Below are 55,337 nucleotides of genomic sequence, written 5' to 3'. Positions count from 1 at the left end.
AACGCCCGCTGAGGTGGTCACCTTGAATTTCTGCAGGGTTTCCTGGTCCAGGCCGGAAGCTTTGACCGCTCCGCCCGCGCCTGCGGCCATTGCGTGGATCCACTGGAGCCGGGGGTTGCTGCCGGCGATCCGGGCCAGTCCGGCGGGACTCTCGTTGGGGAAGCCGTACAGGACGTCGGCCTTGTTCAACATGTTCCAGTAGCGCTCCTCCTGTTCGGGAGTGCGCGTGAAGTGCGGATCGCCGGCGTGGTCCGCAGGGAACCGTTCGGGCGGGAGGAGGTCGGGCTCATAGAGGACGGTCACGGCGGGATCTACGGCGCGGATGCGCTCAACCAGCTCAGCTTCGAGCGGGACGGCGATTGCGACGGTGGTTTTAGTCGTCATAGTGTTCATCATACTGAATGGAGGCTAGGATATTGAACAGATTTCCTCCTGTTAACCAGAACTAACCACGAAGATAACCACGATGAAGTGAGGTGCCGCTGCCGATGGATGTGCAGGCAAACCCTGATCTGAGCGAAAATTTGAGTGAAAAGAGGGCCGGTTTCGTCGGGCTGGGCCTGATGGGCGGCCGTATGGCTGTCAACCTGCTGAAGGCCGGCTGGGCCGTCACCGGCTGGAACAGGTCAGCTGCCGCCCTGGACGACTTTGCCGCGCGCGGCGGCATCCGTGCCGCTGACGTCGCAGCATTGCGGGACGAACCGGTCATCATCTTCATGCTCCCCGACCTGTCCTACATTGAGGACGCGGCCCAGGAGCTCCTCGCCGGCTGGGCCGCAGAGCCGCCCGCGCCTGGTACCGCCGTCGTTGTCATGAGCAGCGTGTCGCCCGCAGCCGTTCGGGACTTCGGGGCAAGGGTGGCCCGCTTGAGCCGCGGTAACGCCACCGTCGTCGATGCACCCGTCAGCGGCGGCACCAAGGGTGCCGAGGACGGGACCCTGGCCATCATGGCCGGCGCGGAGGAGCGGGATTTCCGGCGGCTTCTTCCGCTGTTCAGCGCTATGGGCGGCACCGTCCGGCGGCTGGGGCCGCTGGGATCCGGGTCGCTGGCAAAGGCCTGCAACCAGCTCATCGTGGGAACCACGACGGCGGCGCTCGCCGAAGCGGCAGAGCTCGCCGAACGCTCGGGCATGGACGTCGCGGCGTTGTATGAGGTGCTTGCCGGCGGACTGGCCGGCAGTAGGGTCCTGGAAGTTGTGGGGCCCCGCCTCGCTGCAAAGGACTACGAGCCCACAGGACCGGCGAAGTTCATGCACAAGGACCTCTCGTTCGTCCTGGAAAGCGCCGCCGTCGTGGACGCGGCTGTTCCCATGGCTACCGCCGGCGTCGAACTCTACGCCGAACTGAAGCGCCAGGGTCTCGGGGACCTCGACCTCGCCGCCGTCCGGCAGGCGATTTCGAATCTCAGCAGGGACGCAAGTCACAACCAGCAGTCACACCAGTAATCAAGAGCAATTGAGGAACAGCAGACGATGAGTGCACTTTTTGACCTGACCGGGCGTGTTGCCCTGGTGACCGGTTCGAGCCGGGGGATCGGCAATGCGTTGGCGCGGGCGCTGGCGGACGCCGGCGCGACGGTGGTGCTGAACGGCATCAATACTGAACGGCTGAAAGCTGCTGAGGCTGCGATGGCGGCCGGGTACCCGCCGGGGCGGGTGCACAGTTGCGCGTTCGATGTCACGTCCGATACTGAGGCTGCGCGGGGTGTTGTGTGGGTGGAGGAGAACGTGGGGCCGCTGGAGATCCTGGTGAACAATGCGGGGATCCAGCACCGGGTGCCGATGCTGGATTTGGACGTGGCGGACTGGGAGCGGGTGATTTCCACGGACCTGACCAGCGCGTTTTTGGTGGGGCGGGAAGCGGCCCGGGTCATGATCCCGCGCGGCCGGGGGAAGATCATCAATATCTGTTCGGTGCAGACCGACCTCGCCCGCCCGACCATCGCCCCGTATATCGCGGCGAAGGGCGGGCTGCGGAACCTGACCCGGGCGATGACCGCGGAGTGGGCCGGGTCCGGGCTGCAGATCAACGGGATCGCCCCGGGCTACATCCATACCGAGATGACGCAGAACCTGGTCGACGACGAGGACTTCAATGCCTGGATCCTGGGCCGGACCCCGGCGCACCGGTGGGGGACCGTGCAGGATCTGGCCGGTCCCGCGGTGTGGCTGGCCTCGGACGGGTCGGACTTCGTGAACGGGCAGACCATCTTCATCGACGGCGGAATGACGGTGGTGGTCTGATGGGCGGCCTTCATCAACTTCCTGCCAGCGGCCCGGCCGTGGTGGCGCACGCCGCCGGCGACCTCCGCATCGAAGACGTGCCCGTCTCGGCCCCCGGTGCCGACGAGGCGGTCGTCGAAGTCCGCTATGGCGGTATCTGCGGCTCGGACCTGCACTACTGGCTGCACGGCGCCGCCGGCGAATCCATCCTCCGCGCACCCCTGGTGCTCGGGCACGAAATTTCCGGGACCGTGATCCGTGCCGCGGCAGACGGCACCGGACCGGTGGCCGGCACCCCGGTTGCCGTCCACCCGGCCACGCCCGGCCCCGGCGCGGCCCGGTATCCGGCGGACCGGCCCAACCTGTCCCCGGGCTGCACGTACCTGGGCAGCGCCGCCCGCTACCCGCACACCGACGGCGCGTTCAGCCGTTACGTGAACCTGCCGGCGCGGATGCTGCGCGCGCTGCCGGAAGGCCTCAGCCTGCGCACGGCGGCGCTGATCGAGCCCGCCTCCGTGGCCTGGCACGCGGTGTCCCGTGCCGGGGACGTCAGNGCGGCCCCATCGGCGCGCTGGCCGTGGCCGTCCTCAAGCGCGCCGGCGCAGGCCGGATCGTCGCCGTGGACATGCACGCCAGGCCGCTGGAAATCGCGGCGGCCGTGGGAGCGGACGAAGTGCTCGCCGCCTCCGACGCGGAAGCGATCGCCGCCGTCGAGGCCGACGTCGTGATTGAATCCTCCGGCAACCACCACGGCCTGGCCTCCGCCATCCAGGGCGCCGCCCGCGGCGGCACCGTCGTGATGGTCGGGCTGCTGCCCACCGGCCCGCAGCCGGTCCTGATCTCGCTGGCCATCACCCGCGAACTGGAGCTCAAGGGTTCCTTCCGCTTCAACGACGAGATCGACGACGTCATCGCGGCCCTCGCCGACGGCACCCTGTTTGTGGACCCCGTGATCACCCACGACTTTCCGTTGGAGCGCGGACTCGAGGCCTTTGAAGTGGCCAGAAACTCCGCGGAATCAGGGAAGGTGCTGCTGGACTTCAGCCCTGCTGCAGCGGAATGAAGACCCTGGGCTGGTCCCGCCAGCCGGGTTCCATCTCGGAGATCGTCTCGCGCATGATCCTGCTGGAAGCCTCGCGGGCTCCGGCGGCGTCCGCTGCGGCGATGGCCTCGGCCACATCCACGTGCCATTGCAGGGCCGTCTCCCGCGGGCGGTCCGGCATGAGTCCGTGGACCGTACGGCCGGTCAGGGTTTCCGCCACCTGCCCGACGAGGTTGGCGAACATTTCGTTGCCGGATCCGGTGAGGAGAAGCGAGTGGAATTTGATGTCCAGCTCCAGGAACTCCGCCACGTTGCCGGCCTCGCCGGCGTCGCGCATTGCCAGCGAGACGTCCAGCAGTTCCTGCCGGATCGCCTGGGGGGCGTTGGCGGCCGCCAGTTCGGCGGCAACAGGCTCGACGGCGGAGCGCAGCTCCGCGAGGGACCTGAGCTGGGCGCCGCGGCCGTCACCGGCCAGGCGCCAGCGGATGACCAGCGGATCAAACGGGTTCCAGCGGTGTGCCGGCAGCACCCGGATTCCCACGCGCTTGATGGTTTCCACCAGGCCGAGGGACTGCAGGACGCGGACTGCTTCGCGGACCACAGAACGCGAGACTTTCAGTTCGTCCTCAAGCTGCTCAGCCAGCATCACATGGCCAGTGGGCAGCGCGCCGCTCACGATGCGGGTGCCCAGGTTTTCGATGGCGCGGTGGTGGAGGCTGGTTGACATAGTCGTAAGCATAATGGGGCGGGCGGCGCCGTCCTGCGCGGCACCGTCCGCGGCCCGGGCGTACATCCTCGCCTGTCATGACGCTGGCGGCATCATAGACTGTTTTGTGACGCGCCACCTTCCAAAACGTGGGCGCAACTTTCCCGTAGTCGACGGAAATACATATGGTTTATTGACAGCCACTGGTTCTTAAAGCGTGTTCCGCAGGAAGTGCGGAACAGAATGCACACGTTGCACAGAAATGAATTGGAGTTTTGATGTCAGCACACATCGGTGTCACCGGCCTTGCGGTGATGGGGGCCAACCTCGCCCGCAACCTGGCCCGGAACGGCTTCACCGTTGCCCTGCACAACAGGTCTGTTGAAAAGACTGACGCGCTGCTGGAAAAGCACGGACACGACGGCGACTTCGTGCGTACCGAAACCCTCCAGGAGCTTGTGGATTCGCTGGAAAAGCCCCGCCGCGTGCTGATCATGGTCAAGGCCGGCAAGCCGGTCGACTCCGTGATCGAGCAGCTCGAGCCCCTGCTGGAAGCCGGCGACATCATCATCGACGCCGGCAACTCGCACTACGAGGACACCCGCCGCCGCGAAGCCGCCCTGGCCAAGAAGGACCTGCACTTCGTAGGCATCGGTGTTTCCGGCGGTGAGGAAGGCGCCCTGAACGGCCCGTCCATCATGCCCGGCGGCTCCAAGGAGTCCTACGACGCCCTCGGACCGCTGCTGGAAAAGATCGCCGCAAACGTTGACGGCCAGCCCTGCTGCGCCTGGATCGGCACCGACGGTGCCGGCCACTTCGTCAAGATGGTCCACAACGGCATCGAATACGCCGACATGCAGGTTATCGGCGAAGCCTTCGACCTTCTCCGCTCGGGTGCCGGCATCGAACCGGCCGAGCAGTCCAAGATCTTCGCCGAGTGGAACAAGGGCGAGCTCGCCTCGTTCCTGATCGAAATCTCCGCCGAGGTCCTCGGCCACGTGGATACCCGCACCGGCAAGCCGTTCGTCGACGTCGTGGTGGACGCCGCAGGGCAGAAGGGCACGGGCCGCTGGACGGTTATCTCCGCACTCGAGCTGGGATCCCCGACGTCGGGCATTGCCGAATCCGTGTTCGCACGCGCTCTCTCGTCCCAGTCGGAACAGCGCAAGCTGGCCCAGGAACTCCTGGCCGGTGAAGAAATCGCCGTCGAGGTTCCGGAAACGTTCGTTGAGGACGTCCGCCAGGCGCTGTACGCCTCCAAGCTGGTTTCCTACGCCCAGGGCCTGGACATGCTGACCTCGGCTGCCAAGGAATACGGCTGGGACCTGAAGCTGGACGAGATCGCTTCCCTCTGGCGCGGCGGCTGCATCATCCGTGCGGAACTGCTGAAGGAAATCACCAAGGCCTACGCCGCGGACGAAAAGCCCGCCAACCTGCTGTTCGCACCGGCCTTCACCAAGGCCATCGCCGAGGTCCTGCCGGCATGGCGCCGCGTGGTGGCCACGGCTGTTCAGCTGGGCATCCCGGTACCGGTGTTCTCCTCGTCGCTGGCGTACTACGACGGCTTGCGCCGCAAGCGCCTGCCGGCCGCCGTGATCCAGGGCCAGCGCGACCTCTTCGGTGCGCACACCTACGGCCGTGTTGACGCCGAGGGCACGTTCCACACCCTGTGGGGCGAGGACAAGTCCGAAATCGAGGCAGTGGACACCCACTAGCTTCAAGCCACACCCTGCTCTGACCGCAACGGCCGGCGCTTCCCGGATACTCTGGGAGGTGCCGGCCGTTGCCGTTTGCGGACTGCTCTTTCGGTGGCCGCGGCTTCCAAGCGCCGCCTGTCCAATGATTGTCGTCTCCAAGGAGTGCAGCCCATGTCGCAGCCAGTCGCGTTTGTTACCGGTGCGTCCACCGGCATCGGCTTCGAGGCCGCCAAGAAGCTGAGTGGGCAGGGATTCACTGTCTACGCCGGCGCCCGCCGGGTCGAGAAGATGGAGCCGCTGAAGGCCCACGGCGTAAAGGTGCTGGCGCTGGATGTCACGGATGAGGCGTCCATGGCGGCGGCCGTGGGCGGAATCCTCGAGGCGCACGGCCGGATCGATGTCCTCGTGAACAACGCCGGCTACGGGTCCTACGGGTCGCTGGAAGAGGTGGACCTGGCTGAAGGCCGGCGGCAGTTCGACGTCAACGTCTTCGGCCTGGCGCGCATGACCCAGCTCGTGCTGCCCGCCATGCGGGCCGCCGCCCAGGGGAGGATCATCAATGTTTCCTCCATCGGCGGCAAGATGTACGAGCCTCTGGGCGCCTGGTATCACGCCACGAAGTTCGCCGTGGAGGGCCTGAGTGACTCCCTGCGCCTGGAGCTCAAGCCGCATGGCATCAAGGTGTCAATCATCGAACCGGCAGGCACGCAGACTGAATGGGGAGGCATCTCCGGCGAGAGCCTGCTGGAAACGTCCGGTCACGGCCCCTATCGGGACCAGGCGAAGATCGTCGCCGCGGCGCTGGCCTCCACCGAGGGTTCCACCATGTCAACGCACCCTGCCGTTATTGCCGATGCCATTGTCCATGCCGCAACGGCGGCCCGCCCGAAGACGCGCTACCCGGTGGGCAAGGGTGCGCGCGCCATCCTGACCCTGCGAAGGATCCTGCCGGACCGTGCGTTCGACGTAATCTTCTGGACTATCTACCAGCGGCTTGGCCGCTAGATCCGGTACTCGATGTAGTACTCGGCAGGGTCCACAGCCGGTTTGGTTTCGCGCTGGGCGTCCCGGTGGCGCCACGTTGCAGGAACCCCGGTGATGATGGATTCCGGCGGGGCGTCCTTGACCACGACGGCGTTGGCGCCCACTGCGCTGTCCCGTCCGATCGTGATGGGGCCCAGGACCTTGGCGCCCGCGCCGATGGTCACGCGGTCCCCGATGGTGGGGTGCCGCTTGACCTTCGCCAGCGAGCGTCCGCCCAGGGTGACGCCGTGATAGATCATGACGTCCTCACCGATCTCGGCCGTTTCACCGATGACCACGCCCATGCCGTGGTCGATGAAGAACCGCTTTCCGATCGTGGCTCCCGGGTGGATCTCAATCCCGGTCAGGAAGCGTGCCAGCTGCGAAATCAGCCGGGCCGGGAAGCGAAGCGAAGGATTCTGCCAGAGCTTGTGCGTCAGGCGGTGTGCCCAGATTGCGTGGAGGCCGGAGTAGGCAAAAAAGTTCTCAAAAGAACCTCGAGCCGCCGGGTCATGCGACCGGGCGGCGTCGAGGTCTTCCTTAAGTCTTGCGAAGAAGCTCACAAAGACCTTTCTACAGGAAACGGTGAGTGGCGGGCTAAGGCTTAGCCCCGGATGTCGTCATAGAGCACGGTGGAGATGTAACGCTCGCCGAAGTCGCAGACAACCGCGACGATGAGCTTGCCGGCATTCTCCGGGCGCTTGGCGAGTTCGAGGGCTCCCCAGACGATCGCACCCGAGGAAATGCCGCCGAGGATGCCTTCCTTGACGCCGAGGTCGCGGGCAACGCGGACGGAGTCCTCCAGGGTGGCGTCCAGGACTTCGTCGTAGACGTTGGTGTCGAGGATTTCGGGAATGAAGTTGGCGCCGATGCCCTGGATCTTGTGCGGGCCGGGAGCGCCGCCGTTCAGGATGGCGGAGTCCTTCGGTTCGATGGCAACGATCTGGACGTCCGGCTTGCGTTCCTTCAGGACCTGGCCGACGCCGGTGACGGTGCCGCCGGTGCCGATGCCGGCGACGAAGATGTCCACCTTGCCGTCGGTGTCGGACCAGATTTCCTCGGCGGTGGTGGTGCGGTGGATCTCCGGGTTGGCTTCGTTGGCGAACTGCTGGGCCCAGATGGAGTTCTCCGTGTTGGCCACGATCTCCTGGGCCTTCTCCACGGCGCCGCGCATGCCTTCGGAACCCGGGGTAAGCACGATCTCCGCGCCGAACGCGCGAAGCATGACACGGCGCTCGGTGGACATGGTCTCAGGCATGGTCAGGATGACTTTGTAGCCGCGGGCGGCACCCACCATGGCCAGGGCGATGCCCGTGTTGCCGGAGGTTCCTTCGACGATGGTTCCGCCGGGCTTGAGGGCGCCGGACTTCTCAGCCGCGTCCACAATGGCCACACCGATACGGTCCTTGACGCTGTTGGCCGGGTTGTAGAACTCGAGCTTGACCGCCACCTGGGCGTCGAGGCCCTCTGTCAGCCGGTTGAGCCTGACCAGCGGAGTGCCGCCGACAAGCTGGGTGACGTCGTCGTAGATCCGTGCCATGTATTTGTGCCTATCTCTGAAGAGTTCTCTGAACAGCGAATACTGAGGTCAGCCTAACGAGGGCGGCCGGAGCCTAGCTAAGCATTAAGCCATGCAGAGTAATATTTCCTTGCCTTTGCCAGCTTGGGGTTGATGATCACCTGGCAGTAGCCCTGTTCCGGATGCTTGCCGTAGTAGTTCTGGTGGAAATCCTCGGCCACATGGAACACGGGCAGCCTGCTGACCTCGGTGACGATCGGATGCGCCCACAGCGCCTGGTTCCGTTCGATCGCCTCCTCGAAAAGGATCTTTTCCTCCGTGGTCTCGTAAAACATCGACGAGCGGTACTGGGTGCCGACGTCGTATCCCTGGCGGTTGAGTGTGGTGGGATCGTGCAGGGCGAAGAACATGTCCAGGATGACCTCGGCCGGGATCACGTCTTCATCAAAGCTCACGGCCACAACTTCGGCGTGGCCTGTGGTGCCCGAGCAGACCGAGTAGTAGTCCGGATGGCGGTCGTGGCCGCCGGTATAGCCGGAAATGACCGCCGTAACACCTTTGGTCTGTTGGTAGACGGCGTCAAGGCACCAGAAGCAGCCTCCGCCAAGCACAAAAGTTTTCATGTCCTCTTCAATGGTTGAAGCGCCCTGATGATTCCCCAACCACCTTACGAGACTGTTGCGCGTGCGGGCGAAGACGGCGAATAGGGTAAAAATGAGGGTATGGAACCTGTGAACACCGACGTTGCAGAAGACGCCCGCACCGCTGCTGATCCGGCCGGTGCTGAGTCTGACGCTGCCGAGCCCTCGGATGCCCCCGCACTGGGCGAGATCCTGCTGGCCGTCGAAGAACTCTGGCCCGAGTCCCTCGCCGAGGAGTGGGACGAGGTGGGCCTCGTCGCAGGCCATCCCTCAGCAGCGGTCAGCAGAATCATGTTCGCCGTCGATCCCACCCTTGACGTCATTGAGGAAGCCATCGAATGGGGCGCTGACCTGCTGATCACGCACCACCCGTTGTTGCTCAAGGGAGTCACTTCCGTCGCGGCCACGACGGCCAAGGGCAAAGCCGTCCACCGCCTGATCGAATCCGGTACAGCGCTCCTCACTGTCCATACCAACGGTGACTCCGCGGTTGGGGGCGTGTCCGATGTCCTGGCGGATGCCCTGGGCCTCCAAGATGTTGTGCCGTTGACTCCGGCCACGAACGGCCTGCCGGAAGAAGGCATTGGCCGCGTTGGCGACCTTGAAGACGTCATGACGCTCGGGGACTTTGCAGCTCGCGTATACGGCATCCTGCCCTCCGTCGCCGGTGGCGTCAGGGTCTCCGGGGACAAGGACGGCCTGGTGCGCCGCGTCGCAGTGTGCGGCGGCGCGGGGGACTCCCTGTTCAACGAGGTCCGGGCGAGCAACGCTGACCTTTTCGTGACCGCGGACCTCCGCCACCACCCGGCGTCCGAGGCGCGTGAGAATGCCGTGAATGACAGGCCGTACCTCATCGACGTTTCCCACTTCGCCAGCGAGTGGCTGTGGCTGCCGGCGGCGGCCGAGGCATTGGGAAACGTCCTCAACGACCAGGGCCACGACGTCGACATCCGGGTCAGCACCACCAACAGTGATCCGTGGGACTTCATTCTGACTCCGGGCGGGGACTAGAGTCTAAACTGCGCCGGTCCGGTGCCCGGCTGCGGCCGGTGGGAACAAGCGGAGGTAATAGTGGCCAAGGCAGCACCGGCAGAACAGTTGAAATTGCTCGAACTGCAGGGACTCGACGCCAGGCTCAAATCGCTGTCCAACCGCCGCCACACCCTCGAGAACGATCCCCGGATCAGTGACCTGCAGGCTGCGCTGTCCGTGGCCAATGGTGAACTCGGTGCCGCGAAAATGGCGGTCCACGACGCCGAAGCCGAGCTCAAGCGCTCGGAAGCCGATGTGGAGCAGGTGGCGTCCAGGATCGAACGCGATGAAGCGCGCCTGAACAGCGGCACCGGCCTGTCCAAGGACCTGGTTGCCCTGCAAAGCGACATTGCCTCGCTCAACAAGCGGCGCTCGGCCCTTGAAGATGTGGAGCTCGAGGTCATGGAACGGCTGGAGGGGCTTCGTGAACGCCAGGCGGCGCAGCAGAAGATCGTGGACGACGTCCAGGGATCCTTCGGCGGGATCCGTGCGGAGCTTGACGCCGCCCTGGCGGAGATTGCCGCCGAGGCCGCCGAAGTGGGCGCCGCGCGTGCGGAGTTTGCCGCCGGCCTTGATGCCGGGCTGCTGGCCGTTTATGACAAGACGCTGGCCAGGCGCGGAGTCGGGGCGGCGCGGCTTTTCCACGGCAAGTCCGAAGGTTCGGGGATGCAGCTGAGCCCCGGCGACCTTGCCGAGATCAAGGCAGCGGCCGAGGATGACATCGTGTTTTGCCCGGACTCCGGCTGCATCCTGGTCCGCTCCTCGGAATGGGCCTAGGCGCCGAGAATGATGTTGAGGGCGTGCGCTTTGCGTGGAGTGCCCTCGACCAGCTCGGCTTCCCACTTTTCGCGGGCCGCCTTGAGCAGCTGAGCGGGGGTCCGGGGAGCGGCACCCCGGCGCGTCAGCAGGTGGCGGGCCAGCTCGCCGCGCGTGTGCTTGGCGAAGTGGCTGACCACCTTGCGCACGCCGTTCACTTCCGTGAACACGTTGACGGCGACGGTCTGCGCCGGCGGGGGAGTCCAGGCCGCAGAATATGTGCTGGAGCGGCAGTCCACCAGAAGCGCCCCTTCGGTTGCGGCTGCCAGCGCCGCCGAAATCTGCGGCTTCCAGAATGAAGCCAGGCGGCCGACGTCGGGCAGTGACGTTCCCATCGACAGCCGGTAGGCAGGCACCCGGTCAGCAAAGCGGATGGCTCCCCAGAGGGCGGAGATGACCAGCACCGATTCATCCGCCTTCCGGCGCTGCGCCGCCGTCAGCGACTGGTAGCCGAGCGCGTCGTACAGGACGCCGGAATAGACCTGGTGCGCCGGCGCCGCCGGTTCCGTGTGCAGCCGGGTGTTGCGTTCGACGTCGGCACTGAGCGAGGCCCCGACGCCCAGCAGGGCGAGGGCGTCGCGGTGGGCACTGACGTCGCCCAGTGCTTCCAGCACCTTCGCCCGGTAAGTGTTCAACACCGGAAAGCTCAGGGCGGTCCAGTCGACGGCTTCACCATGGACAGCGGGGGTCTTGCCTTCAGACGGCGGCAGCAGAATCAGCACCGTACGATCTTACCGGCGCGGGGCAGCGGAGTGATGGGCCGGCGGTCAGGCCAGGTTCCGACCCAGGAACGAGATGACATCCGGCAGGATGGAGCGCCAGTAGCCGCTGTCGTGGCCGCCGTCCTGGAAGCCACCCTCATGCTCCCCGGGCAGGCCGCTTACGTAGTCCTTGACGCTGTAAAGCAGGTTGTCACCGGTGCCGCAGTCGATCCTCTTGGGCAACATTTCCAGTTCCGGCCTGAGCGCGAAGATGTCGTTGGCCTCGAAGTCCGCGGCGTTGTCAAAGTTGTCCGCCCGCCCGGCGTCGTGCATGCTCCAGACTGCCGGGCTCATCGCTGCGACGGCCCGGAGGCCGGGAATCCGGTGCCGGGAGGCGAGGAGAAGGGCGCCAAAGCCGCCCATCGACAGGCCGAACACGGCGGTCCTGCCGGTGTCCAGGCCCTGGCTTGCCAGCAAGGGCAGGAACTCCTCCACCACCATGGACTGCGTCTCCGTGCCCGTTGCGCGCGGGTGCCACCAGCTTTCGCCGCCATCGACGGCCGCGATCGCGAAACGCGACCCGCCGCGGGCCACATGCTGTGCCAGGAACCGGTCAGCCTGCAGGTCGTCGAAAACCATCCGGTGGTCCGCGCCCGTACCGTGCAGGAAGAGCGCCACGGGGAGGGGGCGCTGACCGCTGTCGGCGCCGCCGGCCGGAATCGCCACGGACCAGTTCGTTCCCGTGTCCGGGCGGAACCTCGACGTGAAGGATCCACTGCGAACTTCCCCGGTCGAAGCCGTGAGGCCGTCGGCGACCGGCGCACATGCGGCCAGCACCGCGGCAGTCACACCGCCGGCTCCGAGTTCCAGCAGCCGCCGGCGTCCGAGCGTCGCAAATTCCATAAGCCGATCATAGGCGTGAAGGCCCCCCCACCGGCCCGCAGCTCAGGCCGCCTTGATCGGCGGTTTGGCGGCGGCCGTCGCGGCCTGGTTTTCGCGGGCGAGGAAGGCAGACAGTTCGCCGATCGTACTCATCAGCGGCGCGGGGAAGACAACCGTGGAGTTCTTGTCCACCGCGATTTCGACCAGGGACTGCAGGTTCCGCAGCTGCAGGGCCAGCGGGTGGGCCATCATGGTGTCCGACGCGTCGCCGAGGGCAGCGGCTGCGATGGCTTCGCCTTCCGCGGCGATGATCTTCGCCCGCTTTTCCCGCTCGGCCTCGGCCTGGCGGGCCATTGCGCGCTTCATGCTCTCGGGCAGTTGGATGTCCTTCAGTTCCACCAGGGTCACCTCGACACCCCACGCCAACGTCAGGGCATCGAGGATTTCCCGGATATCGCTATTGATGCGCTCGGTTTCTGACAACGTCTGGTCCAGGCTGTGCCTGCCGACTACCTTCCGCAACGTGGTCTGCGCGATCTGGTCGATGGCGGCCGCCACGTTCTCGATGGCCACGACCGATTTCACGGCATCGACCACGCGGTAGTAAGCCACGGCGGAAATGTCGACGCTCACGTTGTCCTGGGTGATGATTCCCTGCGACTGGATCGGCATGGTCACGATCCGCAGGCTGACCAACGGGAGGCGGTCGACGACCGGGATGATGAACCGCAGGCCCGGGAGTCTAATGCCAATAACTCTGCCCAGCCGGAAGAGCACCCCCTGCTCGTACTGCCGCACGATCCGGATGGACATCTTCAGGAAGATGAACAGCAGCACTGCGACGGCGATGGCGATGTACGTACCGGTGGGGTCCATCAGGATCCCCTCTTTTCTTGCATGAGTTGACCTTGTCCAATTGTCCCACTTTGGCGCCCGAAACGTCCCGCCGGGCGCCCGCAGGACGTCCCGCACGCCGGGCGCCGGTGCAGCACGTAGAATGAAATGCGGATGGGTTGACCAGGCGGCCGCGCGTCACGCAAGTGGCTCGAGGAACGTCCGGGCTCCGCAGAGCAGGGTGGTGGGTAACGCCCACTCGGGGCAACCCGCAGGCCAGTGCCACAGAGAATAGACCGCCTGCGTCGCGCCGGTTTGAAAGCGGCACGAAGCAGGTAAGGGTGAAACGGTGGTGTAAGAGACCACCAGCTTCCCGGGTGACCGGGAAGGCTAGGTAAACCCCACCCGGAGCAAGGCCAGACAGGGCACGTTCGAGGGCTGCTCGCCCGAGTGTCCGGGTAGGCCGCTGGAGGGCGTCGGCAACGGCGTTCGTAGATGGATGGCCGCTACTTCCGCACCGGTAACGGAGCGGGAACACAGAACCCGGCGTATCGGTCAACCCATCCATCACCGCTTTCGGGCACGTCTCCCGTCGCCGGCATGTGAGTGACTTCACGCTTTGCGGGGCAGTACTGGCGGCGCCGCCACCCTAGAATGGATAGCGAACGTAGAAGTTCTTCCGCCGGGTCTGCGTTCGCAGCCGGCGGTTTTTCTTTGCGATTCTCCAAGGTGTCCGGGGTGGACCGAATCCCCGCCGATGCCTGTGCCCCGGAATACCTCCGGTGGCCGACATCCGCATACGAGGACGTATGTGGTTGACCCAAGGAAGGTATTTCTGTGAGCCAGACGTCAGATTCTTGTCTTGATACGTGGATGGGCCGTGAGGCACTTGCCGAGGCCATGATCCCGGTGATCGGCCGGCTGTACCGCGAGAACAACGTGGTGACTTCCATCCACGGCCGCAGCCTGATCAACAAGTCCACCATGAACATCCTGAAGGCGCACCGCTTTGCGCGCCGGATGAGCAAGGACGAGCTGCTCCTGGAAGAGACGGCCCCGCTGCTGGATGCCCTCGCCGGGCTGGATCTGGGTGCTGCGGCAATCGACATCGCCCGCCTGAACCAGAAGTTCAAGGCCGAGGCGAACGGTGCGAGCCTTGAAGAGTTCCTGCGGGCCGAACTCGCGGACGTCGTGGGGAAGCGTGGCGGCGACGACCGCACCAGCACCGACGTCGTGCTCTACGGCTTTGGCCGCATCGGCCGCCTGCTGGCGCGCCTCCTCATCGAAAAGGCCGGTGGCGGTCACGGACTCCGTCTCCGCGCGATTGTGGTCCGCCGCGGCTCGGACAACGACCTTGCCAAGCGCGCCAGCCTGCTGCGCCGGGACTCCGTTCACGGATCGTTCGAGGGCACCATCAAGGTGGACACCGAGAACAACACCATCACGGCCAACGGTGTCCAGGTCCAGGTCATCTACTCGGACAACCCCTCCACCGTGGATTACACGGCCTATGGCATCAAGGACGCCCTCGTGGTGGACAACACGGGACGCTGGCGCGACGCCGAAGGCCTGTCCCAGCACCTCCTGAGCAAGGGTGTCTCCCGTGTCCTGCTCACGGCACCGGGCAAGGGCGAGCTGAAGAACATCGTCCACGGCATCAACCACGGCACCATCCTGGACTCGGACAAGATCGTCACCGCGGCGTCCTGCACCACCAACGCCATCACCCCGGTCCTGAAGGCCATCAACGACAAGTTCGGCGTGGTCCACGGCCACGTCGAGACGGTCCACTCCTTCACCAACGACCAGAACCTGATCGACAACTTCCACAAGGGCGACCGCCGCGGCCGCTCCGCCGCGCTGAACATGGTGATCACCGAAACAGGTGCCGCCAAAGCAGTTGCCAAGGCGCTGCCCGAACTCCTCGGCAAGCTCACCGGCAGCTCCATCCGCGTCCCCACCCCGGACGTGTCGCTGGCCATCCTGAACCTGAGCCTGGAGCAGGGCACCACCAAGGACGAGGTCAACGACTACCTGCGTCAGATGTCCCTGCACTCCGAGCTGCGCAAGCAGATCGACTACATTGATTCCCCCGAGGTCGTTTCCACGGACTTCGTCGGTTCGCGCCGTGCAGGCATTGTTGACGGCCTGGCCACGATCTCCAACGACAAGAACCTGGTCCTCTATGTCTGGTACGACAACGAGTTCGGCTACAGCTGCCAGGTGGTCCGCGTGATGGAGGAAATGGCCGGCGTCAACCCGCCGTCGTTCCCGGTCAAGGAACCGGCCGCGGCGCTGGCGGCAATCTCGGTCTAGGGGCCCGGACGGGTCCGGGTCTGAGGTTTCCCGGCCGATGCTCTGGCATCGGCCGGGAAACGGACCCAAAATGGTGTCATGGAACACGAATCGACTCTCGAACATGAAACCACCCTCGAACACGCCCTCGACGTAGCACGGCAGAACCACAAGGAAGCTACCCGCCTCCTTGAACAGGCGCGCGTGGCGCATGCCGCGGGAGAGATTCCCGATAGCAGGATCAAACAGCTTGAGGAGCTGCTTGACCTTGCCACCGTAGACCTGAAGCGTGTGATGAAGGAGCAGTAACTGCCCCTCCACACTGTGGATATCGGCCGCGTTGTCAGTGGCCGCGCCTAAGCTCGTCCGGTGCGTAGGAATCATCATCGGGCTCTGCGACCATGACCATCAGCTGGGCGGCCTATCGCCGTGCGCAGCGCCGCTCCCGCCAGGCCTGGGCCGTGCTGATCGTGCTGGCCGTAGGGCTGGTCTCCGCGGTGTGCTGGTTTTTCACCGCAGGCCAGTTTGCCGTGGCGGAGCCGCCAGTCACCGGTCCCAGCACTGCTCCCGTGCTGGACCCGGCGTGGATGAAAGCAGTTCCGCCCGTCCGCCCCGTACCGGAAGGACGTGCGGCTGATGTGCTGGAATCGCTCGAGGTGAAAGGGCGGGCGGCCAACGACAACTACGAGCGCACCGCGTTCGGCCAGGCCTGGCTGGATGTGGACCGCAACGGCTGCGACACCCGCAATGACATCCTCCGGCGGGACCTGGGCGGCGCGCAGTTCACCGAGGGCTCCCGGTGCCGTGTGGCACGTGGGGAACTCCATGAGCCATACACCGGAGCGGTGGTGACCTTCACCAGGGGAGCGGAGAGCAGCAAAGCAGTCCAGATTGACCACGTCGTGGCTCTGGGCGACGCGTGGCAGAAGGGGGCCCAGCAATTGACGCCGCTACAGCGCCAAAACCTCGCCAACGATCCTCTCAACCTCGTGGCCGCAGACGGTCCCGCCAACCAGGAAAAGAGCGCCTCGGACGCAGCAAGCTGGCTGCCGAAAAACAAGGCCTTCAGGTGCCATTACGTAGCCCGCCAGATCTCAGTGAAAGCGGCCTATGCGCTGTGGGTGACCCAGACCGAAAAGGATGCCATGAAACGTGTCCTGGCGTCGTGCCCGCAGCAGCAGACCCTTATTCCGCGGTAGCGGCGGGCAGTGTGGGTCAGTGCCCGATTAAAGTCAGTGCCCGAACGGGTCGGGGTCGACGCCGGGCATCCACGTCAGGCCGGGAATACCCCAGCCGCTCCGCTTGGCCTGCTTCATGGCCTTGCGGGCGTATCGGTCCATCAGCCGGTTCACGTAGAGCTTGCCGTCCAAGTGGTCGTATTCGTGCTGGATGATCCGGGCGAACCAGTCAGTGGCCTCGAAGTCCACCGGATTTCCGTCACCGTCGAACCCCTGCACCCGCGCCCACTCCGCGCGCTTGAGCGGGTACTGGCCGCCGGGGAAGGACAGGCAGCCCTCCACTTCCTCATCAGGGTCCGGAAGTGCGCCGGAAACCTTGGACAGCGTCAGGACCGGGTTCACCACGACGCCCGCAGGGGGCACGCCGTCGTCGTTGGCGAACTTGTACACAAAGAGGCGCTTGCCAACGCCCACCTGGGGGGCGGCGAGCCCCACGCCGTTGGCGGCGTCGTTCGTTTCGAACATGTCGGCGATAAGGGTGCGGAGTTCGTCGTCGAAGACTTCCACTTCGGCGGCCCGGCGGTGGAGAACCGGCTCGCCCCAAATGGTGATCGGCAGAACGGTCATGTCAGGTGGTTCCTTTTGATGCAGTGCGGAAACAAGTAAAGGCCGCACCGGATAACCGGTGCGGCCTTTAGGTAAGGGCGAAAATCCTGCCCTTCATGAGGGTGAGCTACGGGGGTTGAACCCGCGACCTCCTGGACCACAACCAGGCGCTCTGCCAACTGAGCTAAGCCCACCATGTGCCCCGCGAGACCGTCCGGGTTACCGGCTGTCTTGGAAGGCAACGTCATATAGCTTACCTGCTCCGCGGGGCTGTTTTAGCCACTTTTGCCGGTTTCGGGAAAATTTCCTTCAAACGTGGCGCAGATTACTTTTCTGACGCCTCTGCAAGGGGCTCGGCGGAGGCCATGACGGACTTCGAAATACGCTGCGCGGTGGCACTGTCCGGTCCCGGGGCCGGGACGAAAACTGCTTCACGGTAGTAACGCAGCTCATCGATTGAATCTTTGATGTCTCCGAGGGCGCGGTGCCCGCCGTGCTTGGCCGGGGCCTGGAAGTATGCCCGCGCGAACCAGCGGCGTGACAGTTCCTTGATGGTGCTGACATCAATGACCCGGTAATGCAGGTGCTCCACCACGGCAGGCATGTCCCGGGCGAGGAAGACGCGGTCCGTGCCCACGGAATTGCCGCCCAGCGGAGCCTTGCGCGGATCCGGAACCCATTTCGCGATGTATTCCATGATCACGGCTTCGGCCTCTGCCATCGTCTTGCCGTGGGGAAGCTCTTCGAGAAGCCCGGAACGGGTGTGCATGTCGCGGACGAAATCGTTCATCTGGGCGAGCGCAGCGTCGTCCGGCCGGATGACGACGTCAACGCCGTCTCCCAGGATGTTGAGTTCGGAGTCCGTCACCAGTGCGGCCACCTCAATAAGGGCGTCGTTCTTGATGTCCAGGCCGGTCATCTCGCAGTCGATCCAGACAATGCGTTCGTTAGTAATAGGCACCCGACCAGCCTACCGTTCCGCTGCCACGGAGCTGCCCGGTGCTAGGATTTCGATACGTGGCGGTGCCCTCTTTTCGCTGCCGCGGCCCCACCCCCGCCGGCCTGTCCGGCTTCTAGCGGGTGAATAATGCCCCACAACAGATTGGACGATCCTGAGATGACGGCGCGTGTGCCTGCGGCGGGAAATGTGGCTGCCGGTCCGTCACCGGAGCCGGCCGCGGCTGAAGTGGACAACGCCCTCTCGCCGCTCCTCTCGGGGTTCGCCGGCTCGATGTTCATGGCGATCGGCTCGTTGGGCGTCGGCTGGCTCGCGCCCGTCTCTGAGCTTCGCCGCCTGCCGCTGTTCATCTGGATGCGCACCGAAGCGGTAGGGGTGGCACTGTCCATCGTGCTGCTGGCCGTGGGCGGCATGCTCCTGGTGCGGGCCTGGCTTCGCCTTGGCCAGCGTGTCCGCGTCTGGGGGGCCGGTGCACGAAAGGCCACCCTGCAGGCTGTGGCACTGTGGGGGCTGCCCATGATGTTCTCCGTCCCGCTCTTCAGCCGTGACGTCTACGCCTACATCGGGCAGGGCCGCCTGATGGTTGAAGGCTTCAATCCCTACGAAAACGGGATTTCGGCACTCTCCAACTATTTCCAACTCGGGGCCGACAAGATGTGGACCGAGGCACCCGTTCCCTACGGGCAGTTGTTCCTGTGGATCGAACAACTGGTGGTGTGGTCCACCAACGTGCAGCCCGAGGCGAGCATCATGCTCTTCCGCGTTGCCGCCCTGGTGGGCGTGGTGCTGTGCATTGTGTATGTTCCCAAACTGGCGGAGCTGCACGGCGTGAATCCGCACCGCGCACTGTGGCTCACGGCAGCCAATCCGCTGTTCCTGACCAACTTCATCGCCAGTGTCCATAACGATGCACTCATGATCGGGCTGGCACTGGCCGGACTTTATTACTGCGCCACCAAACGCGTGGTGCTCGGGCTGGTCCTCGTGACGCTGTCGATCTCCGTCAAGCCGATCACTATCGTGTTCCTGCCGTTTATCGGACTTCTGTGGGCGGGAAAGAACGCCGGCTGGCTGCGGAAGTTCGTTTTCTGGGGACTCACTGCCGGCATCAGCCTGGCGATGCTGTACGCCATGAGCCTGGTGAACGGCTTTGGCTTCGGCTGGGTGAACGGACTGTCCGCGCCGGGAAGCATCTGGATCTGGTACGCGCCGGTGGGCCTGCTGGGCCTTGTGGTGGCCTCCATCTCGAACGCCTTCGGGCTGGACGGTTGGGGACTGGCCAAATGGGTTTACGACGCCGGCAAGCTGCTGGCTGTCGGAATTGTTGCCTGGCAGATCTTCCGCGGCGACCACGACCGCCTGATGCGCCGCCTCACCCTGGGGTTCGCGGCCGTGGTCCTGCTCGCCCCCATGATCCAGTCCTGGTACGTTGTATGGCTCATCCCGCTGTTCGCCGTCACAGGCATCCGGGATGACTGGCAGGTAAAGGCTCTCTACTTCATCGTGTCCTTCTTTATGGTCTACGCCATCTCGGACCAGCTCGAAGTCTTCCCCTACCTGCAGACGGAGGACCTGGGCCTTCCCCTGGCCCTGGCGCGCAACGCCGCGGCCATCATCGCCCTGCTTTTCGCGCTGTACCTGATCTTCCTGGATCCCAAAACGAAGCAGTTGTTCAGCAAGCCGGATGAGCCGGTAACCACCCGCCCGGTTATCTGACGCCGGTCATCCGGCCGGGAGGTTCCGGACGGCCTCGCGGCGGGAGAGGGGGCTGAGATCCGTGCCGTGGCGGGCAACAAACTCCCGGACCCAGGCCGGATCAGTCTTTGCGTACTCGCGTAACGCCCAACCAATGGCCTTGCGGATGAAGAACTCCGGGTCTGACACGTTAGCCTCGATGACGGAGGCGAGCAGCTCCGGATCGGTGGCGGCCTTTGCCCCGAGCTGGGCGGTGATGGCGGATCTGCGGATCCACATATCGGGGTCCTTGCTCCACGTGCGGAGGATCCGGTCGAGCTCCGAACGGTGTGCCTGCAGCAGTGCGCACATCCGGTGAGCCACCCCGTCCACGAGATCCCACCAGGCTCCGGTCCGGATAATTTCTTCGTACACCGGCAGCAGCTCCAGCCGCCCGCTGGCAAGCCGCGAACCCGTCAGGTCAATGGCGGCGTACCGCTCTTCCCGGAATGCGGCCGAACGCCAGAGCGCCAGGACAGTATCGCTCAGTTCCTGGACTGAACTGCAGGGCCACTGCGCGGCGGCGGCATGGGTGACCTTCCGCACCTCGGGAACCCTGACCCCCAGCGACGGCATGTCCGATTTCATGTAGGCCTGGCTTCCGGCCGCCCGTACCGGGTCTGCCGCGGCCCTCAGCTGGCTGCGGATCCCGGCTATCAGATCTTCGTTCGCCATGGTGGCAACTCTACTGGCGCCGCGCCCGGCTCCTGCCAAGTGCAAGCCAGCCGCTTACCAGCCGGTCCGGCGGAGTCCTAGAGTGGGACCAGACAAGCTGAATCCGGAGGAAAGCCATGTCCATGATCAAAAATCCCCAGGAAATAGGACTGATGCGCGAGGCCGGCCGGGTCGTGGCCAACACACTGGCCGCTGTCAGGGCCGCTGCCGCCGTAGGTGTTTCCCTGAAGGAGCTTGATGAACTTGCCGCCGAGTCCATTTCCGAGGCTGGCGCCACCCCGGCGTTCCTCAATTACCGCCCGCGGTGGGCCTCGGTGCCTTTCCCGGGTGTCATCTGCACGAGCGTCAACGACGCCGTGGTCCACGGCATCCCGAACGGCTACCGCCTTGAGGACGGTGACCTGCTCAGCGTGGACTGCGGCGCGTTCGTTGAGGGCTGGTGCGGCGATGCCGCCGTCAGCTTCGTGGTCGGCACTGCGGATCCGGCGGACCTTGAGCTGATTGCCGCCACCGATGCAGCACTGGCGCGCGGAATTGAGATGGCCAGGATCGGCAACAAGATGGGGGACCTCGCCTATGCAATCGGCGGGGTTGCCCGCCGCGCCGGTTACGGCCTCCTGGCCCATCACGGAGGCCACGGGATCGGCCGGACGATGCACGCCGAGCCTCCTGTACCGAACGACGGCCGTCCAGGCCGGGGCATCAAGCTGACGGAAGGGCTGGTGATTGCCATCGAGCCCATGCTGATCCTTGGGGGCAAGGACGACTACTACCACGACGAAGACGAGTGGACCCTGCGGTCCGCCAATGGACGCCGCGCGGCCCACAGCGAGCACACGGTAGCGATCACCGCGGAGGGGCCCGTCATCCTTACCTTGCCCTGAGAGGCGATGTATTAGAATAGTGAGCGCTAACACACCGTCTTCGGCAGTAAATGGACACCCTATGAACCCCACCGAGCATGAGATCAGTTTCGGCCCGTACACCGCTGTCGCCACGGCCCGTGGAGGGGCACTCCGCGGACTGCAGCACGAGGGCCGCGATCTGGTGGTCGGCTTCGGCGCCGACGGCGGGATTCCGGACTACCGCGGCGTCATCTGCGCCCCGTGGCCGAACCGGCTGGCTGACGGCCGGTACAGCTTTGACGGCAAGGATTTCAAGTCCACGGTCAATGAGGAGGCCCGGGGGACCGCCCTGCACGGCCTGGTGTTTGGAGCACTATGGGAGCTCCAAGAGCGCACCGCTTGCTCTGTCCGCCTCGGTACCCGCATTGAACCCGGCGAGGCGTATCCGGGGCGCCTTGACATCTCTGTCGAATACGAGCTCCGGGCTGACGGGCTGCGCAGCACTGTGCACGCCGAGAATGTTGGCGGGGACGCCGCGCCGTACGGCGTGTGCCCGCATCCGTACCTCCTCGCCGGAGCCGCCCCGCTGGATGAGTGGACGGTGCAGATCCCGGCCACCGAATTCATGGAGGTGTCCGCCGAACGGCTGCTGCCGGCGGGCATGGCCGGCGTCGAAGGGCATGCCTTTGACTTCCGGACCGAGAGGGTCCTGGGTGCGGTGGAGATTGACCATGCCTTTACCGGCCTGATTCACAACGGGGACGGCCTTGCGTCCGTTCGGGCCTACGACCCGTCCGGCACCGGCGTCGAGCTGGAGTGGGATTCTGCGTGGCCGTGGCTGCAGATCCATACGGCCGACAAGCCCGCAGGGCCGTCCCGCCTGGGCCTCGCAGTTGAACCCATGACGTGCCCGCCTGACGCCTTCAACAGCGGAACCGACGTGGTCCGGCTGGCCCCGGGGGAGTCCCACGAGGCCAGCTGGACCGTCCGCGCAAGCAGTCGTTGAGGCAGAACTCAGCTGGTGAGGTAGGTCCCGGCGTACCGCCGGTACTGGTCAAGGACCTCCGGCGCACCGCCGTCTGCTGCGTTTATTTCGGTGCCACCAGAACCCCATTGCGGCCATTGACCTGTAAGGACGGCCGCCGCCTGACGGGCGGCGCCGTCGGCCACGTATTCCCCTGGCTCGGGCACTACCACGGGGAGTCCGAAGACGGATGCAGCAATCTGCTGCACGGCCGCTGACTGGGCCCCGCCTCCCACCAGGATGATCCGGCCGGCCCTGACTCCCTGGGCCTGCAAGGCGGCCAGGCCGTCCGCAAGGGAGCAGACCACGCCCTCGATCGCGGCCCGGGCCAGGTTGTCCCGGGTATAGCTGGCCAGGGTGGCCCCGTGGAGGGAGCCTGTGGCGTCCGGCAGGTTGGGCGTGCGCTCGCCTTCGAAGTACGGAACAAGCGTGAGGCCGCCGGAACCGGCCGGGGCGGCAAGGGCCAGTTCGGTGAGTCCCGCCAGCGTCACGCCCAGCAGCGCGGCCGTGGAATCGAAGATCCGGGTGGCGTTCAGGGTGCAGGCCAGCGGGAGGAAGTTACCGGTGGCGTCGGCAAATCCTGCAACGAGTCCGGTGGCATCCGCGGACGGGGTCTCCGAAACGGCGAAAACCGTTCCCGATGTCCCCAGTGACACCACAACGTCGCCCGGACGCGCGTCCACGCCGAGGGCTGCCGCCGCATTGTCGCCGGCGCCGGGGCCGATAAGCGCGCCGGCCGGCATTCTGCCCGTGGCCTCGAGCGAGCCGGCGACGGCGGGAAGTATCGGGACGTGGCCCAGCACCTGTTCGAGGACTTCCGGGAGATAGGTTCCCGACGCAGTGGAAAAGTATCCTGTGCCGGACGCGTCCGACCTGTCCGTGCGAAGGAGCTGCAGTGAGGAGGGACCGCTTCCCGGGCCGTGGCCGGCCAGCCGCCAGCTGAGCCAGTCGTGCGGCAGGCAGACGGCCGCGACGCGGCGTGCATTGTCCGGTTCGTTGCGGGCCAGCCAGCGAAGCTTGGTGATGGTCAGTGATGCCACCGGGACCGTGCCCGTCGCCTGCGCCCAGAAATCGGCGCCGGCCCGGGCGTCGCCTTCGCCGGCATCTGCGATGAGTTGTTCCGCATCCCCGGCGGAGCGCGTGTCGTTCCACAGAAGGGCCGGCCGGACCACCGCACCGGAGGCATCCAGGCAGACCATGCCGTGCTGCTGGCCGCCGACTGAGACGGCGGCAACGTCATCGAGGCCGCCAGCCTGGGCAATGGCTTCCTGCAGGGCGGTCCACCAGTGGTCCGGGTGGATCTCACTTCCGTCGGGGTGGGCAGCGCGGCCCTGGCGGACCAGCTCACCGGTGGCTGCGTCACGGATCACCACTTTGCATGACTGCGTGGAACTGTCGATTCCTGCTACCAGTGGCATGTCGGGTTCTTTCTGGAGGGCTCTGCCGCCGGACCCGGGAGTCCGGATCCGGCGGCAGCGGGTGTTTGTTGGGTGTGGGAGCTTGGCTTAGCGTGCGCCGAGCAGGTGCTCGATGGCAAGCTGGTTGAGCCGGACGAACGCGAACGATCGCTGCGCGGCCGCATCGGCGTCGAACTCCGCGAAAGCGGACGCGTCAGCGAGCAGCTCCGCGGCGGTCTCCCCGGCGGCGAGCGTGGGCTCGCCGAGTTCGAAGACACCGGAGGTGGCCAGCGCATCCTGGACATCCGGGTCGGCGCGGAAGGCCAGGGCTCGCTCCTTCAGGAGCAGATACATGGACATGTTGGACTTCGCGGATTCCCAGACGCCGTCGTAGCCGTCGGTGCGGGAGGGCTTGTAGTCGAAGTGGCGCGGACCGTCGTACTTGGGGCCACCGTTGGGGAAGCCGTTTTCGAGGAGGTCCACGGTGAAGAAGGCGCTGGTGAGGTCGCCGTGGCCGAAGACGAGATCCTGGTCGTATTTGATACCGCGCTGGCCGTTCAGGTCGATGTGGAAGAGCTTCCCGGCCCACAGCGCCTGGGCGATGCCGTGGGTGAAGTTCAGTCCCGCCATCTGCTCGTGGCCGGTTTCCGGGTTGAGCCCCACGATGTCGCCGTGTTCGAGCTGGGCGATGAAGGCCAGCCCGTGGCCGACGGTGGGCAGGAAGATGTCGCCGCGGGGCTCGTTGGGCTTGGGCTCCAAGGCGATCCGCAGGCCGTAGCCCTTGTCCTTGATGTACGCCGCGGCCGTGTCCACGCCTTCCTTCATCCGGTCCAGGGCGGCGGAGAGGTCCTTGGAACCGTCGTACTCGCTGCCTTCGCGTCCGCCCCACATGACGAAGGTTTCTGCACCCAGCTCGGCGGCGAGGTCGATGTTCTGCAGGACCTTGCTGAGTGCGAACCGGCGGACGGAACGGTCGTTGGAAGTGAAGCCGCCGTCCTTGAAGACCGGGTGGCTGAACAGATTGGTGGTCACCATGGGTGTCTTCAGGCCGGTCTCGGCCAAGGCTGCCTTGAAGTTCTTCAGGATCAGTTCGCGCTCGGAGGCTGTGGCATCGAACGGAACCAGGTCGTTGTCGTGGAAGGTGATGCCGTATGCGCCGAGTTCGCTGAGCTTGTGGACGGCCTCAACGGGGTCCAGGGCCGGGCGGGTGGCGACGCCGAACGGATCGGCGCCGGTCCAGCCGACGGTCCAAAGGCCAAAAGTGAACTTATCAGCGGGGGAGGGCAAGAGGGTCATGAAGCGTCCTTGGTTCAGAGATTTGGAGGTTGGGGTTCAGATTGCGGTCCACCGCAGCAGCGGCTGTGGATCAATTAGTTTTCAATCTGAACTATATGCATCATGATTGACTAAGGTCAATGATGAAGGCGGCGGAAATGTCTCTCGGAAAAAATACCGACGGCGGTGCGGGGCGTCCTGCCCCCGGGCGTGTCGAGGATGTCCGGCGTGGAAACCTGGTGCGCATCCTGGCGTCCCTGGCGGAGCCGCGCACTGATCCGGACGTACGCCCCACCCGTGCCGACCTGGCCTCCCGGACCGGCCTGACCAAGGCCTCCGTGTCCAGCCTCGTCGCCGAGCTCGTGGACGCCGGACTGGTGGCGGAATCCGGTGCTGCCCGGGACGGTGAACGCGGCCGCCCTGGCGTGGGCCTTGAGCTCAGCACCTGTCGCGGCGTGGTGGGCATGGAAATCAATGTCGACTACATTTCGGCCGGGCTCCTTGACCTTGGCGGGACCCTGCGGATCCACAGGACACTGGAAAGCGGCAACCGCGGCAAATCACCCCAATCCGTGATGGCCCTGCTGGCGGGACTCGTCGCTGATGTTGCCGCAGAGGCCTCCGCAGCCGGAATCGAAATCCTTGGCGGGGGACTGGCTGTTCCCGGACTTGTGGACACGGGATCCGGAACTGTTTCCAGCGCCCCCAACCTGAAATGGCACGGGGTTGTCCTTGAGCTGCACGGGTTGCTGCCGGGGGCGCCACAGGGCACTCTCCTGCATAACGAGGCAAACTGCGCTGCGCTGGCCGAGCTCTGGTACGGGCACGGCGTGGATTTCCAGGACTACCTCTTTGTCTCCGGCGAAGTGGGCGTCGGCGGCGGCCTCGTCATCGGCTCACGGCTCTTTGCGGGTCCCCGCGGGCAGGCCGGCGAAGTAGGTCACGTGGTGGTGGATCCTTCGGGACCGGACTGTTCGTGCGGCGGCCGCGGCTGCCTGGAAACTTTCGCGGGCCAGGAGGCCATCTTCGCTGAGGCCGGCATTCCCGACGGGACCGCCTCCGCGAGGCTCGAACAACTCACCGCACTGCTTGAAGCCGGAAACGCGGCCGCCATTTCCGCAGTGTCGCGCGCCGGCCACTACCTCGGGATCGCCGCGGCGTCCACTGCCCGGTTGATGGACCTCTCCGCCGTGGTCCTCGGTGGCCATTTCACCCGGATGGGACCGTGGATCGCACCTGCCGTGGTCCGGAGCCTGGCCGACTATGCGCCCGGCGTCGTAGGCCCGGCCAGTGTGGCAATCTCGGAACTCGGCCAGTCGGCCGCCCTCCTGGGAGCAGCCGGAAGTGCCCTGCGTTCCGTCCTGGCCGCACCACAGGGGTTGAGGCCGGGACCCTAGGCTTTCGGGACCGGCAAGATCTCATGCTCGAACGGCGAGCCTGACCACTGCCCGGCCGGGTACCGCATCGCTGACCACCTCGAAGCCGGCGTCCAGGAACAGCTTCAACGTTCCCTGGTACAGGTCCGCCGGGCCGGCTTTGGGGCGCAGCACCGGATCCACCGGGTAGCCTTCCACACTGCCGGCGCCATGACCTATGGCATGTCCGACGGCGGCGCGAAGCAGTGCTGCAGCCACGCCGCTGCGGCGGTGCCCCGGTGCGACGACGAAACAGGTCACCGACCAAATAGACCCGTCGGGACCGTCCTCCGGCTGGCTGTGCACGGCCGGTCCGGCCGCCTTGAATACCTGCGAACGCAGGATACGCGGGTAGGAGTCGCGCGGTTCAACCGCACACCAGCCCACCGGCTGTCCGTCCCGGAAGGCGAGGACCCCCGGTGCCGGGGCATCGGCGTCGAACCTTGCCCGCAACTGTTTCTTCCGGTCCCCGGGCGTGGAGTCATTCCATCCGGCACCCGTCAGGGCGAAGAACCTGCACCAGCAGCGCGACGGCTCACCGCGTACTCCGAAGAGGCGTTCGACGTCGGGCCAGTCGGCCGGCGCTGTAGTCGCGGGCGTTGCGGTCACGGGCACCAGCCGTGTCCGGCGAGCCAGGTGGCACAGAGTTCCGTCCATCGCTCGACCCCGGCCACCCCGTCAGCGAGACCCAGACCGTGGCGGCCGTGCGGAAAGATATGCAACTCCGCAGGGACGGCTGCCCGGCGCAGCGCCAGGGCGTAGAGCAGGCTGTGTTCCACATCGACGGCTTCGTCGTCAGACGTGTGCCAGATGAAGGCCGGGGGAGTGCGGCCCGTGACGGTCAGCTCGGCGGAGAGCTCTTCCAGGAGGCCACCGGGCGGTGAGCCGCCGAGCAGGTTGTTGATGCTGCCCTGGTGGACGGACGCCTGGAAGGACACGACGGGGTAGCAGAGGACGGCGAGGTCCGGCCGGGACTCCGGCAGGTCGAGAGCGTCGTCTCCGGCGGAAAGGCCCGCGGCCAGGGTGGCAGCCAGGTGGCCGCCCGCGGAGAATCCCAGCACCCCCACGCGCGAGCTGTCCACCGGGAGTCCGTGGCTGCCCCGCCTGATCCAGGCCAGGGCGGCCTTCGCGTCCGCCAGCGGGGCCGGGTGGCGGTGCGGAGCCACCCGATACCGGAGCACGAAGGCGTGGATGCCCAGCGACGCCAGCCATTCAGCCACCGGTTCGGCTTCGTGCTCGGCGTGGTGTTCGTAGCCACCGCCCGGAAGGACCAGCATCGCCGGGGACCTCCGGGCAGGAGGCTGGCGGGCCGGGATGACGCTGAGGCCGGCCGGCATCGCGGGACCGCCGCTCAGGCGGTCCACTCGGTGCTCCGCCTGAGCGTCACCTGACCCGTGACAGCCGGACCGTCGTCGTGGTGTCCTTCGGTACCGTCGGGACCGGGCCCCGCGGTGCTCAGGGTGGCCAGGCGGCCGATTTCCTCCAGCGGAAGGCGGACGGTTGAGAGTCCCGGGCGGAAGTCCCGCAGGGTTTCGATGTCGTCGAACCCGGCGATCAGGGCGTCGCGGGGAATCCTGAATCCCTGGGCACGGAGCGCTGCCGTGGCGCCGATTGCCATGACGTCGTTCGCGGCGAAGATGCACAGGTCGGGCCTTGCGCCCTCGTTCGCTGGTTCGGTTTGCCGTGCATTCCTCAAGCGTTCGGCCAGCGCGAGGCCGGCGTCGTAGCCGCCGGCGCGGTTGAAGGATGCCCGGAGGACTTCAGCTGCGGGGCGGCCGGCCGCGGCAAGGCCGGACTGGAAGCCCCGGATCCGGTCATCTGAGGTGATGAGTCCCTCGGGTCCGCCGATGACCACGAAGTCGCCCGAGTGGCTTGCCGCCAGCTTTCCGGCGAGTTCCGCAGCAAGTTCTTCGTTCGGCACTTCCACCAAGTGATATCCGTCCAGCGCGCCGGCTCCGACGATGGCCTGCCCCACCACACCGACATGCCCGCCGTTGCGGCAGTAGCGGTCCAGTTCGGCGGCCAGCTCGGCATTGCCCTGTGCGTCCTCCGGCCGGCTGGACCGTGAGCCGGCAATGACAATGGCGTCGGCCCGCCTGGCCGCAAATGCGGCTACTGCTTCCTTCTCATCGGCCGGCGTGCCCCCCGTGGTGGCCAGCAGCACCATCTTGTGCTGCTCGCGGGCCACTTCCTGCACCCCGCGGGCAATGGCCGAAAAATACGGATCGGCGATGTCGTGCACAATCAGGCCCACGAGTCCGGAGCTGGACTTCGCGAGCGCCTGGGCCTGGGCGTTGGGGATGTAGCCGAGGGCTTCTGCCGCCTGCCGGACCCGCTCGGAAACTCCCGGGCCGGGTTTGCGGGCGGAACCGTTGAGGACGCGTGATGCAGTAGCCGGTGAGACCCCGGCCAGTCGTGCCACCTCGGTGAGGGTACTTGCAGCCACCGGTTTCTCCTGTTCAGCCAACGTACGCGTAGTGGCCATTATGGCAGTTTGAACGACTTTCGGGAAAGCGCTTGCCATGCGGCGCCGGAGGATGCATCATAAATGCAGTGGGAACGCGCTTTCCCAACGCCTGATGAGATAACGAACTGTGGAGGACACATGGGCTTCGAAACAAAGACGATCCGTATCGCCATGAACGGTATTACCGGCCGGATGGGCTACCGCCAGCACCTGCTGCGCTCCATCCTCCCCATCCGCGACGCCGGCGGCTTCACCCTCGAGGACGGCACCAAGGTCCAGGTCGAACCGATCCTGGTCGGGCGCAACGAAGCGAAGATCCGGGAGCTCGCCGAGCTGCACAAGGTCTCCGAATGGTCCACCGACCTGGACGCAGTCATTAACGACCCCACGGTGGACATTGTCTTTGATGCATCCATGACCAGCCTCCGGGCAGCGACGCTGAAGAAGGCCATGCGCGCCGGCAAGCACATCTTCACCGAAAAGCCCACGGCCGAAACCCTCGAAGAGGCCATCGAACTGGCCCTGATCGGGAAGGAGGCCGGTGTCACTGCCGGTGTCGTGCACGACAAGCTGTACCTGCCCGGCCTGGTCAAGCTGCGCCGCCTCGTGGATGAAGGCTTTTTCGGCCGCATCCTGTCCATCCGCGGCGAATTCGGCTACTGGGTCTTCGAAGGTGACATCCAGGCAGCTCAGCGCCCGTCCTGGAACTACCGCAAGGAAGACGGCGGCGGCATGACCACCGACATGTTCTGCCACTGGAACTACGTCCTCGAAGGCATCATCGGCAAGGTCAAGAGCGTCAACGCCAAGACCGCCACGCACATCCCGGCCCGCTGGGACGAGGCTGGCAAGGAATACAAAGCCACGGCCGACGACGCCTCCTACGGCATCTTCGAACTCGAAACCCCCGCGGGCGAGCCCGTCATCGGCCAGATCAACTCCTCCTGGGCCGTCCGCGTCTACCGCGACGAACTGGTTGAGTTCCAGATCGACGGCACCCACGGTTCCGCCGTCGCCGGCCTGAACAAGTGCGTCGCCCAGCAGCGTGCACACACTCCCAAGCCGGTCTGGAACCCGGACCTGCCCGTCACGGAATCGTTCCGCAGCCAGTGGCAGGAAGTCCCCGCCAACGCCGAACTGGACAACGGCTTCAAGCTGCAGTGGGAAGAATTCCTGCGGGACGTCGTCGCCGGCCGCGAACACCGTTTCGGCCTGCTCTCCGCCGCCCGCGGCGTCCAGCTCGCCGAGCTCGGCCTGCAGTCCAACGACGAACGCCGCACCATCGACATCCCGGAGATCTCGCTCTGATGACATCACTGATCCTACCCACCCACGACGGCGGAACCCGCGAATACCGGCTCCAGTCCGCCCCGGCTTGGTCCCGGCCCGCCGCGCCCATCACCTCGCGCCACGCCTATGCAGCGGCCCACGTCATCCCGGAAGTCACCGCGGACAACACCCCGGGCGCCCCGGCGCAGCTCGACTGGGATGCCACGCTGGCCTACCGGCACGAGCTGTGGTCCTACGGCCTCGGCGTTGCCGATGCGATGGACACGGCACAGCGTGGCATGGGCCTTGACTGGGCAGCGACCCAGCAGCTCATCAAGCGCACCGGCGCAGAGGCCGCGTCAGTGGTCTCCTCGCGCAGCGCCGCCACGGCCGGCAAGTCCGTCCGCGATCTGGTGTCCTGCGGCGCCGGTACGGACCAACTGGATCCGGCCGCCCTGCCGCAGGGCGCTGCGGGCATCCAGGCCGTCATCGACGCCTACCGCGAGCAGATCGCCGTGGTGTCCGAAGCCGGCCCCAAGGTGATCCTCATGGCCTCCCGTGCCCTGGCGAAGGTGGCCGGCGGAGCAGACGACTACTTGCATGTTTACTCGACCCTCCTGCGGGAAGTTGACCAGCCCGTCATCCTGCACTGGCTCGGAACCATGTTTGATCCTGCCCTGGCCGGCTACTGGGGCTCCGACGACGTCACCACGGCCACCGATACGTTCCTGTCGCTGATCCGCGAACATTCGGACAAGGTGGACGGCGTCAAGGTCTCGCTCCTGGACGCGAGCCATGAAGTCGCACTCCGCGCCAACCTCCCCGAGGGCGTCCGCCTCTACACGGGCGACGACTTCAACTACCCGGAACTGATCGACGGCGACGGCACCCGCCATTCGGACGCCCTGCTGGGCATCTTCGCCGCCATCTATCCGGCGGCCTCGGCAGCGCTGCAAAGCTACGACGCCGGCGACGCCGTCAAGGCCCGTGCCATCCTGGACTCCACCCGGGAGCTGGGCAAGCACATCTTCAGCACCCCCACGTTTTACTACAAGACCGGCATCGCGTTCATGTCCTGGCTCAACGGCAAGCAGCCGGGCTTCCAGATGGTGGGCGGACTGCACTCCGGCCGCTCCGTGGTGCACCTCGCCAAGACCTTCGAACTGGCCGACCAGGCAGGGCTGCTGAAGGACCCGGCCCTGGCCGCGTTCCGGATGTCGGACTATCTGCGGATCAACGGAGTGGGAGTATGAGCGACTTCTCAGGTGCCGACTTCGGAAGGCTTTCCCTCAACAGCGCCACCACTAAGAAGTGGACCCTGGCGGAGGCCGTTGACGGTTGCGCCCGGGCCGGCATCCCCGCGATCGGCCCGTGGCGTGACCGCGTGCACGAGGTCGGCGTCGACAAGGCGGCCAAGCTCATCAGGGACGCCGGCCTGCGCGTCTCATCGCTGTGCCGTGGAGGCTTCCTGACGGCAGTTGACGCCGAGGGGCAGGCTGCTGCGCTCGCCGACAACCGCGCGGCCATCCTCGAAGCGGTGGCGCTGGACACCCGGGAGCTGTTCCTGGTGGTCGGCGGCCTTGCGCCGGGGGAGAAGGACGTGGTGGCTGCCCGCCAGCGCGTCGCTGACCGCCTCGCGGACCTGGTTCCCTTCGCCGTCGAGAATGGCGTCCGGCTGGTGCTGGAGCCGCTGCACCCGATGTACGCCGCGGACCGCGCCCTGATCTCCACGCTTGGCCAGGCGCTGGACCTGGCGGCACCGTACGACGCGAAGGCGGTCGGCGTCGCCGTCGACACCTTCCACGTCTGGTGGGATCCGGAACTGAGGGCGCAGATCGAACGGGCCGGCAGGGAGAACCGTATTGCCTCCTATCAGGTGTGCGACTTCAACCTGCCCATCGCGGCCGACGCGCTGTTGTCCCGGGGCATGATGGGCGACGGCGTTATTGACTTCACGACCATCGGCACCTGGGTCCGGGACGCCGGCTACACCGGCGACATCGAAGTGGAGATCTTCAACCAGGAGATCTGGGACGCCGACGGCGACAGCGTCCTGGCAACCATGAAGGAGCGCTACGCGGGACTCGTCCTGCCGTACGCCTGACCGCTTCCGGCCTGACCGCATCCAGCCTGACCGCTTCCATCCGACGGCCCGGTACCGCCCCCAGCGGTGCCGGGCCGTCGTCGTGTTCCCTTAGCCGTCCTGTTCCCTTAACAGGACCGATGCTCGCGCGTATTGTCGTGCGGAGGAGGACTAAACATGAATGAGCAGATCAAGGACGCTGAAGCCACGGTGCTTGTGACGGCCCCGGGGAGCGCGGTGTGGGAGGCACTGACCGATCCCGGGATCGTCAAACAATATTTCCTCGGCACCAACCTGACCACTACCTGGCGGGAAGGTGACCCCGTGACGTTCGCCGGGGAGTGGAAAGGCAAGAGCTATGAGGACAAGGGCATAGTCCTCGAAAACCGGCCCGGGGAGCTGCTCCGCATCACCCATTACAGCCCGCTGTCGGGGCTGCCGGACGTGCCGGAAAACTACCACACTGTTGAGTACCGGTTGGATGAGACGCCGGCGGGAACGCAGGTCACGATCAGGCAGGGAAACAACAAGAGCGATTCCGAGGCGGAAGAGTCCGCGAAACTCTGGGAAATGGTACTGGGGAACCTCAAGGAAGTGCTGGAACGCTGAAGGCATTGTGCCTGCCGGGGTGGCGGGTTGGGGAGGAGCGCCCCGTCGACAAGAAGGACGTCCGGGGCTAGCTTGGGCACATGACTGAGATTCCAGACGAAGACGGCAGCGCGCGCGGCGACGACGGCACGTCACGGCCGGCGGACGAGGCAGCACGGGATTCCATCGCCGGTGACCTGGCCGCAACGATTGAGCCCGACATCGCTGAGATGGATGACACGCCGGAGGGGCACCCCGGCGTCGATCACGGGTGACGCGGCCCCGCATCCGCGCTCATAGCGGACGGCTGCGCCTTGCCTAGCGGACCCGTTGCGAAAGCACTCGGCGTCGATGGGCCGCGGCGCGCAGCTGGATGATTCTGGCTGCGCCGGCAACTGCCACAAGCACCCCGCCGCCCACAGCCGCTATGAAGAGTGCAATTCCCAGCGGAACGGCGCCCTCCAGCCCGAAATACCTGACCTGCACATAGTCCTGGTTCTGCAGGATAAAGATGATCAGGAGGACCATCACCGCCAACGCGGTGGCGACGGCGGCCCAGACCATGCCTGCGCGCGTCACATGCCGGTCCTCTGGCGGAATCGGTGCAGTTGGTGTGGCGCGCGGGCCCGGAGCCTGGCCAGGTGCGTCCGGAACCTGCACGCCTTGGGCCGGGGTGCCCTGGGTCGGCCGAGCTGCGGGGGTCGGCGGAACCGCGTTTGCTTCGTTCGGCTCGTAGTCCGGTGATTGCTGAGTCATTCGGTCCATCCTCTTCGAGGTGCTCCACCGTCGTGGAAGGTGCGGCGCCGGCGCCACTTCAAATGAGCCGGCGCCGCCATCAAATCATAAGCATGCTTAGCGTAAATAGCGTGGAGAAGGGCGCGATCCCTTATTCCTGCATGTCACTTAATACTGTCCTCCGGGGAATGCCGGCTGGAAAGGCGGAGGGGTGCACTGGCAGCCTCGATGGAGGTCTCGAATCCTGAGGTCCGCAGAATGAACAAAGCGGCCCGCCCCTGCAGTTGATGCAGGGGCGGGCCGCCTCGTTCTTGTGCCCCAGGAGGGAATCGAACCCCCGACCGGCGGATTAGAAGGCCGCTGCTCTATCCCCTGAGCTACTGGGGCACGTGGGCGCCTCCGGACTGCTCCGGCGGCGCCTAGAAAAGTTTACAGTGCCGCGCGCGTTCGGCCAGTCAGCCCGTGTGCGGCGTTTCGACTCATCCCCAACAACCCCTTGTTCCCCGGAGTTTTGCACATAGGGGGAGCCGTGCCTCGAAACGGCTGCGTTGCGGCGTGAAGCTGAAGGTGCCTGCTAGGGCATCATCATTCGAGACAGGACACCAAGATGACTGACAATATGACCGTCCGGGGCTTCGTCGCCACGGAGATCAAGACCTCCACCACGCCCGGGGGCGTCCCAACGGCATCCTTCCGGCTCGGCTCCACGGACCGCCGGTACGATCGCGCATCCGGTACGTGGGTCGATGGGAATACCAACTGGTTCACCGTTCAGGGCTATCGGCAGCTTGCCGGCAACATGGCCTGCAGCATCAAAAAGGGCCAGCGGGTCATCATCGTGGGAAGGCTCAAAATGCGGAGCTGGGAAAAGGAAGGCCGGATTTACCACTCTGCCGAGATCGACGCAGACTCCGTCGGCCACGACCTCATGTGGGGTTCGGCCAATTTCATCCGCAACGCCGGTAACCCCGCGCAGCAGGGCACGGGCCAGGACCCGCAAGGTTCTGCCTCCGACACCCAGGGCATTGGCGACCCTGCCGACCCCGATGAAACCGGCGATACGTCCGCAGACGGGATCTTCGTTGACGACGAAAACGGTGACGTCCTGCAGCTTGACTCGGAGACGGGCGAACTTACCGGGGCCGCCGCCTGAACACATCCCGTTGATGCCGCCAGTGCGGCACCGTCCCCCTGCGGTGCCGCATGGCAGAATGGCCAAGTGATCCGAGCAGAGACATCCCAGCGACAATCCGGAATTCGCCGGTACCGGATCAGCCGGTCCGGAACGCGACAGTTCGGAACCCGACGGCGCCTAACGGGCGCGCCAGTGCTGCTCCTCGCAGCTTCCATGCTTGCGGTGGCCCTCGCCGGTTGCACCAGCACGGACTCCGGATCCCCGGCCTCGCCGTCGGCTTCCCCGGCCGCTGTGCCGGCATCGGAGGCGGCGCAGCCTGCAACGCCAGCCGGGACCGCGACCACTGCCACAGGCGCTGCCGCGGAGCCGGAACCCGACGCGGCGACTGCCAGGTTGAAGGACACTGTGACCAACGCCCTGCAGGGAGTCGCCGCGGCCAACCCCAAACCGGGGCAGGAACAGTTGACTGCGGCCTTGACCGGTGCGGGAATACCCGCCGGTTCGTTGCAGGTATCCGCCAGCCGCACGCCTACAGGCCTGGAGGTCGACGCCATTGAGGCCGCCGCCCTGCAGGGTGCGGATTGTGTGATCGGCCAGATCCGCGACGGAAGTGTCGTCGTCACAGTCCTGCCCGTGCTGGCAACCGGAAAGTGCTTCGTCGGCGGCTGAGCCTCAACCGGACCGCTACCAACCACCCACCGATGACAACCGCGAATGTGAGTTAACCCCGCCGACCCACTAGATTTGGAACCATGGCGGAATTTATCTACACAATGACCAAGGCCCGCAAGGCTGTTGGCGAAAAACTCATTCTCGACGATGTGAGCATGTCCTTCTTCCCGGGTGCAAAGATCGGTGTTGTTGGCCCCAACGGTGCCGGTAAGTCCACCATCCTCAAGATCATGGCTGGCCTGGACACTCCCTCCAACGGTGAGGCGCGGCTGAGCCCCGGCTACACGGTGGGCATCCTGCTCCAGGAGCCGCCGCTGAACGAGGAGAAGACCGTCCTGGGCAACGTCCAGGAAGGCGTCGGCGAGATCTACGGCAAGATCCAGCGTTTCAACGAGATCTCCGAGGAAATGGCAAACCCCGACGCCGACTACGACACCCTGCTGGAGGAAATGGGCCAGCTCCAGGAAGCCATCGACGCCGCCGACGCATGGGACCTCGATTCCCAGCTCGAGCAGGCCATGGATGCCCTCCGCTGTCCGCCGGCCGATGCCGACGTCACCCTCCTCTCCGGTGGTGAGCGCCGCCGCGTCGCGCTGTGCAAGCTCCTGCTGCAGAAACCTGACCTCCTGCTGCTGGACGAGCCCACCAACCACCTCGACGCCGAAAGCGTCCTCTGGCTGGAGCAGCACCTCTCCAGCTACGCCGGCGCCGTCCTCGCCGTAACCCACGACCGGTACTTCCTCGACCACGTCGCGGAATGGATCGCAGAGGTCGACCGCGGGCACCTTTACCCGTACGAAGGCAACTACTCCACCTACCTGGAGAAGAAGCGCGCCCGCCTGGAAGTCCAAGGCAAGAAGGACGCCAAGCAGGCCAAGCGCCTCACCGAAGAACTCGAATGGGTCCGCTCCAACGCGAAGGGCCGCCAGACCAAGTCCAAGGCGCGCCTGGCCCGCTACGAGGAGATGGCCGCAGAGGCGGACCGTACCCGCAAGCTCGACTTCGAAGAGATCCAGATCCCGCCGGGACCCCGCCTCGGCGGCCTGGTGCTCGAGGCGAAGAACCTGCAGAAGGGCTTCGAGGACCGGACCCTCATCGACGGACTGTCCTTTACGCTGCCCCGTAACGGCATCGTCGGCGTCATCGGCCCCAACGGTGTCGGCAAGACCACCCTGTTCAAGACCATCGTGGGCCTGGAGCCGCTGGACGGCGGCGACCTGAAAATCGGCGACTCGGTCAAGATCTCCTACGCTGACCAGAGCCGCGGCGGCATTGACCCCAACAAGACACTCTGGGAAGTTGTGTCCGACGGCCTCGACTACATCCAGGTGGGCCACGTTGAAATGCCGTCCCGCGCCTATGTAGCGGCGTTCGGATTCAAGGGCCCGGACCAGCAGAAGAAGGCGGGTGTCCTCTCCGGTGGTGAGCGCAACCGCCTGAACCTGGCGCTGACCCTCAAGCAGGGCGGCAACTTGCTGCTCCTTGACGAACCGACCAACGACCTCGACGTCGAAACGCTCAGCAGCCTCGAGAACGCACTGCTGGAGTTCCCCGGCTGCGCCGTGGTGGTGTCGCACGACCGCTGGTTCCTGGACCGGGTGGCCACCCACATCCTCGCCTATGAAGGTGACGAGGAAAACCCGTCGAAATGGTATTGGTTCGAAGGAAACTTCGAGTCGTACGAAGAGAACAAGGTGGAGCGCCTGGGCCCGGATGCGGCCAAGCCGCACCGCGTCACGCACCGCCGCCTGACCCGCGACTAGGCCCCACAGCCACCGCGGTCATGCAAAAAGGCCGGCTCCCTTCGGGGAGCCGGCCTTTTGCATCCCCGCCAACAGCCGGGAGTGGGCCGTCGTCGGCCGCGCTCCGAAACTGCCGGGTCAGTCCTTCCCGGATTTGCGCAGCTGGTGCTGGAGGACCTTTGCCTGGACAGCGCCCGCAACTTTGCTTTTGAGGTCGGTCGGAACCCGGACCATGCCCTCCTGTGCCACCGTGGCCACGTGCTGCCCGTCGCGGCTGAAGATCTTGCCGGTGGCCAGCCCGCGGGCGCCTTGGGCGCTCGGAGATTCCTGAACGTACAGTAGCCATTCATCGACGCGAACGGGCCGGTGCCACCACATGGCATGGTCGAGGCTTGCGACGCTCATGCCCGGCGTGATCCAGCTGAGACCGTGTTTGCGCAGAATGGATTCCAGCAGCGTGTAGTCACTGGCGTAGGCAAGGGCCGCGCGGTGCGTGTTGGCGTCGTCCGGCATCGGCCCGAAGGTCTTCATCCACACGGCATTGCGGGCTTCCCTCTCACCGTTGGCCGAAACATACAGCGGCGGGTTCACGTGCCGGATATCGAAGGGACGCTCGTAGGCCCAGTGCCGTGCCACCGGGTGGTCGAACTTGCCCAGGAGATCCGCAGTGCTGGGCAGCGATTCGGGGTCGGGGATGCCCGCGGGCATGGCGGACTGGTGGTCGATTCCCTCGTCTTCCTCCTGGAAGGAGGCGATCATGGACAGGATGGGCATGCCATCCTGGTACGCGTGCACCCGGCGGGCCGAGAATGAACGGCCGTCCCTCAGCCGCTGGACGCCGAACGTAATGGGCTTGTTGGCATCACCCGGTCGCAGGAAATATCCGTGCATGGAATGCACGCTGCGCGCGGGGTCAACAGTACGGTTTGCGGCGATGAGCGATTGTGCCAGGACCTGGCCGCCGAAGACACGCTGCCGCGGCTGGCGCTGGGATGGCCCCATGAAGATGTCCTCATCGGTCCGGGCACCCTCAAGCTCGCCGAGGTCAAGGAGTTCAATAAGCGAGGAGGTAGGGTCCACGGGCGGTGTCCCCTGCAGTCCGGCATCGGCTTCAGTCATGGTTCGACTTTAGACGTGACTCCGGCGCCGTCCCAAAGAGGCACAGCCGGTAGAGTCGATATTGTGTCTGACGTCCTAACCCAGCCCTTGCAGTTCACCGATCCCCGCGACCTCGCCGATCTGCGCACCTTTGCCACCCGCGCCAAGTCGATCGACGACGGCGCCATCCGCCTCCAGGCCTCCGGCCCGGTACTGGCCGCTTACGTGTGCGTGCTGCGCCCCAGGCTGCTGGGCGAGGCGACGCCGACGATCCTCGGGCTGCGTACCATGGCCCTGGCCCAGCCAGCGGACACCGACGTCACCGTTCCGATTTCGGCGGTCCTTGACCGGCTCGCCAGGGCGGGGGAGAACGACGTCGAACTGCCGTTGCCGCCAGTGACCGTCACCGAATCGTGGGCCGGCGTCGGTGCGCCCCGCAGGGGCTGGGAGCCCGTCGCCACACTGCCGGACGCTGAACTGCGCCGGGCCGCAGAGGCCGGTATCACCGAGATCGCCGCCATCATCCCGGACAAACCCGGCGCGCTGATCGTCAACAACGCCCGGGCCACAGTCTGGGGGAGGGAACTCCCCGGCGCTGCCGGGCTGCCGCTGGGCGCGGCCTTCGCCGCCCTCACCCTCGGCTTCCTAGCCGACGGTGAACAGCAGCTCTACCGGGCAGGGCGCTGGTTCCGGCTCAGCGGACCCCGCGGACACGTCCTGGCGCGCACAGGGTCGGGACTTTAGCTCCTCCCGCCAGCCCTGGCGGCCTGACATACTGACCGCATGAGCGACGTGGCCGTACTGGTTCCCCCGATCGAGCGGCACCTCGCCTTCAACGATGCGCTGCATCCCGACCGTATCTGGATCCGCCTGCTCCGCTTTGCGGTGGGCCTCATTGTTCTGGTCGCCCTGGTCCAGAAGACGTACGACGCCACCCTTCCGGGCAGCGACGTGGACGTCGGCCAGCTCTACTCGGAGTTCACGGTTCAGTCGAACCTCGTCCTGGGGCTGGTCCTTGTCGTTTCCGCCGCCCGGACGCGGGCGAGGCTGCCGGAGTGGTGGGACCATGTGCTGGGCGCACTCACGTTCTATCTGGTGATGACGGGAATCATCTACGCGGTCCTCGTCGCCCCGCCGGACGAGCCGTGGTGGAGCTGGGACATGTACTGGCCCCAGCTGTCACACCACCGCCTGGCTCCGCTGTTCATCGCGCTCGACTGGCTCCTGGTCACGAAGACTGTCCACGGAAAATGGTCGCGGCCGCTAACCTGGCTCATCTACCCGTCCGCGTTCCTCGTCTACTCCTGGATACGCGGGGCCATCGATGGCTGGTACGTGTACGACTTCCTCGATCCGACGCTCGAGGGCGGCTGGCCGGCCGCGCTGATTACGACGGCGCAGGTGCTCGTTGCGTTCCTCGTGATTGCCTTGCTGGTGCATGTTGGCGGCAACGCACGCGCCGCACTCGCGACGCGGCGGAAGCGGCCCTGACCGAGCGTTAGATGCGGGACCGCCCTCAGGCGTCCGAGGGGCTGTTCACCATGGACAGAGCGGCGCGCTCCATGTAGTCCCACAGGGTGCCTTCATAGAGAGGCGGCAGTTCCAGCGCGTCCACTGCTGTTCGCATGTGGTGCAGCCACCGCTCCTTGGCCTCGGGCGTGACGCGGAACGGCATGTGGCGCATGCGCAGCCGCGGGTGTCCGCGTTCCTCGCCATAGGTGGTGGGGCCGCCCCAGTACTGCTCGAGGAACATCAGGAAACGCCGTTTCGCCGGACCCAGGTTCTCTTCCGGATACATCGGCCGGAGCAGCGGGTCGGTGGCCACGCCGTCGTAGAAGACGTCGATGAGCTTCACGAAGGTCTCGTGGCCGCCTACTGCGTCGTAGAAGTTGTCGGTGTAACCAGGCTGCGTGAAGGGATCGTTCTGCATCAGCTGCTGTGGCTGGCGGGGTTCGCCGGCGCTGGGAATCGTCATGGTTCTATTCTCCGGCCTTCTGCTGGGGTGCGGTCTCAGGGGCGGGCACATCCGCGGAATCGTCCGCCGGGGCCACGTAGTTTCCTTGGGAGCGGTTGCCCACGCGCAGGATTTCGCCGTTGCGCAGGTACCAGATGGCACCGTCGTCGGAACGGACGCGGGTGATGCGCAGGCCCATGGATTCGACCGTGCCTACCACTTCGCTGGTCTCAATGACGTCGCCGATGCCGTACTGGTCCTCGATGGTGATGAAGATGCCGGCCAGGAAGTCGCGGATCAGCTGCTGGGCGCCGAAGCCGATGGCGACACCCAGGATGCCCACGCTCGTCAGCAGCGGCGCGATGTCCACGTCCAGGTTCTTGAGCACGTACATGATGGTGATCACGGCGATGAGGACACCCGCCACGCTGTTCAACAGGGATCCGATCGTCCTGGCGCGCTGGACCCGGCGTTCGTGGTCCAGGGCGCGCAGGGCCGGGGCCACCCATCGGAAGTGCGGCTTCTTGAAGAATGTGGTGCCGGCGGCCACGCTCTTGGTGATTCCGGCAATCACGAAGGAGGCGACGAGCCAGATCGTGACGCCCACTCCGATGCTGATCACAATTCCTGCGGCATTGATTCCGGAAATGTCCGGTGTGGCGGGCGGGGTGATCGACAACATGCTGTACATCGGCAGGGATGCTCCTTATTACTTATCGGCTTCAGCCGGAGCTGCCGGGCGTTCGCCGGGCGCATAACACTCTGTTCACCTTCAACACTAGCGTCGTAGCGTGGCCACATGCGCATCCTGATTCTTGGCGGCACCGCTTTCCTGTCAGCCGAAATTGCCCGGCAGGCGGCCGCCGCGGGCCACGATGTGACCTGCCTTGCCCGCGGTTCGACGGCCGGCCCGCCGGAGGGGACGGCCTGGCTGCGGGCTGACCGCACCACCGGGCGCCAGTCCTACGATGAGGCCTTGGGGGACTGGGACGCCGTCATCGACGTAACCCGTGATCCGGAGCAAGCCAGGGACGCACTCGAGGCGCTGGCGCCGATGGCAGCGCACTGGACAGTAGTGTCCAGCTGCTCCGTGTACGCAGACCATTCGGTGCCGGGCGCAGACGAAAGTGCCGCATTACTACCGCCGCTCACGCCGGGCACAGCCGCTGTCCCGGAGAACTACGGCGAGGCGAAGTCGGCGATTGAGCACGACGCGGCCACCATCGCCGAGGGCAAGGTCCACCTCTGCCGGGCGGGGCTGATCGGCGGCCCCGGCGACAGTTCGGACCGTTACGGCTACTGGCCCGCACGGTTTGCCCGGGATGCCGCCCCCGCCATCATTCCGGACATCGGCTCCAGCGCGACGCAGGTCATCGACGTCCGCGACCTTGCCGCGTGGATCCTGAAGGCCGCCGGACTGCAGATCACGGGTGCCCTGAATGCGGTGGGCACCGCCGTGCGGTTCGGCGACTACCTGGATGAATCCCGGCGCCAGGGCATGTACTCCGGCCGGTCGTACAGCGTCCCGGAAGCCTGGCTGGTTGCCCGGGGGATCGGGTACTGGGCAGGTCCGGATTCACTGCCGCTCTGGCTCCCGGCGGGCCACGACGGTTTTGCCACACGCTCCAACGCTGCGGCTGTTGCGGCCGGCCTCAGCCTGCGGCCGTGGCAGGAGACACTGCGGGACACGCTCGAGGACGAACGCCGCCGCGGCCTGGACAGGGAACGGAAAGCCGGGCTCAGCGCCGAAACCGAGCGGCGGCTCGTGGAAGAATTCCTGCCCGGACCAATTCCTGCCTGAGGCTAGGGTTCCTGAACGTGCACTGAGGCTTCGTGAAGCACGGGAAAGTTCACGCTCCGGGCAATGAAGCAGACCTTGTTTGCCTCGTGATGCAGCTTTACCAGGAGCGCGGCGTCCACGGCGGCGGCAACGGTCACTTCGGGCCTGAGTGTGGCGGATTCGAACTGGCCGCTGCCGTCACGGTTGGTCCGCATCAAGCCCACGGCACGGTCTTCGTACGCCGTTACCACCACGCCGTGCTTCACCGCCACGTGCAGGAACGAGAGCATGTGGCACTGGGACAGGGCGGTCAACAGCAGCTGTTCGGGGTTGTACCGCGTCTTGTCCCCGTGGAAGGTGGCGTCGGCTGACCCCTTGAGGACGGGAAGCCCGGGGATTTCGATGTCGTGGTCGCGGGAATACCCCCGGTACGTCGACGTTCCGTCTCCGCGGTTCCCGGTCCATCGCACAGTCACGGCGTAGCGGTGCTCATCAAGCGTCATGCCGCAATTCTAGTAACGCAGCACCTCTAATAAGGCCGAACGCCGGAACCCCGGGGCAGCGGCACGGCAGCTCCGGGGTTCCGGTTCGTGGGGACAGATGCCGGTGGCTATCCGACGTCGGCCTCGCGGGCCCGCAGCGCCCGCGCCACGCCGTCGCGGTTTTCCAGCATCATGCGCCGCAGGGCGGTGCCCTCCTCCGGCAGCGCGGCCAGGAACTCGTCCGTCCGGTCCACAGTTGCCTGGGTGGTCTGCTGGGCCGGGTAAAGTCCGACGACGATCTGCTGGGCGAGCGCGTGGGTGCGGTTGGCAACGATGCCGGGAACGGCGTCGAAATACTTCTCCGTGTACGGCGCCAGCAGCGCCGGGTCCAGCACCCGGGTGAATCCTGCCACCGCGGAGGCCTGCAGGGCGTTGGACAGCTCGCCCTTCACCACGATGGAATCCCAGGCCGCAGCCTTGGCCTCGGCCGTGGGGATGGCGGCCTTGGCCAACGCTGCCGCGTTCTGGCCGTTCGCGGTGTTGTCCCGCTCGAGTTCAGCGTCAATCCGGTCCTGGCCTGCCCGGCCGCCGGCCACCAGCGAAGCAAGCAGCTCCCACCGCAGATCCTGGTCGACGGTGAGTCCTGCCAGGGAGGCCGAGCCGTCCAGCAGTGCCGCAACGGTATCCAGCTGGCCGTCGCTGCGCGCCAGCAGCGCGAAGGACTTCACGAACTGCAATTGCGCATCCGAGCCCGCCGGCACGGAACCGGCCAGGTCCCAGAGAGTGTCCGCTGCCGCCACGGACGTCTTCTCCCGGTGCTCCTCGGCTACGTAATAACTGAGCGTTGTGGCCAACTGGCGGAGCTGGACCAGGATCACCGAGGAATCGGATTCGGACGCGATGTTGGCGAGGATCAGGTCGACGTAGCCGCGGGCCGGTGTTTCGCCGTCGCGGGCAGCGTCCCAGGCCGAACCCCAGACGAGCGTCCGCGGCAGGCTCTCGCGGAAGTCCTTCAGGTGGGCCGTTGCGGTAGCCAGCGACTTCGGATCGAGCCGGACCTTGGCATAGGCGAGGTCGTCGTCGTTGAGCAGGATCAGGTCCGGCTGCCGCAGGCCGGCCAGGGCGGGCACCTCGGTACGTTCACCGTCAACGTCCAGTTCCTCGCGGTGCACCCGGACAAGCTGCCCGTCGGTGACGTCGTAAAAGCCGACAGCGAGGCGGTGGGGGCGAAGGGTGGGCTGCTCGGCCACCGCGGACTGCACGATGCTGAATGAGGTGATGGCTCCCGAAGAATCCACCGCCACATCAGGAGTCAACGTGTTGACACCGGCGGTTTCAAGCCACAGGCGCCCCCACTCGTCCAGGTCGCGGCCGCTGGCCTTTTCCAGCTCCACCATGAGGTCGCTGAGCTCGGTGTTCTGCCACGCATGCTTGCTGAAGTATTCGCGGACTCCGGACATGAATTGCTCCGGACCCACCCAGGCCACCAGCTGGCGCAGCACCGAGGCGCCCTTGGCGTACGTGATGCCGTCGAAGTTCACTTCAACGTCCTGCAGGTCGTTGATCTCGGCGAATATGGGGTGCGTGGTGGGCAGCTGGTCCTGGCGGTAGGCCCACGACTTCTCCACCGAGGCAAACGTGGTCCAGGCATGGTCAAACTCGGTGTTCTCCACCGCAGCCAGGTGCGACATGTACTCGGCGAACGATTCGTTGAGCCACAGGTCGTTCCACCAGCGCATGGTGACCAGGTCGCCGAACCACATGTGCGCGAGCTCGTGCAGCACAGTGATGGCGCGGCGTTCCACCTGCGCGCCCGTGACCTTCCCGCGGAACACATAGCCCTCCAGGATGGTCACGGCGCCTGCGTTTTCCATCGCGCCGGCATTGAACTCGGGCACGAAGAGCTGGTCGTACTTCGCGAACGGATAAGGGCAGCCGAACTGCGCCTCGAAGAACTCGAATCCCTGGCGGGTGAGTTCGAATATGTTGTCGGCGTCGAGGTATTGCATGAGCGATTTGCGCGCAAACACGCCCAGGGGAACGACGCGCCCGTCGGCGCACTTCACCTCGCTGCGCACCGATTGGTACGGACCGGCGATCAGTGCCGTGACGTAGGAGGACAGCCGGGGCGTGGCAGCGAACTCCCAGACCGAGCGGGCGCCGCCGTCTTCACCGGGAATGGTTTCGATGGGGACAGGCGTGGGGGAGTTGGACACCAGGTTCCAGTGCGACGGCGCGGTGACGGTGAACGTAAAGCTCGCCTTGAGGTCGGGCTGCTCGAACACCGCGAACATCCGGCGCGAATCCGGAACCTCGAACTGCGTATACAGGTAGACCTCGTTGTCGACCGGGTCCACGAAGCGGTGGAGCCCTTCGCCGGTGTTCATGTAGGGCGCCTCGGCAACCACCAGCAGATCGTTCTCCGCGGCGAGGTACGGCAGCTGGATGCGGACACCGTCGGACACCTCCGCCGGGTCGAGTTCAAGGCCGTTCAGCATGACGCTGTGGACCTTGTGGGTTATCGCGTCGATGAAGGTGGAGGATCCGGGCCGGGCGCTGAACTTTACGGCAGTAGTGGATCCGAAGACTTTGTCACCCTGGGTCAGGTCCAGGCTGACGTCGTAGGACTCAACGGAGATGAGTTTGGCGCGCTCACGGGCTTCGGCGCGCGTCAGGTTCATGCCTGGCAAGGTGGGGCCTCCAGAAAGGGTTGCGGTTGCCGGCCGGCAACGGTCATTGCCGGCACTGTGAAGTTATTCTTTCACTTCACCCGGCGATGGCAAGTTAGGTGGATCACGCGGCATCCGCACGGAGTAGCGTTGGGGTATGGGAAAGTTCAGGGACTCGGTGGACGTCAGGGCACTGCGGTTCGCGGTGGGTTTCCCTGCATTGCTGGCTGTCGCATTCGTCGTCTGTGCCTTCCTGCTCCGGACGGATGTGCCGGACCCCATGGCGGTGCTGTGGTCCGAGGCCGGACCGACCGGTTTTGCGCCGTTCTCCGCCTTTGTGGCCTGGGGCGGCCTGATGATCGCGGTGGTGGGCTGGCTCGTCCTGGGGCAGGCTGTGCCGTTGAGCCGGCCCGCCGTCATGCGGCGTTTGATGATGGGCGCCGGGCTCAGCCTCAGTCTCTTTGTCACCACGGTGCTGGCGGCAGTGCTCGTGGGTCAGGCGGGAATCGCCGATGTCCGCGAAGCACGTGTGGATATGTCCGTCCTGGCACTCGGGAGCGGGGCGGCACTGCCCCTGGGCGTCATCATGGGCTTCGTTTTCAAGGCCGACGAGCGGTGGTCAGTGGACGATGAGCGCGCCTTGCGGGAGGCGCTGGAGCGCGAATCGGACCCCGAGCTGGCGGCGGATTCAGTGCGGCTGTGGGTCCATGCGCGCAGCTCCGTGTTTGTGATGCTGGGCGTCGCCTCGCTGTTCCCGGCCGCCCTTGTCTCCATCGCCGTCCCGTGGCTGGGCCTCCTCCTGGTGGTCTTGGCGGTGCTGGCCGCCGCCTTCCTCTTCGCCCGGGTCATCGTTGACCGGAACGGGTTGCGGGTTTTCGCTGCCGGATTCGTGCGCGTGATGGAAATTCCGGCGTCGGCGATTTCCTCGGCAACGCCGGCCGATGTCCGCGCCGCAGACTACGGCGGCTGGGGCTACCGCCACCACGGCGGGACCACCGCCATGCTAGTCAGCAGCGGCCCCGCCGTCGTCGTCAACCGCGCGGACGGAAGGAAAGCGGCCGTCAGTGGCGGGAGCCCCGACTCCGCCGAAAGAGTGGCCGCCGTCCTGTCCCGCGTCGCCGCCCGGGCCCGCGGCGAGAAGCGCCCGCCCCAGCCCTGAGTTCGCTGGCCGGGTTTCGCCGCAGGCGTCCACAGAGTGTTCATGGCAGGCAGCCGGCGCCCGCACCCTAGTACGCTTGGATGCGACCCCCGAAGCAGCCCGGAAGCCTACCGGTGCTTATGACTGAACGGACCTTGCCGTGACCACATCTTCCGATTTTCCGCGCGTCCACATCGCCACCGACCACGCCGGCATGGAACTCAGCGCCCACCTCGTATCCCACCTCACGGCCAAGGGCTACGACGTGGTGGACCACGGGCCCAAGGTCTACGACGCCCTGGATGACTACCCGTCCTTCTGCATCAACGCTGCGCTCGCCGTCGTTGCGGACCAGGCTGCCGGAGTGAACGCCCTGGGCATCGTGCTCGGCGGCTCCGGAAACGGCGAGCAGATCGCCGCCAACAAGGTCAAGGGCGTGCGGGCCGCGCTGGCCTGGAACCTTTCCACCGCTACGCTGGCCCGCGAGCACAACGACGCCAACGTCGTCGCAGTCGGCGGCCGCCAGCACAGCGTGGACGAAGCAACGGAAATCATCGAGGCCTTCCTGCAGGAACCGTTCAGCAACGATGAACGCCACGTCCGCCGCATCGGCAAGATCGCGGCCTACGAGAACACCGGCGAGGTTATCGCCTAGTGCCGGAGGGGCATTCGGTCCACCGGCTGGCACGCCAGTTTGCGGACGTGTTCTCCGGGCAGCGACTCGCTGTATCCAGTCCCCAGGGGCGGTTCGCCGACGGCGCGGCGCTGCTGGACGCCAGCACGCTCGTGGACGCGGCGGCCCACGGAAAGCATTTGTTCCTGCACTTCGACCGCGGGCTCGTCCTCCACGTGCACCTTGGCCTGTACGGTGCGTGGGACTTCGGCGGTGATGCCTCGTTCCGTGGTGCGTCCAGCATTGGCGCACCCAGGAAGGTGGGGGAGCGGGAGGTCTTCGACGACGACGCCGCCGGTTCGGTGGAAAACGGTTCGGAATACGCCGGCCCGCCGGCGCCTGTCGGCGCGGTCCGGGTCAGGCTGGCCGGCGCCCACGGCTGGGCTGACCTCAGGGGCGCCACCACATGCCACGCCATCACTGAGGCCGAAGCCGACGCCGTCCTGGCGCGGCTTGGGCCAGACCCGCTCCGCAATCTTCCCGGGGACCGGGAAGCCTTCGTCGCCGGAGTGACGGCACGGAAGACGCCCCTGGCGGCGCTGTTGATGGACCAGAAGGTGATTGCCGGCGTCGGGAACGTCTACCGCGCAGAACTGCTCTTCCGCCAGGGACTGGATCCCTGGCTTCCGGGCCGTTCACTGGACGCCAAAGCGGCCGGCGCGCTGTGGGAGGACACTGTTGCCGTTATGTCCGACGGCGTCCGCGACGGCAGGATCATCACCACCCCTCCCAGCTACTGGACAGAGCCGGCCGCCGGACTGCCGGCGCCGGAGGACTCGCACTTCGTCTACCGGCGGCAGGGCCTCGACTGCCGCAACTGCCGGACCCCGGTGGCACTGACGGATCTGGCTGCCCGCAAACTCTATTGGTGCCCCGTGTGCCAGCAGGGGTCCTGAGGGTACAAAAAAGCCCCTCCGGAGAGGGGCTGTTTGTTGTCTTGGAGAAGACTTGTTGTCCTGGAGGGGACGACGGGAATCGAACCCGCGTAATCAGTTTGGAAGACTGAGGCTTTACCATTAAGCTACGTCCCCGGGAATGCACTGTTGTTGTCCTGCAACTACAGTACTGCCACTACTGTACTGCTGCTTACTGCGCCGCGGCGCTGCACTTCCGGTCGGCTGCTCGAGCCGGATATAACTAAACCTAATTCAGGGCCCCGGTGTCAAATGTGCATATCCGGCCGATATGACCGTAGACTGTTCTGTGCACTTACGGGGTGTAGCTCAGCTTGGCTAGAGCGCCTGCTTTGGGAGCAGGAAGTCGCAGGTTCAAATCCTGTCACCCCGACTCTGCAGCTTGTCAGATCATTGCGTTTGCAGAACCCCATCCCACAAAACCAGGAGTACTTAGACTGTGAAGAGCGCTGTCGAGAACCTCACCCCCACGCGGGTCAAGCTCAATGTTGAGGTCCCTTTTGAGGAATTGAAGCCCAGCATCGAAGAGGCATACAAGACTGTTGCTTCGCAGATCCAGGTCCCTGGGTTCCGCAAGGGCAAGGTCCCCGCGAAGCTGATCGATCAGCGCGTTGGCCGCGGCTACGTGCTGGAAACGGCCATCAACGAAGGCCTCAACGGCTGGTACCAGGACGCAGTCCAGGAAACCGGCATCCGTCCGCTGAGCCGTCCCGAGGTTGAAATCACCGAGGTTCCGGACCCCACCGCGACCGACGGCGAACTCAAGTTCCACGCCGAGGTTGACATCCGTCCCGAGATCGAGCTGCCGGACTACTCCGGCATCAAGGTTGAGGTAGCTGCCGCCGAGTCCACCGAAGCAGACGTTGACAAGGCGCTTGACGAACTCCGCGGCCGCTTCGGCACGCTGAAGTCCGTTGACCGCCCGGCCGCCGACGGCGACTTCCTGACGATCGACATCACCGCCTCGATCGACGGAGCCGAAGTTGACTCCGCCTCAGGCCTGTCCTACCAGGTTGGCGCCGGCACCATGCTCGAAGGCCTGGACGAGGCCGTCACCGGCCTCAGCGCCGACGAGGACGCCATCTTCGAAACCACCCTCGTAGGCGGCGACCACGCCGGCGAAGCCGCCCAGGTCAAGGTAGTGGTCAAGTCCGTCAAGGAGCGCGAGCTTCCCGAGGCTGACGACGACTTCGCCCAGCTGGCCTCCGAGTTCGACACGCTTGCAGAACTGCGTGCGGATCTCGGCAAGCAGGCTGCTGAATCCAAGGTTGTTGAGCAGGGTGTCGAGGCACGCGACAAGGTCCTGGACAAGCTCGTTGAGCTCGTTGAGGTCCCCGTTCCCGCCTCGGTGGTTGAAGAGCAGCTGGAGCAGCACTTCAAGGCCGAGAACTCCCACGGCGAAGGTGACCACGACACCGAGGAACACCGCGCCGAGGTCAAGGCCAACACCGAGCGTGCCTTCCAAAACGAGATCATCCTGGACGCCATTGCTGACAAGGAAGAGGTCGGAGTCAGCCAGAACGAGCTGATCGACTACATCGTGACCACCGCCAGCCAGTACGGCATGGACCCGAACCAGTTCGCCCAGATCATCGATCAGTCCGGCCAGGTTCCCATGATGGTTTCCGAGGTCCGCCGCCGCAAGGCCCTGGCAGTCGTGCTGGGCCAGGCCGAGGTCACCGACTCCGAAGGCAACAAGGTTGACCTGAGCGACTTCGTCCGCCCCGGTGGCGAAGAAGCTCCTGCCGCCGAAGCTGAAGAAGCTCCCGCCGTCGACAGCGAAGCTGCTGAAGGCGAAGCTGCCGCCAAGGAAGAAGCGTCAATCGACGATCCGGCAGCAGTGAAGTTCTAACATCACGTTGCACGGAAGCCCCCGGATCCCTGATCCGGGGGCTTCCTGTTTAACCCGGAGCGGACCCCCGAACAGCGGCGGTGTCGTGCTGTGCGATGGGCCGTTGCGGCAATCGTGCGCCGTCAGCGAACAGCGCGATCCGCGTGAACAAAACGGCCGCGAAACCGGTTAGTGTCCAAGTAGTGATTTTCAGTGGCGTCGTCCCGTGACGTCACCGTCGCCAGCGAGAGGTAAGTACATATGTCACAGCAAGCAGGGGCACCCCGGATGGCTACTGTCGATCCGGCAGCCCAGGACAACTACATTTACAACCGCCTGCTGAAAGAGCGAATCATCTGGCTCGGCTCCGAGGTCCGCGATGAGAACGCCAACGCGATCTGCTCGCAGTTGCTGCTGCTGTCCGCGGAAAACCCGGATAAGGACATCTACCTTTACATCAACTCGCCGGGCGGCTCCGTGACGGCCGGCATGGCCATCTACGACACCATGCAGTTCATCCCGAACGACGTCGTAACCGTCGCCACCGGCCTGGCCGCGTCGATGGGCCAGTTCCTGCTCTCTTCGGGCACCAAGGGCAAGCGCTACGCCACCCCGAATGCGCGCATCCTGATGCACCAGCCCTCCGGCGGCATCGGCGGCACGGCCTCGGACATCAAGATCCAGGCTGAGCTCATCCTCCACATGAAGAAGGTCATGGCGGAACTCACCGCAGACCAGACGGGCCAGACCGTGGAGACCATCCTGAAGGACAATGACCGCGACAAGTGGTTTACGGCTTCCGAAGCCCTCGAGTACGGCTTCTTCGACAAGATTGCCGCGCACGCGGGATCTGTGGCCGGCGGCGGCGGAACGCAAAACGCCAGCGGCTCGGAAAAGTAACCGGCGAAGACAGAAATGATTCCAGGAGAAATGAACATGAACTACAATTTCGGATCGTCTGCCGGGAACCTGCCCACCAGCCGCTATGTGCTGCCGCAGTTCGAGGAACGCACGCCCTACGGCTTCAAGCGCCAGGACCCGTACACCAAGCTCTTCGAGGACCGGATCATCTTCCTCGGCGTCCAGGTGGACGATGCTTCCGCGGACGACGTGATGGCGCAGCTGCTGGTGCTCGAGTCCACCGACCCGGACCGCGACATCACGCTGTACATCAACTCCCCGGGCGGTTCCTTCACCGCCATGACGGCCATCTACGACACGATGCAGTACATCCGTCCCGAGATCCAGACCGTGTGCCTGGGCCAGGCGGCAAGTGCGGCAGCTGTCCTGCTCGCAGCCGGCACGCCCGGCAAGCGCCTGGCACTGCCCAACGCACGCGTACTCATCCACCAGCCGGCACTGTCCGGCGGCCAGGGCGGACAGGCCTCCGACCTCGAGATCCAGGCAGCCGAAGTCATGCGCATGCGGTCCTGGCTCGAAGACACCCTGGCCAAGCACTCGGGCCGGACGTCCGAGCAGGTCAACAACGACATCGAGCGTGACAAGATCCTCACCGCCGCCGAGGCACAGTCCTACGGCCTGATCGACCAGGTCCTTGATTCCCGCAAGATCAAGCCGCAGGCGATCAGCAGGTAATTAAGCACGACACGCGGAGCCGGTGCGGTTCATGGAAAATGGACCGCACCGGCTTTCGTTTTCAATACGTAAGGTTCCACCCCTCAGGCCGAATGTGACTTAGAGTGGAACATGTCACGGCCGGACCTTCCGGACCCACCGTGATTCCAGCAACCGGTGCAGTGCTGCGGTAGCAGCAGGATACTAAGGGGTTCACATATGGCTCGGATTGGCGAGAGCACGGATCTGCTGAAGTGCTCTTTCTGCGGAAAGAGCCAAAAGCAGGTGCGCAAGCTCATTGCCGGGCCCGGCGTCTACATCTGCGACGAGTGCATTGAACTCTGCAACGAGATCATTGAAGAGGAACTCGCCGAAGTAGCGGACCTCGGCAGCTTCGAACTGCCCAAGCCCCGAGAGATCTTTGACTTCCTCCAGGAATACGTGATCGGCCAGGAGCCTGCCAAGCGCTCGCTCGCCGTCGCGGTCTACAACCACTACAAGCGGATCCAGGCCGGCCACGCCCCCAAGAGCGGCAGCCTCGCCGAAGGCGTCCATCACGACGACGTCGAGATCGCCAAGTCGAATATCCTCCTGATCGGCCCCACCGGTTGCGGCAAGACCTATCTGGCCCAGACCCTGGCCCGACGCCTCAACGTCCCTTTCGCCGTCGCCGATGCCACGGCACTGACCGAGGCCGGGTACGTGGGTGAGGACGTCGAGAACATCCTCCTGAAACTCATCCAGGCCGCTGACTATGACGTCAAGAAGGCCGAACAGGGCATCATCTACATCGACGAGATCGACAAGATCTCCCGGAAAAGCGAAAACCCTTCCATTACCCGGGATGTCTCCGGCGAAGGCGTGCAGCAGGCCCTTCTGAAGATCCTGGAAGGCACAGTGGCGTCCGTTCCCCCGCAGGGCGGCCGTAAGCACCCGCACCAGGAGTTCATCCAGATCGACACCACCAACGTGCTGTTCATCGTTGCGGGAGCCTTCGCAGGGCTCGAGGACATCATCGGCTCCCGTTCGGGACGCAAGGGCATCGGGTTCGGTGCTCCGCTGAATGAAGTCAAAAACAATTCCGACTCCTACGGCGAGGTCATGCCGGAAGACCTCCTGAAATTCGGGCTGATCCCGGAATTCATCGGCCGGCTTCCCGTCATCACCACCGTTTCCAACCTGGACCGTCCGGCCCTGATCCAGATTCTGTCCACACCGAAGAACGCCCTGGTGAAGCAGTACCAGAAAATGTTCCAGCTGGACGGCGTGGAACTGCTGTTCGACGACGAAGCCCTGGACATGATCGCCGACCAGGCGCTGGAACGCGGCACCGGTGCCCGCGGGCTCCGCGCCATCATGGAAGAAGTGCTCCTCCCCGTGATGTTCGACCTCCCCAGCCGGGACGACATCGCCAGCGTCGTTATCACTGCCGACGTCGTAGCGAAAAAAGCGCAGCCCACCATGATCGCGCACGACGTTGTGGCTAAGCGCCGGAATAAATCCGCCTAGTTCTTCGCTCTTGCTAGATGTGCGCCTGAGGTGCGCCACGCCCCGATGACTTTACGAGGAGATCTCCGTGCCTGAAACCACCGTGAGCAAAGCCGACTTCTGGTTCGACCCCCTGTGCCCCTTCGCCTGGATCACGTCCCGCTGGGTGGGCGAAGTGGAGGAAGTCCGGGACATTGAAACCGAATGGCATGTGATGAGCCTTGCCGTCCTGAACGAGGGCCGCGAACTGGATCCCGGCTACCGCGAGGCGATGGACAAGGCATGGGGCCCTGTCCGCGTCATCATCGCCGCCCGCGAGCAGCACGGCGACCAGGTCATCAAGCCGCTCTATGACGCCATGGGCAGCCTGATCCACGACGGCGGCGAGAAGGACTTTTCCGTCGTGATCAGCAAGGCATTGGCTGAGTGCGGGCTCCCTGCCGAGCTCGCGGCCGAAGCAACCTCGGACACCTTCGACCAGCAGCTACGCGCCAGCCACGAAGAGGGTATCTCCCTTGTAGGCCAGGACGTGGGAACGCCCGTAGTCGCCTTCAACGGCACGGCATTCTTCGGCCCGGTCCTGACCCGCATTCCCCGGGGCGAGGAAGCCGGCCGCCTGTGGGACGCCGCGGTGACCCTGGCTGCGTACCCGCACTTCTTCGAGATCAAGCGCAGCCGCACGGAGCGGCCCGAATTCAACTGACGGGCCCCGCCGGACGCCCGTGCGCGGGAACCGGAATTACTAGCGTGTAGTTCTTTCGGGACCCTTGCGGATCGGCCCTGGTGGGACAACAATAGTTCTTACCCACTTCGAAAGAAGAGGGACACGGAAACCAAAGATTCAGTGACACGCATCTGACGCAGCCTTCGGCAAAGTCAGAAGCTGGCTACCAGTGACGAGGTAGGAAGACCTGAACTTCCGAGGATTCCGCCAGATTGTCACAGACGTCACGAGACAATCGAAAAAGTCGAAGCCCCACCAACGGCAAAACGCTGATGGGGCTTCCCCTTTGCCCAAAAACAACGGACCCCGCCAAAGACAGAAGCCCCACCAGCGTTGAACGCTGATGGGGCTTCCGCATGTTTCCGGTGGCCGGTGAACGGGCTAGGCGCCCGGCGCTTCTTCCGGCTGGGCCAGCACAACATCGCTGACCGTCAGTTCGCCGTCGCCTGCCACGAGGGTGAGTTCGCGGGCATTCGAGGCAGCCTTCAGGTCGGCCAGGCCGGCCTTCAGCTGCGTGGTGATCGACTCCGTGGCAGTGATCGTGGCGGACAGCACCTCAGTGCGCTGCTTGACCTTGGCCTCGGACTTGGCCTTGCGGATACCGCTCAGTGCAACCCCGACAGTCGCGAGCATGGTGGTGTCGCCGTCGGCGACCTCTGAAGCGGCGGGCCACTCTGCACGGTGCACCGATCCGGTGCGCCACCAGCCCCAGACCTCCTCGGTGGCAAAGGGCAGGAACGGCGCGAACAGCCTCAGCAAAGTATCCAGGGTGGTGGCCAGGGCCGCCAGCACCGACGCCTGCTCTGCTTCCCCGGTTGCCCCGTAGGCGCGGTCCTTGATGAGTTCCACGTAGTCGTCCGTGAACTGCCAGAAGAAGCTCTCGCTGATCTGCAGCGCCCGGGCATAGTCATAGTTCTCGAACGCCTTGGTGGCCTGTGCCACGACGTCGGACAGCTGTGCCAGGACGGCGCGGTCCAGCGGGTTGGTCAGTACGGACAGGTCCGTGGACACCACCGAGTTTTCCGTGGCGCCCAGGTTCAGGACGAACTTCGAGGCGTTGAGGAGCTTGATGGCCAGGCGGCGGCCGATCTTCATCTGTGCGATCTCGTAGGCCGTGTCCGCACCCAGCTTGGCCGAGGCCGCCCAGTAGCGGACCGCGTCCGAACCGTACTCCTCGAGGACATCGGTGGGCACGATCACGTTGCCCTTGGACTTGGACATCTTCTTGCGGTCCGGGTCGAGGATCCAGCCCGAAATGGCGGCGTGCTTCCACGGCGCGGTGTCCTGCAGCGCGTCGGCACGCACGGCGGTGGAGAACAGCCAGGTCCGGATGATGTCGTGGGCCTGCGGGCGCACGTCGAACGGGTACACCTTGGCAAAGAGCGCCTCGTCGGTGCTCCAGCCGCCCACGATCTGCGGCGTCAGCGAGGACGTGGCCCAGGTGTCGAGGACGTCGGCGTCACCGGTAAAGCCGCCCGGCTGGTCGCGCTGGGCTTCCTCATAGCCGGGTGCGGCATCGGCAGCCGGATCGACGGGGAGCTGCTCGTCTGTCGGGACGATCGGTGCGTCGTATTCAGGATTGCCGTCGGTATCCAGCGGGTACCAGACCGGCACCGGCACGCCGAAGAAGCGCTGACGTGATACCAGCCAGTCGCCGTTCAGTCCTGAGATCCAGTTCTCGTAGCGGGAGCGCATGAATGCCGGATGGAACTCGATCTCGTTGCCGCGTCCGATCAGCCGTTCGCGGCGGTCCTCGTCGCGTCCGCCGTTGCGGATGTACCACTGGCGCGAGGTCACCACTTC

At 65.5% G+C, this 55,337-nt stretch carries 56 protein-coding genes, 4 tRNA genes, 1 other RNA gene and 1 pseudogene (2 of these 62 running past the window's edge); 36 read left to right on the top strand and 26 right to left on the bottom strand.

The features are described from left to right. Positions 1–396, bottom strand: partial view of a D-2-hydroxyacid dehydrogenase gene (locus ASF98_RS16165; RefSeq protein WP_055803674.1) — the 5' portion only. Its footprint begins 669 nt before the window's first position; 396 of the gene's 1,065 nt are visible here — the first part of the coding sequence; its start codon is at positions 394–396; the stop codon falls past the left edge of the window. 128 nt (positions 397–524) lie between these two features. Here ASF98_RS16165 and ASF98_RS16160 point away from each other — a divergent pair, with 128 nt between their 5' ends. The 4 genes and pseudogenes from ASF98_RS16160 to ASF98_RS24850 form a co-directional block, all read left to right on the top strand. Beyond that, positions 525–1,445, top strand: a complete 921-nt coding sequence (locus ASF98_RS16160; protein WP_055803770.1) for an NAD(P)-dependent oxidoreductase — start codon at positions 525–527, stop codon at positions 1,443–1,445. Positions 1,446–1,472: 27 nt separating this feature from the next. Continuing rightward, a complete protein-coding gene (locus tag ASF98_RS16155; protein WP_055803671.1) occupies positions 1,473–2,243 on the top strand; it encodes an SDR family oxidoreductase in 771 nt (256 codons plus the stop codon). Beyond that, a pseudogene (locus tag ASF98_RS24855) lies at positions 2,243–2,775 on the top strand (alcohol dehydrogenase catalytic domain-containing protein); the annotation flags it as partial. The gene ASF98_RS16155 and the pseudogene ASF98_RS24855, both read left to right, overlap by 1 nt. Position 2,776: 1 nt before the next feature. Continuing rightward, positions 2,777–3,285, top strand: a 509-nt coding sequence (locus ASF98_RS24850) for a zinc-binding dehydrogenase (RefSeq protein WP_235506042.1), incomplete at its 5' end; no start/stop codon positions are given. Here the strand turns inward: ASF98_RS24850 and ASF98_RS16145 are convergent. Next, positions 3,263–3,991, bottom strand: coding sequence for a FadR/GntR family transcriptional regulator (locus tag ASF98_RS16145; RefSeq protein ID WP_055803767.1), 729 nt, complete (start codon positions 3,989–3,991; stop codon positions 3,263–3,265). The two genes, ASF98_RS24850 and ASF98_RS16145, sit on opposite strands and share 23 nt — an antisense overlap. 257 nt (positions 3,992–4,248) lie before the next feature. Here ASF98_RS16145 and gndA point away from each other — a divergent pair, with 257 nt between their 5' ends. Both gndA and ASF98_RS16135 read left to right on the top strand, forming a co-directional pair. Continuing rightward, entirely contained in the window at positions 4,249–5,685 is a 1,437-nt protein-coding gene (gene gndA / locus ASF98_RS16140) for an NADP-dependent phosphogluconate dehydrogenase (RefSeq protein ID WP_055803668.1), read from the top strand. Between the two features lie 153 nt (positions 5,686–5,838). Beyond that, a complete protein-coding gene (locus ASF98_RS16135; protein ID WP_055803665.1) occupies positions 5,839–6,672 on the top strand; it encodes an oxidoreductase in 834 nt (277 codons plus the stop codon). On the opposite strand, the gene epsC is transcribed toward ASF98_RS16135, so the two are convergent. The 3 genes from epsC to msrA form a co-directional block, all read right to left on the bottom strand. Then, positions 6,669–7,253 (bottom strand): serine O-acetyltransferase EpsC, encoded by a 585-nt coding sequence (gene epsC, locus ASF98_RS16130; RefSeq protein ID WP_055803662.1) that lies wholly within the window; start codon positions 7,251–7,253, stop codon positions 6,669–6,671. The two genes, ASF98_RS16135 and epsC, sit on opposite strands and share 4 nt — an antisense overlap. A 41-nt stretch (positions 7,254–7,294) precedes the next feature. Further along, the gene (gene cysK, locus ASF98_RS16125) at positions 7,295–8,230 is read right to left on the bottom strand and encodes a cysteine synthase A (RefSeq protein ID WP_011692288.1); all 936 of its coding nucleotides are present in this window, start codon (positions 8,228–8,230) and stop codon (positions 7,295–7,297) included. Positions 8,231–8,307: 77 nt separating this feature from the next. Further along, entirely contained in the window at positions 8,308–8,832 is a 525-nt protein-coding gene (gene msrA, locus ASF98_RS16120) for a peptide-methionine (S)-S-oxide reductase MsrA (protein ID WP_055803659.1), read from the bottom strand. A gap of 99 nt (positions 8,833–8,931) precedes the next feature. Here msrA and ASF98_RS16115 point away from each other — a divergent pair, with 99 nt between their 5' ends. Continuing rightward, a complete protein-coding gene (locus ASF98_RS16115) occupies positions 8,932–9,861 on the top strand; it encodes a Nif3-like dinuclear metal center hexameric protein (RefSeq protein WP_156372432.1) in 930 nt (309 codons plus the stop codon). Positions 9,862–9,921: 60 nt separating this feature from the next. Continuing rightward, positions 9,922–10,659, top strand: a complete 738-nt coding sequence (locus ASF98_RS16110) for a zinc ribbon domain-containing protein (RefSeq protein WP_055803656.1) — start codon at positions 9,922–9,924, stop codon at positions 10,657–10,659. Here the strand turns inward: ASF98_RS16110 and ASF98_RS16105 are convergent. From ASF98_RS16105 to ASF98_RS16095, 3 genes are read right to left on the bottom strand one after another with little or no spacing between them, the layout of a single operon-like run. Continuing rightward, positions 10,656–11,420 carry a YaaA family protein gene (locus ASF98_RS16105; RefSeq protein WP_055803654.1) on the bottom strand — a complete coding sequence of 255 codons (765 nt, stop codon included), beginning with the start codon at positions 11,418–11,420 and terminating at the stop codon, positions 10,656–10,658. The genes ASF98_RS16110 and ASF98_RS16105 overlap by 4 nt on opposite strands. A 45-nt stretch (positions 11,421–11,465) precedes the next feature. Next, a complete protein-coding gene (locus tag ASF98_RS16100; RefSeq protein WP_055803651.1) occupies positions 11,466–12,302 on the bottom strand; it encodes an alpha/beta hydrolase in 837 nt (278 codons plus the stop codon). A 42-nt stretch (positions 12,303–12,344) separates the two neighbouring features. Next, positions 12,345–13,157, bottom strand: coding sequence for a slipin family protein (locus ASF98_RS16095; protein WP_055803649.1), 813 nt, complete (start codon positions 13,155–13,157; stop codon positions 12,345–12,347). 133 nt (positions 13,158–13,290) lie between these two features. Here ASF98_RS16095 and rnpB point away from each other — a divergent pair. From rnpB to ASF98_RS16080, 4 genes are all read left to right on the top strand, one after another. Beyond that, positions 13,291–13,682: RNase P RNA component class A (gene rnpB / locus ASF98_RS16220), an RNA gene on the top strand. A gap of 270 nt (positions 13,683–13,952) precedes the next feature. Beyond that, complete coding sequence (locus ASF98_RS16090; RefSeq protein WP_082506887.1) at positions 13,953–15,431, top strand: glyceraldehyde-3-phosphate dehydrogenase; 1,479 nt, start codon at positions 13,953–13,955, stop codon at positions 15,429–15,431. Positions 15,432–15,509: 78 nt separating this feature from the next. Further along, entirely contained in the window at positions 15,510–15,719 is a 210-nt protein-coding gene (locus tag ASF98_RS16085) for a hypothetical protein (RefSeq protein ID WP_028268959.1), read from the top strand. A gap of 92 nt (positions 15,720–15,811) precedes the next feature. Beyond that, positions 15,812–16,609: an HNH endonuclease family protein gene (locus ASF98_RS16080; protein WP_055803644.1), complete on the top strand. Its 798-nt coding sequence runs from the start codon at positions 15,812–15,814 to the stop codon at positions 16,607–16,609. Between the two features lie 33 nt (positions 16,610–16,642). Here ASF98_RS16080 and def read toward each other — a convergent pair whose 3' ends face one another. The 3 genes from def to orn all read right to left on the bottom strand — a co-directional run bounded on the left by def (position 16,643) and on the right by orn (position 18,155). Continuing rightward, a complete protein-coding gene (gene def / locus ASF98_RS16075) occupies positions 16,643–17,215 on the bottom strand; it encodes a peptide deformylase (protein WP_055803642.1) in 573 nt (190 codons plus the stop codon). Between the two features lie 100 nt (positions 17,216–17,315). Then, positions 17,316–17,388, bottom strand: a tRNA-His gene (locus ASF98_RS16070). A 131-nt stretch (positions 17,389–17,519) separates the two neighbouring features. Next, the gene (gene orn / locus ASF98_RS16065; RefSeq protein WP_082506886.1) at positions 17,520–18,155 is read right to left on the bottom strand and encodes an oligoribonuclease; all 636 of its coding nucleotides are present in this window, start codon (positions 18,153–18,155) and stop codon (positions 17,520–17,522) included. 156 nt (positions 18,156–18,311) lie between these two features. Between orn and mptB the strand changes: the two genes are divergently transcribed. Further along, a complete protein-coding gene (gene mptB / locus ASF98_RS16060; RefSeq protein WP_200939388.1) occupies positions 18,312–19,868 on the top strand; it encodes a polyprenol phosphomannose-dependent alpha 1,6 mannosyltransferase MptB in 1,557 nt (518 codons plus the stop codon). 6 nt (positions 19,869–19,874) lie between these two features. Here mptB and ASF98_RS16055 read toward each other — a convergent pair whose 3' ends face one another. Then, the gene (locus ASF98_RS16055; RefSeq protein ID WP_055803636.1) at positions 19,875–20,561 is read right to left on the bottom strand and encodes a DNA alkylation repair protein; all 687 of its coding nucleotides are present in this window, start codon (positions 20,559–20,561) and stop codon (positions 19,875–19,877) included. Between the two features lie 116 nt (positions 20,562–20,677). Here ASF98_RS16055 and map point away from each other — a divergent pair, with 116 nt between their 5' ends. Both map and ASF98_RS16045 read left to right on the top strand, forming a co-directional pair. Further along, the gene (gene map / locus ASF98_RS16050) at positions 20,678–21,445 is read left to right on the top strand and encodes a type I methionyl aminopeptidase (protein ID WP_055803634.1); all 768 of its coding nucleotides are present in this window, start codon (positions 20,678–20,680) and stop codon (positions 21,443–21,445) included. Between the two features lie 61 nt (positions 21,446–21,506). Next, the gene (locus tag ASF98_RS16045) at positions 21,507–22,412 is read left to right on the top strand and encodes an aldose 1-epimerase family protein (RefSeq protein ID WP_055803631.1); all 906 of its coding nucleotides are present in this window, start codon (positions 21,507–21,509) and stop codon (positions 22,410–22,412) included. 8 nt (positions 22,413–22,420) lie between these two features. Here ASF98_RS16045 and xylB read toward each other — a convergent pair whose 3' ends face one another. Both xylB and xylA read right to left on the bottom strand, forming a co-directional pair. Beyond that, on the bottom strand, positions 22,421–23,848 hold the full coding sequence (gene xylB / locus ASF98_RS16040; RefSeq protein WP_055803628.1) for a xylulokinase: 1,428 nt from the start codon (positions 23,846–23,848) through the stop codon (positions 22,421–22,423). Between the two features lie 87 nt (positions 23,849–23,935). After that, positions 23,936–25,123, bottom strand: a complete 1,188-nt coding sequence (gene xylA, locus ASF98_RS16035) for a xylose isomerase (protein ID WP_055803625.1) — start codon at positions 25,121–25,123, stop codon at positions 23,936–23,938. Positions 25,124–25,260: 137 nt separating this feature from the next. Between xylA and ASF98_RS16030 the strand changes: the two genes are divergently transcribed. Next, positions 25,261–26,499, top strand: coding sequence for an ROK family transcriptional regulator (locus ASF98_RS16030; RefSeq protein WP_055803759.1), 1,239 nt, complete (start codon positions 25,261–25,263; stop codon positions 26,497–26,499). A 21-nt stretch (positions 26,500–26,520) separates the two neighbouring features. Here ASF98_RS16030 and ASF98_RS16025 read toward each other — a convergent pair whose 3' ends face one another. From ASF98_RS16025 to ASF98_RS16015, 3 genes are read right to left on the bottom strand one after another with little or no spacing between them, the layout of a single operon-like run. After that, the gene (locus tag ASF98_RS16025; protein WP_235506041.1) at positions 26,521–27,126 is read right to left on the bottom strand and encodes a GNAT family N-acetyltransferase; all 606 of its coding nucleotides are present in this window, start codon (positions 27,124–27,126) and stop codon (positions 26,521–26,523) included. Continuing rightward, the gene (locus ASF98_RS16020; protein ID WP_055803751.1) at positions 27,123–27,854 is read right to left on the bottom strand and encodes an alpha/beta hydrolase; all 732 of its coding nucleotides are present in this window, start codon (positions 27,852–27,854) and stop codon (positions 27,123–27,125) included. The genes ASF98_RS16025 and ASF98_RS16020 overlap by 4 nt, the downstream gene beginning before the upstream one ends. Positions 27,855–27,868: 14 nt before the next feature. Next, entirely contained in the window at positions 27,869–28,963 is a 1,095-nt protein-coding gene (locus ASF98_RS16015; RefSeq protein WP_055803623.1) for a LacI family DNA-binding transcriptional regulator, read from the bottom strand. A gap of 159 nt (positions 28,964–29,122) precedes the next feature. Here ASF98_RS16015 and ASF98_RS16010 point away from each other — a divergent pair, with 159 nt between their 5' ends. From ASF98_RS16010 to ASF98_RS24210, 5 genes are all read left to right on the top strand, one after another. Next, positions 29,123–30,292: a Gfo/Idh/MocA family protein gene (locus tag ASF98_RS16010; RefSeq protein ID WP_055803620.1), complete on the top strand. Its 1,170-nt coding sequence runs from the start codon at positions 29,123–29,125 to the stop codon at positions 30,290–30,292. Next, on the top strand, positions 30,292–31,506 hold the full coding sequence (locus ASF98_RS16005) for a dihydrodipicolinate synthase family protein (RefSeq protein ID WP_055803617.1): 1,215 nt from the start codon (positions 30,292–30,294) through the stop codon (positions 31,504–31,506). The genes ASF98_RS16010 and ASF98_RS16005 overlap by 1 nt, the downstream gene beginning before the upstream one ends. Then, entirely contained in the window at positions 31,503–32,357 is an 855-nt protein-coding gene (locus ASF98_RS16000) for a sugar phosphate isomerase/epimerase family protein (RefSeq protein ID WP_055803615.1), read from the top strand. Before ASF98_RS16005 ends, ASF98_RS16000 begins: the two co-directional genes overlap by 4 nt. Before the next feature lie 156 nt (positions 32,358–32,513). After that, positions 32,514–32,945 carry an SRPBCC family protein gene (locus tag ASF98_RS15995; protein ID WP_055803612.1) on the top strand — a complete coding sequence of 144 codons (432 nt, stop codon included), beginning with the start codon at positions 32,514–32,516 and terminating at the stop codon, positions 32,943–32,945. An 80-nt stretch (positions 32,946–33,025) separates the two neighbouring features. Further along, positions 33,026–33,199, top strand: a complete 174-nt coding sequence (locus ASF98_RS24210) for a hypothetical protein (protein WP_156372431.1) — start codon at positions 33,026–33,028, stop codon at positions 33,197–33,199. A 43-nt stretch (positions 33,200–33,242) separates the two neighbouring features. Here ASF98_RS24210 and ASF98_RS23790 read toward each other — a convergent pair whose 3' ends face one another. After that, on the bottom strand, positions 33,243–33,680 hold the full coding sequence (locus tag ASF98_RS23790; protein WP_082506884.1) for a LapA family protein: 438 nt from the start codon (positions 33,678–33,680) through the stop codon (positions 33,243–33,245). 293 nt (positions 33,681–33,973) lie between these two features. After that, a tRNA-Arg gene (locus ASF98_RS15985) sits at positions 33,974–34,046 on the bottom strand. A gap of 220 nt (positions 34,047–34,266) precedes the next feature. On the opposite strand from ASF98_RS15985, the gene ssb reads away from it, so the two are divergent. The 3 genes from ssb to ettA all read left to right on the top strand — a co-directional run bounded on the left by ssb (position 34,267) and on the right by ettA (position 37,229). Further along, positions 34,267–34,812: a single-stranded DNA-binding protein gene (gene ssb, locus ASF98_RS15980; protein WP_055803606.1), complete on the top strand. Its 546-nt coding sequence runs from the start codon at positions 34,267–34,269 to the stop codon at positions 34,810–34,812. 174 nt (positions 34,813–34,986) lie between these two features. Further along, the gene (locus ASF98_RS15975) at positions 34,987–35,463 is read left to right on the top strand and encodes a DUF6993 domain-containing protein (protein WP_326950358.1); all 477 of its coding nucleotides are present in this window, start codon (positions 34,987–34,989) and stop codon (positions 35,461–35,463) included. Positions 35,464–35,546: 83 nt separating this feature from the next. Then, the gene (gene ettA / locus ASF98_RS15970) at positions 35,547–37,229 is read left to right on the top strand and encodes an energy-dependent translational throttle protein EttA (protein ID WP_055803603.1); all 1,683 of its coding nucleotides are present in this window, start codon (positions 35,547–35,549) and stop codon (positions 37,227–37,229) included. A gap of 117 nt (positions 37,230–37,346) precedes the next feature. Here ettA and ASF98_RS15965 read toward each other — a convergent pair whose 3' ends face one another. Further along, positions 37,347–38,327 carry an acyl-CoA thioesterase gene (locus ASF98_RS15965; protein WP_055803600.1) on the bottom strand — a complete coding sequence of 327 codons (981 nt, stop codon included), beginning with the start codon at positions 38,325–38,327 and terminating at the stop codon, positions 37,347–37,349. A 63-nt stretch (positions 38,328–38,390) separates the two neighbouring features. Between ASF98_RS15965 and ASF98_RS15960 the strand changes: the two genes are divergently transcribed. Beyond that, positions 38,391–39,050: a hypothetical protein gene (locus ASF98_RS15960; RefSeq protein ID WP_055803597.1), complete on the top strand. Its 660-nt coding sequence runs from the start codon at positions 38,391–38,393 to the stop codon at positions 39,048–39,050. 39 nt (positions 39,051–39,089) lie between these two features. Continuing rightward, positions 39,090–39,797 (top strand): Pr6Pr family membrane protein, encoded by a 708-nt coding sequence (locus ASF98_RS15955; protein WP_055803594.1) that lies wholly within the window; start codon positions 39,090–39,092, stop codon positions 39,795–39,797. 25 nt (positions 39,798–39,822) lie between these two features. Here ASF98_RS15955 and ASF98_RS15950 read toward each other — a convergent pair whose 3' ends face one another. Both ASF98_RS15950 and ASF98_RS15945 read right to left on the bottom strand, forming a co-directional pair. Next, on the bottom strand, positions 39,823–40,281 hold the full coding sequence (locus ASF98_RS15950; protein WP_055803591.1) for a globin: 459 nt from the start codon (positions 40,279–40,281) through the stop codon (positions 39,823–39,825). Positions 40,282–40,285: 4 nt separating this feature from the next. After that, a complete protein-coding gene (locus ASF98_RS15945; RefSeq protein ID WP_055803588.1) occupies positions 40,286–40,951 on the bottom strand; it encodes a mechanosensitive ion channel family protein in 666 nt (221 codons plus the stop codon). A gap of 108 nt (positions 40,952–41,059) precedes the next feature. On the opposite strand from ASF98_RS15945, the gene ASF98_RS15940 reads away from it, so the two are divergent. Next, positions 41,060–42,061: an NAD-dependent epimerase/dehydratase family protein gene (locus ASF98_RS15940; protein ID WP_055803586.1), complete on the top strand. Its 1,002-nt coding sequence runs from the start codon at positions 41,060–41,062 to the stop codon at positions 42,059–42,061. Between the two features lie 2 nt (positions 42,062–42,063). On the opposite strand, the gene ASF98_RS15935 is transcribed toward ASF98_RS15940, so the two are convergent. Both ASF98_RS15935 and pepN read right to left on the bottom strand, forming a co-directional pair. Then, entirely contained in the window at positions 42,064–42,543 is a 480-nt protein-coding gene (locus ASF98_RS15935) for an OsmC family protein (protein WP_055803583.1), read from the bottom strand. Between the two features lie 107 nt (positions 42,544–42,650). After that, positions 42,651–45,203, bottom strand: a complete 2,553-nt coding sequence (pepN, locus tag ASF98_RS15930; protein WP_055803580.1) for an aminopeptidase N — start codon at positions 45,201–45,203, stop codon at positions 42,651–42,653. Positions 45,204–45,348: 145 nt separating this feature from the next. On the opposite strand from pepN, the gene ASF98_RS15925 reads away from it, so the two are divergent. The 3 genes from ASF98_RS15925 (at position 45,349) to ASF98_RS15915 (ending at position 47,898) form a co-directional block, all read left to right on the top strand. Beyond that, positions 45,349–46,350: a hypothetical protein gene (locus ASF98_RS15925; protein ID WP_055803578.1), complete on the top strand. Its 1,002-nt coding sequence runs from the start codon at positions 45,349–45,351 to the stop codon at positions 46,348–46,350. A 139-nt stretch (positions 46,351–46,489) separates the two neighbouring features. Next, complete coding sequence (locus tag ASF98_RS15920) at positions 46,490–46,984, top strand: ribose-5-phosphate isomerase (RefSeq protein ID WP_055803575.1); 495 nt, start codon at positions 46,490–46,492, stop codon at positions 46,982–46,984. Next, positions 46,984–47,898, top strand: a complete 915-nt coding sequence (locus ASF98_RS15915; RefSeq protein ID WP_055803574.1) for an Fpg/Nei family DNA glycosylase — start codon at positions 46,984–46,986, stop codon at positions 47,896–47,898. Before ASF98_RS15920 ends, ASF98_RS15915 begins: the two co-directional genes overlap by 1 nt. A 61-nt stretch (positions 47,899–47,959) precedes the next feature. Here ASF98_RS15915 and ASF98_RS15910 read toward each other — a convergent pair. Then, a tRNA-Gly gene (locus ASF98_RS15910) sits at positions 47,960–48,033 on the bottom strand. A gap of 181 nt (positions 48,034–48,214) precedes the next feature. Between ASF98_RS15910 and ASF98_RS15905 the strand changes: the two genes are divergently transcribed. The 6 genes from ASF98_RS15905 (at position 48,215) to ASF98_RS15880 (ending at position 53,513) form a co-directional block, all read left to right on the top strand. Continuing rightward, positions 48,215–48,289, top strand: a tRNA-Pro gene (locus ASF98_RS15905). A 66-nt stretch (positions 48,290–48,355) separates the two neighbouring features. Next, the gene (gene tig, locus ASF98_RS15900) at positions 48,356–49,768 is read left to right on the top strand and encodes a trigger factor (RefSeq protein WP_055803571.1); all 1,413 of its coding nucleotides are present in this window, start codon (positions 48,356–48,358) and stop codon (positions 49,766–49,768) included. Positions 49,769–50,035: 267 nt separating this feature from the next. Continuing rightward, positions 50,036–50,647 (top strand): ATP-dependent Clp protease proteolytic subunit, encoded by a 612-nt coding sequence (locus tag ASF98_RS15895; RefSeq protein ID WP_055803568.1) that lies wholly within the window; start codon positions 50,036–50,038, stop codon positions 50,645–50,647. A 36-nt stretch (positions 50,648–50,683) separates the two neighbouring features. Next, on the top strand, positions 50,684–51,343 hold the full coding sequence (locus ASF98_RS15890; protein WP_028268993.1) for an ATP-dependent Clp protease proteolytic subunit: 660 nt from the start codon (positions 50,684–50,686) through the stop codon (positions 51,341–51,343). Between the two features lie 198 nt (positions 51,344–51,541). Continuing rightward, on the top strand, positions 51,542–52,831 hold the full coding sequence (gene clpX / locus ASF98_RS15885; RefSeq protein WP_055803565.1) for an ATP-dependent Clp protease ATP-binding subunit ClpX: 1,290 nt from the start codon (positions 51,542–51,544) through the stop codon (positions 52,829–52,831). A 67-nt stretch (positions 52,832–52,898) separates the two neighbouring features. After that, a complete protein-coding gene (locus ASF98_RS15880; protein ID WP_055803562.1) occupies positions 52,899–53,513 on the top strand; it encodes a mycothiol-dependent nitroreductase Rv2466c family protein in 615 nt (204 codons plus the stop codon). A gap of 402 nt (positions 53,514–53,915) precedes the next feature. On the opposite strand, the gene valS is transcribed toward ASF98_RS15880, so the two are convergent. Further along, positions 53,916–55,337, bottom strand: the 3' portion of a protein-coding gene (gene valS / locus ASF98_RS15875) for a valine--tRNA ligase (RefSeq protein WP_055803559.1). 1,200 nt of this gene lie beyond the right edge of the window; 1,422 of the gene's 2,622 nt are visible here — the last part of the coding sequence; its start codon lies beyond the right edge, outside the window — the gene reads right to left on this strand; the stop codon is at positions 53,916–53,918.

This window comes from Arthrobacter sp. Leaf337 (assembly GCF_001423745.1).
Classification (GTDB): Bacteria; Actinomycetota; Actinomycetes; order Actinomycetales; family Micrococcaceae; genus Arthrobacter.
This window is presented reverse-complemented; position numbering and strand designations above follow the sequence as displayed.

Excerpts from the sequence above, each read along its gene's own strand:
- ASF98_RS15935 (WP_055803583.1), bottom strand. The coding sequence starts at position 42,543 with ATGACGCTTGATGAGCACCGCTACGCCGTGACTGTGCGATGGACCGGG.
- clpX (WP_055803565.1), top strand. The coding sequence starts at position 51,542 with ATGGCTCGGATTGGCGAGAGCACGGATCTGCTGAAGTGCTCTTTCTGC.
- def (WP_055803642.1), bottom strand. The coding sequence starts at position 17,215 with ATGACCGTTCTGCCGATCACCATTTGGGGCGAGCCGGTTCTCCACCGC.
- ASF98_RS16085 (WP_028268959.1), top strand. The coding sequence starts at position 15,510 with ATGGAACACGAATCGACTCTCGAACATGAAACCACCCTCGAACACGCC.
- ASF98_RS15890 (WP_028268993.1), top strand. The coding sequence starts at position 50,684 with ATGAACTACAATTTCGGATCGTCTGCCGGGAACCTGCCCACCAGCCGC.
- ASF98_RS16155 (WP_055803671.1), top strand. The coding sequence starts at position 1,473 with ATGAGTGCACTTTTTGACCTGACCGGGCGTGTTGCCCTGGTGACCGGT.
- ASF98_RS23790 (WP_082506884.1), bottom strand. The coding sequence starts at position 33,680 with ATGACTCAGCAATCACCGGACTACGAGCCGAACGAAGCAAACGCGGTT.
- ASF98_RS16080 (WP_055803644.1), top strand. The coding sequence starts at position 15,812 with ATGACCATCAGCTGGGCGGCCTATCGCCGTGCGCAGCGCCGCTCCCGC.
- ASF98_RS16010 (WP_055803620.1), top strand. The coding sequence starts at position 29,123 with ATGGGCTTCGAAACAAAGACGATCCGTATCGCCATGAACGGTATTACC.
- ASF98_RS16055 (WP_055803636.1), bottom strand. The coding sequence starts at position 20,561 with ATGGCGAACGAAGATCTGATAGCCGGGATCCGCAGCCAGCTGAGGGCC.
- ASF98_RS15895 (WP_055803568.1), top strand. The coding sequence starts at position 50,036 with ATGGCTACTGTCGATCCGGCAGCCCAGGACAACTACATTTACAACCGC.
- ASF98_RS24210 (WP_156372431.1), top strand. The coding sequence starts at position 33,026 with ATGACTGAGATTCCAGACGAAGACGGCAGCGCGCGCGGCGACGACGGC.
- mptB (WP_200939388.1), top strand. The coding sequence starts at position 18,312 with ATGACGGCGCGTGTGCCTGCGGCGGGAAATGTGGCTGCCGGTCCGTCA.
- ASF98_RS15995 (WP_055803612.1), top strand. The coding sequence starts at position 32,514 with ATGAATGAGCAGATCAAGGACGCTGAAGCCACGGTGCTTGTGACGGCC.
- ASF98_RS16030 (WP_055803759.1), top strand. The coding sequence starts at position 25,261 with ATGTCTCTCGGAAAAAATACCGACGGCGGTGCGGGGCGTCCTGCCCCC.
- ASF98_RS16095 (WP_055803649.1), bottom strand. The coding sequence starts at position 13,157 with ATGGACCCCACCGGTACGTACATCGCCATCGCCGTCGCAGTGCTGCTG.
- ssb (WP_055803606.1), top strand. The coding sequence starts at position 34,267 with ATGACTGACAATATGACCGTCCGGGGCTTCGTCGCCACGGAGATCAAG.
- ASF98_RS15955 (WP_055803594.1), top strand. The coding sequence starts at position 39,090 with ATGAGCGACGTGGCCGTACTGGTTCCCCCGATCGAGCGGCACCTCGCC.
- ASF98_RS15945 (WP_055803588.1), bottom strand. The coding sequence starts at position 40,951 with ATGTACAGCATGTTGTCGATCACCCCGCCCGCCACACCGGACATTTCC.
- ASF98_RS16000 (WP_055803615.1), top strand. The coding sequence starts at position 31,503 with ATGAGCGACTTCTCAGGTGCCGACTTCGGAAGGCTTTCCCTCAACAGC.
- ASF98_RS16115 (WP_156372432.1), top strand. The coding sequence starts at position 8,932 with ATGGAACCTGTGAACACCGACGTTGCAGAAGACGCCCGCACCGCTGCT.
- ASF98_RS16135 (WP_055803665.1), top strand. The coding sequence starts at position 5,839 with ATGTCGCAGCCAGTCGCGTTTGTTACCGGTGCGTCCACCGGCATCGGC.
- map (WP_055803634.1), top strand. The coding sequence starts at position 20,678 with ATGTCCATGATCAAAAATCCCCAGGAAATAGGACTGATGCGCGAGGCC.
- ASF98_RS16045 (WP_055803631.1), top strand. The coding sequence starts at position 21,507 with ATGAACCCCACCGAGCATGAGATCAGTTTCGGCCCGTACACCGCTGTC.
- ASF98_RS16020 (WP_055803751.1), bottom strand. The coding sequence starts at position 27,854 with ATGCCGGCCGGCCTCAGCGTCATCCCGGCCCGCCAGCCTCCTGCCCGG.
- ASF98_RS15925 (WP_055803578.1), top strand. The coding sequence starts at position 45,349 with ATGGGAAAGTTCAGGGACTCGGTGGACGTCAGGGCACTGCGGTTCGCG.
- gndA (WP_055803668.1), top strand. The coding sequence starts at position 4,249 with ATGTCAGCACACATCGGTGTCACCGGCCTTGCGGTGATGGGGGCCAAC.
- ASF98_RS16005 (WP_055803617.1), top strand. The coding sequence starts at position 30,292 with ATGACATCACTGATCCTACCCACCCACGACGGCGGAACCCGCGAATAC.
- pepN (WP_055803580.1), bottom strand. The coding sequence starts at position 45,203 with ATGAACCTGACGCGCGCCGAAGCCCGTGAGCGCGCCAAACTCATCTCC.
- xylB (WP_055803628.1), bottom strand. The coding sequence starts at position 23,848 with ATGCCACTGGTAGCAGGAATCGACAGTTCCACGCAGTCATGCAAAGTG.
- cysK (WP_011692288.1), bottom strand. The coding sequence starts at position 8,230 with ATGGCACGGATCTACGACGACGTCACCCAGCTTGTCGGCGGCACTCCG.
- ASF98_RS15965 (WP_055803600.1), bottom strand. The coding sequence starts at position 38,327 with ATGACTGAAGCCGATGCCGGACTGCAGGGGACACCGCCCGTGGACCCT.
- ASF98_RS15950 (WP_055803591.1), bottom strand. The coding sequence starts at position 40,281 with ATGACGATTCCCAGCGCCGGCGAACCCCGCCAGCCACAGCAGCTGATG.
- xylA (WP_055803625.1), bottom strand. The coding sequence starts at position 25,123 with ATGACCCTCTTGCCCTCCCCCGCTGATAAGTTCACTTTTGGCCTTTGG.
- ASF98_RS16100 (WP_055803651.1), bottom strand. The coding sequence starts at position 12,302 with ATGGAATTTGCGACGCTCGGACGCCGGCGGCTGCTGGAACTCGGAGCC.
- msrA (WP_055803659.1), bottom strand. The coding sequence starts at position 8,832 with ATGAAAACTTTTGTGCTTGGCGGAGGCTGCTTCTGGTGCCTTGACGCC.
- ettA (WP_055803603.1), top strand. The coding sequence starts at position 35,547 with ATGGCGGAATTTATCTACACAATGACCAAGGCCCGCAAGGCTGTTGGC.
- ASF98_RS16145 (WP_055803767.1), bottom strand. The coding sequence starts at position 3,991 with ATGTCAACCAGCCTCCACCACCGCGCCATCGAAAACCTGGGCACCCGC.
- ASF98_RS15940 (WP_055803586.1), top strand. The coding sequence starts at position 41,060 with ATGCGCATCCTGATTCTTGGCGGCACCGCTTTCCTGTCAGCCGAAATT.